This window comes from Stenotrophomonas sp. 21LCFQ19 (assembly GCF_056861425.1).
In genome coordinates this window covers 346,262-403,932 of sequence record NZ_JBSPUF010000002.1, presented here as the reverse complement: position 1 = coordinate 403,932, position 57,671 = coordinate 346,262, and the positions used below count along the sequence as shown (strand labels likewise).

The 57,671-nt window shown below is 62.9% G+C and carries 48 protein-coding genes and 1 tRNA gene (2 of these 49 running past the window's edge); 14 read left to right on the top strand and 35 right to left on the bottom strand.

From position 1 onward, the window contains the following. Both AC13FW_RS04005 and AC13FW_RS04000 read right to left on the bottom strand, forming a co-directional pair. Nucleotides 1-3,960 carry the 5' portion of an Ig-like domain-containing protein gene (locus tag AC13FW_RS04005; protein ID WP_482988254.1) on the bottom strand. 1,137 nt of this gene lie to the left of the window's left edge, so only the first 3,960 of its 5,097 coding nucleotides appear in the window; the start codon lies at nucleotides 3,958-3,960; its stop codon lies beyond the left edge, outside the window. A 169-nt stretch (nucleotides 3,961-4,129) separates the two neighbouring features. Beyond that, on the bottom strand, nucleotides 4,130-4,318 hold the full coding sequence (locus AC13FW_RS04000; RefSeq protein WP_482988253.1) for a hypothetical protein: 189 nt from the start codon (nucleotides 4,316-4,318) through the stop codon (nucleotides 4,130-4,132). Nucleotides 4,319-4,626: 308 nt separating this feature from the next. On the opposite strand from AC13FW_RS04000, the gene AC13FW_RS03995 reads away from it, so the two are divergent. After that, nucleotides 4,627-7,002: a type I secretion system permease/ATPase gene (locus AC13FW_RS03995; protein ID WP_482988252.1), complete on the top strand. Its 2,376-nt coding sequence runs from the start codon at nucleotides 4,627-4,629 to the stop codon at nucleotides 7,000-7,002. Nucleotides 7,003-7,064: 62 nt separating this feature from the next. Then, nucleotides 7,065-8,243 (top strand): HlyD family type I secretion periplasmic adaptor subunit, encoded by a 1,179-nt coding sequence (locus AC13FW_RS03990; RefSeq protein ID WP_482988251.1) that lies wholly within the window; start codon nucleotides 7,065-7,067, stop codon nucleotides 8,241-8,243. Between the two features lie 437 nt (nucleotides 8,244-8,680). On the opposite strand, the gene acnB is transcribed toward AC13FW_RS03990, so the two are convergent. The 3 genes from acnB to AC13FW_RS03975 are packed head-to-tail and all read right to left on the bottom strand — an operon-like array spanning nucleotide 8,681 to nucleotide 11,944. Then, nucleotides 8,681-11,272, bottom strand: a complete 2,592-nt coding sequence (gene acnB / locus AC13FW_RS03985; RefSeq protein ID WP_482988250.1) for a bifunctional aconitate hydratase 2/2-methylisocitrate dehydratase — start codon at nucleotides 11,270-11,272, stop codon at nucleotides 8,681-8,683. Between the two features lie 40 nt (nucleotides 11,273-11,312). Then, nucleotides 11,313-11,711, bottom strand: coding sequence for a type II toxin-antitoxin system VapC family toxin (locus AC13FW_RS03980; protein ID WP_282271408.1), 399 nt, complete (start codon nucleotides 11,709-11,711; stop codon nucleotides 11,313-11,315). After that, on the bottom strand, nucleotides 11,711-11,944 hold the full coding sequence (locus AC13FW_RS03975; protein WP_282271410.1) for an AbrB/MazE/SpoVT family DNA-binding domain-containing protein: 234 nt from the start codon (nucleotides 11,942-11,944) through the stop codon (nucleotides 11,711-11,713). The genes AC13FW_RS03980 and AC13FW_RS03975 overlap by 1 nt, the downstream gene beginning before the upstream one ends. Nucleotides 11,945-12,312: 368 nt before the next feature. Here AC13FW_RS03975 and acnA point away from each other — a divergent pair, with 368 nt between their 5' ends. Further along, on the top strand, nucleotides 12,313-15,075 hold the full coding sequence (gene acnA, locus AC13FW_RS03970; protein ID WP_482988249.1) for an aconitate hydratase AcnA: 2,763 nt from the start codon (nucleotides 12,313-12,315) through the stop codon (nucleotides 15,073-15,075). Nucleotides 15,076-15,316: 241 nt separating this feature from the next. On the opposite strand, the gene AC13FW_RS03965 is transcribed toward acnA, so the two are convergent. Next, nucleotides 15,317-15,766: a nuclear transport factor 2 family protein gene (locus tag AC13FW_RS03965; protein ID WP_482988248.1), complete on the bottom strand. Its 450-nt coding sequence runs from the start codon at nucleotides 15,764-15,766 to the stop codon at nucleotides 15,317-15,319. 105 nt (nucleotides 15,767-15,871) lie between these two features. On the opposite strand from AC13FW_RS03965, the gene AC13FW_RS03960 reads away from it, so the two are divergent. Beyond that, nucleotides 15,872-17,554 (top strand): long-chain fatty acid--CoA ligase, encoded by a 1,683-nt coding sequence (locus AC13FW_RS03960; protein WP_482988247.1) that lies wholly within the window; start codon nucleotides 15,872-15,874, stop codon nucleotides 17,552-17,554. A gap of 131 nt (nucleotides 17,555-17,685) precedes the next feature. Here AC13FW_RS03960 and AC13FW_RS03955 read toward each other — a convergent pair whose 3' ends face one another. From AC13FW_RS03955 to hisS, 12 genes are all read right to left on the bottom strand, one after another. Beyond that, nucleotides 17,686-18,345, bottom strand: coding sequence for a single stranded DNA-binding domain-containing protein (locus tag AC13FW_RS03955; RefSeq protein ID WP_482988246.1), 660 nt, complete (start codon nucleotides 18,343-18,345; stop codon nucleotides 17,686-17,688). A gap of 545 nt (nucleotides 18,346-18,890) precedes the next feature. After that, nucleotides 18,891-20,414, bottom strand: coding sequence for a calcineurin-like phosphoesterase C-terminal domain-containing protein (locus tag AC13FW_RS03950; protein WP_482988245.1), 1,524 nt, complete (start codon nucleotides 20,412-20,414; stop codon nucleotides 18,891-18,893). Nucleotides 20,415-20,667: 253 nt separating this feature from the next. Beyond that, on the bottom strand, nucleotides 20,668-21,306 hold the full coding sequence (gene hisIE, locus AC13FW_RS03945) for a bifunctional phosphoribosyl-AMP cyclohydrolase/phosphoribosyl-ATP diphosphatase HisIE (protein ID WP_482988244.1): 639 nt from the start codon (nucleotides 21,304-21,306) through the stop codon (nucleotides 20,668-20,670). Further along, on the bottom strand, nucleotides 21,296-22,072 hold the full coding sequence (hisF, locus tag AC13FW_RS03940) for an imidazole glycerol phosphate synthase subunit HisF (RefSeq protein WP_282272328.1): 777 nt from the start codon (nucleotides 22,070-22,072) through the stop codon (nucleotides 21,296-21,298). The genes hisIE and hisF overlap by 11 nt, the downstream gene beginning before the upstream one ends. Then, the gene (gene hisA, locus AC13FW_RS03935; RefSeq protein ID WP_296248099.1) at nucleotides 22,066-22,800 is read right to left on the bottom strand and encodes a 1-(5-phosphoribosyl)-5-[(5-phosphoribosylamino)methylideneamino]imidazole-4-carboxamide isomerase; all 735 of its coding nucleotides are present in this window, start codon (nucleotides 22,798-22,800) and stop codon (nucleotides 22,066-22,068) included. Before hisA ends, hisF begins: the two co-directional genes overlap by 7 nt. Then, entirely contained in the window at nucleotides 22,797-23,396 is a 600-nt protein-coding gene (hisH, locus tag AC13FW_RS03930) for an imidazole glycerol phosphate synthase subunit HisH (RefSeq protein WP_296248101.1), read from the bottom strand. The genes hisA and hisH overlap by 4 nt, the downstream gene beginning before the upstream one ends. Further along, nucleotides 23,393-24,466, bottom strand: a complete 1,074-nt coding sequence (gene hisB / locus AC13FW_RS03925) for a bifunctional histidinol-phosphatase/imidazoleglycerol-phosphate dehydratase HisB (protein ID WP_296248104.1) — start codon at nucleotides 24,464-24,466, stop codon at nucleotides 23,393-23,395. Before hisB ends, hisH begins: the two co-directional genes overlap by 4 nt. Further along, nucleotides 24,463-25,542, bottom strand: a complete 1,080-nt coding sequence (gene hisC / locus AC13FW_RS03920; protein WP_482988243.1) for a histidinol-phosphate transaminase — start codon at nucleotides 25,540-25,542, stop codon at nucleotides 24,463-24,465. The genes hisB and hisC overlap by 4 nt, the downstream gene beginning before the upstream one ends. Continuing rightward, nucleotides 25,539-26,834, bottom strand: a complete 1,296-nt coding sequence (hisD, locus tag AC13FW_RS03915; RefSeq protein WP_482988242.1) for a histidinol dehydrogenase — start codon at nucleotides 26,832-26,834, stop codon at nucleotides 25,539-25,541. Before hisD ends, hisC begins: the two co-directional genes overlap by 4 nt. After that, a complete protein-coding gene (hisG, locus tag AC13FW_RS03910) occupies nucleotides 26,831-27,742 on the bottom strand; it encodes an ATP phosphoribosyltransferase (protein WP_482988241.1) in 912 nt (303 codons plus the stop codon). Before hisG ends, hisD begins: the two co-directional genes overlap by 4 nt. A gap of 9 nt (nucleotides 27,743-27,751) precedes the next feature. Further along, complete coding sequence (locus AC13FW_RS03905; protein WP_296248128.1) at nucleotides 27,752-28,078, bottom strand: YerC/YecD family TrpR-related protein; 327 nt, start codon at nucleotides 28,076-28,078, stop codon at nucleotides 27,752-27,754. A gap of 486 nt (nucleotides 28,079-28,564) precedes the next feature. Then, nucleotides 28,565-29,974, bottom strand: a complete 1,410-nt coding sequence (gene hisS / locus AC13FW_RS03900) for a histidine--tRNA ligase (RefSeq protein ID WP_482988240.1) — start codon at nucleotides 29,972-29,974, stop codon at nucleotides 28,565-28,567. A 111-nt stretch (nucleotides 29,975-30,085) separates the two neighbouring features. On the opposite strand from hisS, the gene AC13FW_RS03895 reads away from it, so the two are divergent. Further along, entirely contained in the window at nucleotides 30,086-30,844 is a 759-nt protein-coding gene (locus AC13FW_RS03895; protein WP_282268981.1) for a Crp/Fnr family transcriptional regulator, read from the top strand. An 82-nt stretch (nucleotides 30,845-30,926) separates the two neighbouring features. Here AC13FW_RS03895 and thrC read toward each other — a convergent pair whose 3' ends face one another. From thrC to kdsA, 13 genes are all read right to left on the bottom strand, one after another. After that, nucleotides 30,927-32,222, bottom strand: a complete 1,296-nt coding sequence (gene thrC / locus AC13FW_RS03890) for a threonine synthase (RefSeq protein ID WP_482988239.1) — start codon at nucleotides 32,220-32,222, stop codon at nucleotides 30,927-30,929. 101 nt (nucleotides 32,223-32,323) lie between these two features. Beyond that, a complete protein-coding gene (locus AC13FW_RS03885; RefSeq protein ID WP_482988238.1) occupies nucleotides 32,324-33,259 on the bottom strand; it encodes a homoserine kinase in 936 nt (311 codons plus the stop codon). A gap of 5 nt (nucleotides 33,260-33,264) precedes the next feature. Further along, the gene (thrA, locus tag AC13FW_RS03880) at nucleotides 33,265-35,769 is read right to left on the bottom strand and encodes a bifunctional aspartate kinase/homoserine dehydrogenase I (RefSeq protein WP_296250602.1); all 2,505 of its coding nucleotides are present in this window, start codon (nucleotides 35,767-35,769) and stop codon (nucleotides 33,265-33,267) included. A gap of 492 nt (nucleotides 35,770-36,261) precedes the next feature. After that, nucleotides 36,262-37,206, bottom strand: a complete 945-nt coding sequence (locus tag AC13FW_RS03875) for a DMT family transporter (protein ID WP_296250604.1) — start codon at nucleotides 37,204-37,206, stop codon at nucleotides 36,262-36,264. Nucleotides 37,207-37,294: 88 nt separating this feature from the next. Further along, entirely contained in the window at nucleotides 37,295-38,035 is a 741-nt protein-coding gene (locus tag AC13FW_RS03870; protein WP_482988237.1) for a helix-turn-helix domain-containing protein, read from the bottom strand. Between the two features lie 53 nt (nucleotides 38,036-38,088). Next, nucleotides 38,089-38,165: transfer RNA gene (locus AC13FW_RS03865), tRNA-Arg, on the bottom strand. Nucleotides 38,166-38,254: 89 nt separating this feature from the next. Next, nucleotides 38,255-39,235, bottom strand: coding sequence for a Csu type fimbrial protein (locus tag AC13FW_RS03860; RefSeq protein ID WP_482988236.1), 981 nt, complete (start codon nucleotides 39,233-39,235; stop codon nucleotides 38,255-38,257). After that, nucleotides 39,232-41,571, bottom strand: coding sequence for a fimbria/pilus outer membrane usher protein (locus tag AC13FW_RS03855; protein ID WP_482988235.1), 2,340 nt, complete (start codon nucleotides 41,569-41,571; stop codon nucleotides 39,232-39,234). The genes AC13FW_RS03860 and AC13FW_RS03855 overlap by 4 nt, the downstream gene beginning before the upstream one ends. A gap of 107 nt (nucleotides 41,572-41,678) precedes the next feature. Next, the gene (locus AC13FW_RS03850) at nucleotides 41,679-42,449 is read right to left on the bottom strand and encodes a fimbrial biogenesis chaperone (RefSeq protein ID WP_482988234.1); all 771 of its coding nucleotides are present in this window, start codon (nucleotides 42,447-42,449) and stop codon (nucleotides 41,679-41,681) included. Nucleotides 42,450-42,470: 21 nt separating this feature from the next. Beyond that, a complete protein-coding gene (locus AC13FW_RS03845) occupies nucleotides 42,471-42,944 on the bottom strand; it encodes a Csu type fimbrial protein (RefSeq protein WP_482988233.1) in 474 nt (157 codons plus the stop codon). A 14-nt stretch (nucleotides 42,945-42,958) separates the two neighbouring features. Beyond that, entirely contained in the window at nucleotides 42,959-43,492 is a 534-nt protein-coding gene (locus tag AC13FW_RS03840) for a Csu type fimbrial protein (RefSeq protein WP_296250618.1), read from the bottom strand. An 84-nt stretch (nucleotides 43,493-43,576) separates the two neighbouring features. After that, entirely contained in the window at nucleotides 43,577-44,128 is a 552-nt protein-coding gene (locus AC13FW_RS03835) for a Csu type fimbrial protein (RefSeq protein WP_482988232.1), read from the bottom strand. A gap of 96 nt (nucleotides 44,129-44,224) precedes the next feature. Continuing rightward, nucleotides 44,225-45,070, bottom strand: coding sequence for a 3-deoxy-8-phosphooctulonate synthase (gene kdsA / locus AC13FW_RS03830; protein ID WP_282269007.1), 846 nt, complete (start codon nucleotides 45,068-45,070; stop codon nucleotides 44,225-44,227). Nucleotides 45,071-45,335: 265 nt separating this feature from the next. Here kdsA and amaB point away from each other — a divergent pair, with 265 nt between their 5' ends. The 6 genes from amaB to AC13FW_RS03800 all read left to right on the top strand — a co-directional run bounded on the left by amaB (nucleotide 45,336) and on the right by AC13FW_RS03800 (nucleotide 51,089). Then, nucleotides 45,336-46,868, top strand: coding sequence for an L-piperidine-6-carboxylate dehydrogenase (amaB, locus tag AC13FW_RS03825; protein WP_482988231.1), 1,533 nt, complete (start codon nucleotides 45,336-45,338; stop codon nucleotides 46,866-46,868). A 126-nt stretch (nucleotides 46,869-46,994) separates the two neighbouring features. After that, nucleotides 46,995-47,291, top strand: coding sequence for a DUF4190 domain-containing protein (locus AC13FW_RS03820; RefSeq protein WP_282269011.1), 297 nt, complete (start codon nucleotides 46,995-46,997; stop codon nucleotides 47,289-47,291). Nucleotides 47,292-47,298: 7 nt separating this feature from the next. Next, a complete protein-coding gene (locus tag AC13FW_RS03815) occupies nucleotides 47,299-48,069 on the top strand; it encodes a class I SAM-dependent methyltransferase (protein WP_482988230.1) in 771 nt (256 codons plus the stop codon). 4 nt (nucleotides 48,070-48,073) lie between these two features. Continuing rightward, nucleotides 48,074-49,129, top strand: coding sequence for a quinone-dependent dihydroorotate dehydrogenase (locus AC13FW_RS03810; protein ID WP_282269016.1), 1,056 nt, complete (start codon nucleotides 48,074-48,076; stop codon nucleotides 49,127-49,129). Beyond that, the gene (murB, locus tag AC13FW_RS03805) at nucleotides 49,126-50,169 is read left to right on the top strand and encodes a UDP-N-acetylmuramate dehydrogenase (protein WP_482988229.1); all 1,044 of its coding nucleotides are present in this window, start codon (nucleotides 49,126-49,128) and stop codon (nucleotides 50,167-50,169) included. Before AC13FW_RS03810 ends, murB begins: the two co-directional genes overlap by 4 nt. Before the next feature lie 32 nt (nucleotides 50,170-50,201). Then, the gene (locus tag AC13FW_RS03800; protein WP_482988279.1) at nucleotides 50,202-51,089 is read left to right on the top strand and encodes a DMT family transporter; all 888 of its coding nucleotides are present in this window, start codon (nucleotides 50,202-50,204) and stop codon (nucleotides 51,087-51,089) included. A gap of 17 nt (nucleotides 51,090-51,106) precedes the next feature. Here the strand turns inward: AC13FW_RS03800 and AC13FW_RS03795 are convergent, their stop codons facing one another. Together AC13FW_RS03795 and AC13FW_RS03790 are read right to left on the bottom strand one after the other, a co-directional pair. Then, nucleotides 51,107-51,826, bottom strand: coding sequence for an LrgB family protein (locus AC13FW_RS03795; RefSeq protein WP_482988228.1), 720 nt, complete (start codon nucleotides 51,824-51,826; stop codon nucleotides 51,107-51,109). Beyond that, nucleotides 51,816-52,223, bottom strand: a complete 408-nt coding sequence (locus AC13FW_RS03790; RefSeq protein ID WP_482988227.1) for a CidA/LrgA family protein — start codon at nucleotides 52,221-52,223, stop codon at nucleotides 51,816-51,818. Before AC13FW_RS03790 ends, AC13FW_RS03795 begins: the two co-directional genes overlap by 11 nt. An 82-nt stretch (nucleotides 52,224-52,305) precedes the next feature. Here AC13FW_RS03790 and AC13FW_RS03785 point away from each other — a divergent pair, with 82 nt between their 5' ends. Continuing rightward, on the top strand, nucleotides 52,306-53,193 hold the full coding sequence (locus tag AC13FW_RS03785) for a LysR family transcriptional regulator (protein WP_296250638.1): 888 nt from the start codon (nucleotides 52,306-52,308) through the stop codon (nucleotides 53,191-53,193). Nucleotides 53,194-53,196: 3 nt separating this feature from the next. Here the strand turns inward: AC13FW_RS03785 and AC13FW_RS03780 are convergent, their stop codons facing one another. Continuing rightward, nucleotides 53,197-55,257: a putative bifunctional diguanylate cyclase/phosphodiesterase gene (locus AC13FW_RS03780; protein ID WP_482988226.1), complete on the bottom strand. Its 2,061-nt coding sequence runs from the start codon at nucleotides 55,255-55,257 to the stop codon at nucleotides 53,197-53,199. A gap of 862 nt (nucleotides 55,258-56,119) precedes the next feature. Beyond that, nucleotides 56,120-56,260, bottom strand: a complete 141-nt coding sequence (locus AC13FW_RS03775) for a hypothetical protein (RefSeq protein WP_482988225.1) — start codon at nucleotides 56,258-56,260, stop codon at nucleotides 56,120-56,122. Between the two features lie 243 nt (nucleotides 56,261-56,503). Here AC13FW_RS03775 and AC13FW_RS03770 point away from each other — a divergent pair, with 243 nt between their 5' ends. Further along, nucleotides 56,504-57,034, top strand: coding sequence for a fimbrial protein (locus AC13FW_RS03770; RefSeq protein ID WP_482988224.1), 531 nt, complete (start codon nucleotides 56,504-56,506; stop codon nucleotides 57,032-57,034). 104 nt (nucleotides 57,035-57,138) lie between these two features. Continuing rightward, nucleotides 57,139-57,671, top strand: the 5' portion of a protein-coding gene (locus tag AC13FW_RS03765; RefSeq protein ID WP_482988223.1) for a fimbrial biogenesis chaperone. The gene runs 193 nt beyond the window's last position; only the first 533 of its 726 coding nucleotides appear in the window; the start codon lies at nucleotides 57,139-57,141; the stop codon falls past the right edge of the window.

Here is a 57,671-nt window from a genome sequence, read left to right as displayed (position 1 = left end):
TAGAGCGCGCGTATATGTTCCAACTACGCTGTACGGTGCCGACGGCGCGCCGATGGCACCGTCCTGACTGATGATCCGCGCGGTTACCTCGAAGTCGTAGTTGTAGCTCGCCGTGGAGTACGTAACTGCCGCAGGAATATTCAGGATGACGTAGCCATTGCTGATGTTCAACGGTGTCAGCACCTGATCGTACGTACTGGTTCCCCACTGGATATGCACGTTGTCGCCCGCCTTGGCACCGGTGGCGGTCAGCGACACAGTCATCTCCGAGCCATCCTTCGCCGAAACCGACGTATAAATGTTCTCTGCTTCGGGAATACGGGTGATGACTGGTGCTGCAGGAGCTTCGATCAATGTCACATCCTGTGCCAGCACCGGGGTACCATGGGTCACGCCATCACTAACGCGCACCTGAATCTTCCAGCTACTGGAATGGCGGGACATGTCAAGGAAGACCCAGTTTTTGCCATGCGTCACTGCGTCCAACCAGGTCTTTCCGTCATCCACTGAGACCTGCACCTTGAGGCCACTCGCCAGGTGCTGGGAGAGAGTTCCCGATACCTCCCGCCCTGCAGTTCCATCGGCGGTCAGGAAATCTCCCTGCAGTCCTGTGTCCTTGGCAAACGTGTCTATGTTCAGCAGATTGCGAGCATCTGACGGCTCCAGAACGATGTGCAGGTTGGCCGATTGCGAGGCACCCGTGGTGTCCAGTGCCATGTAACCAAAGGTCTCGTTCTTTGGGCTTTCGCCATGGTAGAGCTGAACGAACCTGGATCTGTACGTGTAGTCGCCTGCATGGTGGACGCTGATCCCATACATATGGACCTGCAGGGTTCCACTCTCGGTGGTGATACTGAGCAGGCCGGTTTCCGGCTCATAGACACCTTTCACTTCTGCACGGACGTTCGTCATCACCAGCGAGTTGTTCGGCGCAATGTGGAACATCCCCCCGTCGAAGGTGATCTGGGTCAAGTACTCATTGCCATCCCGCGTCAGCTTGACATCGTTGTCGAGTAGATTTCCGGAGATGCTGTCGCCGATCACCGAACCAAGCAACATGTCCGGCACCATTTCTGGCGAAGGCACATCGATGGCCTTTCCTCCTGTGGCCAACCAATGAAATGAGTATTCATGCCCCGGATAGAATGGAGTCACGCAGATCGGGCTGGATACGATGGGCGTTCCCAAAACTGCACCACCCGTCGGATTCAACAGCATTGCCTGCCAATTCTCTGCGACCACCTGCGACAGCTTGTTTCCGGCATCACCGAGAATGAACACCTGGTTCGGTCCATCGCCCGCTAAATACTGCGCTTTGATGCTGTTCGCTGCAGCTTGAACTGTCTTGTCGTAGCTCGTACCACCATTGGCGTAGAACGAGCTCACCGCCGCGAGGTACCTCACGTAGTCAGCATCATCTTCGCTACTGAAGGTGTACGTAACCGGCGTGTTGTTGTTCATGCTCAACAACGTCAACGTAACTGTCTGCCCTCCGTCTGAATCAAGGCACTCTGCAGCCAGCCGTCTCAAAGCTGCCTGCACGGACCGTATTGGCGCCCCTGCCATACTTGACGAATCATCGACCACCACAATCATGTTGAAGTTCGTCTCCGCAGGGACCAGTACGCGCGGATTGTCATCGCCACTCTGTGCGACTACGAAGTCGAATCGATCTGATGGCACGCTGAGGTTGCCCGCAACACCCATCGACTCCGCAGTAAGCCCGTGTGCGCCCTCTGCGAGGTTCAATTGCGGTGTAAACATCCAAACGCCATCTGCACCCGCCAGAACGCGACCAATCTCGTTTCCGAAATCCCTGATGATGACAGTGCTGCCGGCTTCCGCCGTGCCGCTGATATCTGGGCGGGAATCATCGGTTACCTCCCCCATCGCCAGGCTTCCGGTCTTGCTACCAGTATCATCGTAGACACGATCAATGGTCGGCGTCGCGCCGGCTACGGTTCCGACAACGATCTCGAAGACCTCCGAAAATTCGCTCAGATTGCCTGCCGCGTCTTCGGCAGCAACGCTGAGTACATGCTTGCCATCAACAAGCGCTGCATCCGGCGTGTACATCCATCTTCCACTGGCGTCGACAACCACGCTTCCCAGACGCACGCCATTGCTATGGATATGTACCATGCTGCTGGCTTCAGCCTTGCCGAGCAAGGTCGGCATGTTGTCATCGGTGATTGCACCATTCTCCAGCCTGCCCTGCAGCATACCGACGTCGTCCATCACCTGTTCGATGCTCGGCTTTTCGGGTGCAGTCACATCCACTGTCAAGTTGAATGGTCTGCTGCGCTCGCTTTCCCCCTTGGCAACCAGGGTGACGGTTGCATGGAAGCCGTGCAGGCCTTCACTCAATGGATCATCCGGAGTGAACTGCCATGTTCCATCGACATCGGTTTCGGCCTGCCCCAGCAGTACACTGCCTTCGTAGATGTTGACGATCCCCCCTGCCGTGGCCGTGCCGAACAGAGTGGGCCGACTGTCGTCGGTTGTGCCACCACTGAATACCTCGTCAATCACACCACCTACGTCATCTTCTGCATAGTAGATGTTGACCTTCTCAGGGCGGGTATCCACAACGAACTCGGACAAGCCCGTGCGCTCGCTCGCATTTCCCGCGCGATCAACCGCGGCATAGCTCAGAATATGCAGGCCATCGGCCAAACCGGAATCTGGCGTAAAACTCCACTTTCCGTCGGCATCAACCACCGTGCGACCGATCTCCCTGCCTTTGTCATAGACGATCACCGTGACATGGGCTTCAGCACTTCCGACGATGGTTGGACGATCATCGTCAGTGATCATGCCGTCGATGATGCTGCCGGTGATGCGGCCCTGGTCATCGTGCATGGCAACAACAACCGGCGCTTCGGGAGCTGTCCGATCCACGAATATCACATATGGATCCGAGAAATCACTGACGTCACCATCCGGGTACTCGTGAATGATGCTGAGCACATGGCGACCATCGAAAAATGGCAGATTTGGCCTGAACGCCCATTCACCACTTGCATTCGAGACCGCCTCACCAATCAGCTCCACACCTCGGTAGATGTATACCACCACGCCCGGATCAGCCTTGCCCACGATAGTTGGCCTGCCGTCATCGGTGTAACCACCCTTCTCAATCACTCCCTGAATCGCACCCTCACCATCCAGAATGGCGTCGATGGCCGGGGTATCGTCGGTAGAAAAACCTGCAGCGGAACCATTGGTCTGTGCATTGAACTCGGCCCGGATCCATCGCATTGAAGTCAGTTCAGCGCTTGCGGCTGGATTTGCAACCGGACCAGCAGCCGCAGCGGCAGGATTGTCGAGAGCAATCACATCGTCCGACGCCATCGATCCGCCAACGGCGGGCTCTTGGCGGCAACCATATGAAGCAGCGGAAACTTCTTCCACTGCTCGATTGTTCGCCCCCAGCGAAATCTCGACCTGGTCGTCAGCAGCAACATTCTCAGCTGTTCCAAGTAAAAATCCCGCAACCATTGCAGGCACTGCCGGCATCGCACTGCCAATCGCCGCGTCGCTACCGCCTGTGTTCTCAAAGGTGGTCAAGGTGACTTCGGAGCTCGCGACGCCGAGAGAAATCATTGAGGTTGCACCATCGCCCATGTCCGCGACAGTGACGTGACCATTCGCGGTGATGGCTTGATAGTCCGCATACCTGCCATCGACACCAAGACCCTGCAGTTGCCCCAGACACGCATAGAAGTCTTCGATTACAAAGGACGCAGGTGCAGAACCATCCGCTTTGTGCTGCAGGGCCAGGCTATCGCCAATTCGAGTGACATTGATCTCAGCCGCGCTTGGCCAGGTCTGGCTCTCCAGTACATAGCGGGCACCTTCGACTGCTTTGATACGCGCAGAATTTCCAATCGCACCAGTTACGAACCGCTGCGAGCTGATCACAGACCCACCACCAATCACCGATATCATCGCCGTCATGTTCGCTCACCCATTATTGTTGACCACGAAAAGTTTCACTAATGGCTCCTGGATACTGGAGACCGACCGAGATATCCGCAGCTTTCTCGCCGAACTGACAGATCATCAGTTTCGGTCGCGAAACCAGAACACTGATGCTCCCATCAAACGTAGCCATCACTTCGAACGATCACTGATGAAGCAGCTTCGGAACAGCTACCGATTGCGTCATCGGCAGTTCGCACAGTGCGCCACGACAATAGGCTTCAAGACCAAGCCCCCATATAGGGATAGTCCTGAAGATCGAATCAAGAACAGCTGCGCGCACTACATCAACCGTTGTGACGATAAACATCAACATGCGCTGACCGACGTCCATCATTGGCTTCCGCGCGAAAGTCCGTTACGCCCGTTGCTGCACTCCAGCCCGCCGGCAAACTTCACGCGAGTTCGACTTCCAGCACTGAGCTGAAATCCAACGCAACAGCACGGGCATTTCTGCGCTCTGCAAGAACTGGAAATCGGACCCGCACCTGGCGCCAAACTGGCAGCGCGCATTTGGGACCGTTCCTATTCGCCAACAACCTGATCAACCCCAGACTTCCGCTCCTTGTCGAGCGCGGAATTTGATCGCACTCGTGGATAGCTAGCATCTGCCATCGCAGATGCCACCACTCTGGATCTGCCATGACCAATACAAGCGCAGCGGCTGACAAAGCAGCAGCGGCGACACAAGACCAGGCAAGCACCGAAGACACATTGCTGCAGAGTGTTTCCTGGATGTGTGATCACTACGGCGTGAGCCGCAGCCCTGCCGCGTTGGTCGCCGGCTTGCCGTGGAACGGCACGCTGTCGTCCTCACTGGCATTGCAGGCATTGAGCAACGCCGGCCTGACCGGTGGCGTGGTGAAGCGTCCTCTGGCACAGCTGCCTTTACAGGTGATGCCGATCATCCTTCTGCGCAAGCAGCAAGGCGGCTGTGTTTTGCTGGACCGCAGGGAGGTAGACGACGAGGAGAACAAGCGCCAGCTGCACTACACGGTCATTCTTCCAGAAGTCTCCGCGGAGCCCATTGATCTACCGCATGACGACCTGCACGCGATCTATGCCGGCCACGCCATCTTGGTAAAGCCCCGCGCGCATGTGGACAATCGTGCCGGCGACGCGCTGCCGGCGACCAAGGGACACTGGCTGTTCAGTACCTTGTGGCGCTACCGTCGCTATTACCGTAGCGCCGCCATCGCCGCGGTACTTGCGAACGTGCTGGCGTTGGCCAGCATTTTCTTCACCATGAACGTCTATGACCGTGTTGTGCCCAACCAAGCCTTCGTCACGCTGTGGTCACTGGGCATCGGCGTAATCATCGCCATGGTATTCGAGGCCGTCATCCGATTTGTACGTGCGCACCTGTTGGATGTGGCCGCAAAGAAGGCAGACCTGGTGCTCGGCGCCTTGCTGTTCCGCCAGGCTTTGTCAGTGAAGATGGAGCATAAGCCGGCTTCGTCCGGCAGCTTCGCCAACCAACTGCGCGAATTCGAATCGGTACGCGACTTCGCCACCTCGGCAACCCTGGCTGCGATCTCGGACCTACCATTCGTGCTGATGTTCGTCGGCGTCATTTTTGCCATTGGTGGCCCACTGGGCTGGATACCGCTGATGATCCTGCCGCTGATCATCATCATTTCGTTGAGCATCCAGTGGCCGCTGGCCAGAGTGATGAAGGAGAACCTGCGTGAGTCTTCGCTCAAGCAGGGTGTGCTTATCGAATCCATTGAAGGCATGGAAACGCTCAAGTCCACGGGCGGTACTGCCAACATGCAGCGGCGTTGGCAGCACTTCAGTGCCCTGCAGTCGGCCACCTCAATGAAGTCCAGGCGCCTGTCCAGCATCGCAACGGGCACTGTCACCCTGCTGCAGCAGTTGCAGACCGTGGCACTGGTCATCACCGGGGTCTATCTGATCACCGCTGGTACGCTCAGCATGGGAGCGCTGATCGGCACCGTCATGCTGGCCGGCCGTGCAACAGCACCGCTTGGGCAGGTGATCGGCCTGGCCGTGCGCTTCCAGCAGGCAAAGGCCGCGCTGGAATCGTTGAACAAGCTGATGGAGATGCCGCTGGATCGCGACCCGGCCAGGGACTATCTGCCGATGCCAAATCTGAGTGGACAAATCGCACTGAAGAAGATTGGCTTCTCCTATCCCGCTCCACCCATGCAGCCCAACCCCCCGGTACTCACCGATATCAATCTTTCCATTACACCCGGTGAGCGCATTGCCATCCTAGGCCGCATAGGCAGTGGCAAGTCGACCTTGTTGCGGGTGATGTCGCGCCTGTACTCGCCGACCGAAGGGCAGATATTCACTGACGGCCTGGATGTCGAACAGATTGACCCGGCCGATTGGCGCAAGGCGGTCGGCTTCGTCAGCCAGGAAGCACGTTTGTTCCACGGTACTTTGCGCGAAAACGTGATGCTGGGCTGTCCGGATTCCAGCCTGGATGAGTTCGTGCGTGTATTGCGCTTGACTGGCCTCGATCGGTTTGCCGCTTCACATCCGCGCGGCGTCAACCTCCCCATAGGAGAGAATGGCGATGGCGTATCCGGCGGACAGCGCCAGCTGATTTCATTGGCCAGGACCCTACTCGCCCGTCCGCGCCTGTTGCTGATGGATGAGCCGACCAGTGCAATGGACACCCAGACCGAGGCCCAGTTCCTCGAACACCTGCATCGTGCAACCGAAGGCCAAACACTGGTGGTGGTTACCCACCGACCTTCCTTGCTCAGCCTGGTAGAACGGGTGATCGTGATGGAAAACGGTTGCGTTGTTGCCGATGGACCGAAGGCCAATGTTCTCGCTGCGCTCGGCACCAACACCAATAGCGGAGTACGCACGCCGGGCGCTGCACCAGCAACTGCGACCACCGCTACTGGTTCTCCTGCAACGTGCGGCGCTACCGTTCCGGGCGCGGGAAAACCCACGACATCAGTTGGCACTGCGCCCTCGATCCGGCCTGCGCCGGCACGTGTCCGTCATGGAAAACCTCAGCAACAGGAGGTGCGGTGATGCTGCACTGGAGGAAACCCAGCAAACACACTGGATCTATCAGCGCTGACGATGCGGCGTTCATGGACGATGTCGCCGAATCCCTGCTCGCCCAGACCACGCCGGGCTCGCGCATCGTCACCTACCTGGTGCTGTTGGTTCTGCTTGTCGGCATCACCTGGGCACATTTCGCCCGCGTGGAGGAGATCACCAAGGGTGAAGCCAAGATAGTCTCCAGGAGTCGTGAACAGATCATCCAGAGCTTGGAAGGCGGCATCCTCGCAGACATGTCCGCGCAGGAAGGCGACGTGGTCGAGCGCGGCCAGGTATTGCTTAAGATCGATCCAACCCGTGCCAACGCAAGCTACCGCGAAGCCCTGAGCAAGGTCATCTCACTGAAGGCCACCATCGCCCGCCTGCGCGCCGAAGCTTATGGCGAGCCATTGGTATTCGATGCACAGGTCAGCGAATTCGAAGAAGAAGTCGCCAGCGAAACCCGTGCATTCAACGCCCGTCGCCGCGCGTTGGAAGAAGGTGTCGCCTCGCTTGAGCAGAGCTACGCCCTGTCGATGCGCGAGATCGGCCTCGCCCAACCGCTGGCAGCCAAGGGTCTGCTATCGGATGTGGAACTGTTGCGCATGCGCAGGCAGGCCAACGATATCCGTTCGCAGATCGTTGAACGCCGCAATCGCTATCGTTCGGACGCCAACTCCGAATTGGTCAAGCTTGAGATGGAACTCTCGCAGACCAGCGAGAACCTGGTTGGCCGCGCCGATGTGGTTGAGCGCACAACCATTACCGCACCGGTACGCGGTACGGTGAAGAACGTGCGGGTCAACACCGTTGGAGGTGTGATCCAACCGGGCGAGCATATTCTGGAGATTGTTCCGCTTGAGGATCAGCTGTTGGTGGAAGGCAAGATCCGTCCATCCGATGTGGCCTTCCTGCGACCTGGTTTGCCGGCAACCGTGAAGATCACCGCCTATGACTACGGCATCTATGGCGGCCTGAGCGGAACCGTCGAGCTGATCAGCCCAGACACCTTGAAAGACGAAGAGAAAGGCGCAGCCGGCCGCCCGGATAGCACCTACTACCGGGTGACCGTGCTTACCGACAAGAGCGCACTGGAGGCTGGCGGGAAGGAGCTACCCATCATCCCAGGCATGATCGCCTCGATGGAGATTCGCACCGGCGAGAAGACTGTACTGGAGTACCTGCTCAAGCCAGTACTGAAGGCACGCGAAGCATTCCGCGAGCGGTAATCGCCGCAGGCAGGCACCACCTTGCGTGGTCCCGGCAAGCACAGCGCGACTGGGGCTCCCCAGGTACTTTCCGCCAAGAACGGTACCTCCCAGCCGCGCTGTGCTTCCCCGGGCCACGCAGGGTTTTCTGCGTTTGTAGGAGCGGCGTCAGCCGCGAAGCTGGGGGCAACGAAGAACCGTGCACCCCGCAACCTGCCAATCCATCAGCTTCGCGGCTTACGCCGCTCCTACAAGGCTGCAAGTTCTGTTTGTGAGAGCGGCGTCAGCCGCGATGCTGGGGCAACAAAGAACCGCACACTTTGCAATCTGCTGGTGCATCGGCTTCACGGCTGACGCCGCCCCCACAAAAACAACAACAGTTACTGGTGTTCTTCGGCAACAAAAAACCCCGGCTTACGCCGGGGTTCTTCGTTCAACCTTTACTGCCCAACAACAACTCAGGCGTTGACCGAATCGGCAACGTCCTTGTAATCGCTGATCTGGTCGAAGTTCATGTAGCGGTAGATCTCGCTGCCAGCTGCATCCAGCACGCCAACGTCGGCCATGTACTCTTCCTTGGTCGGGATGCGACCCAGACGCGAGCAGATCGCGGCCAGCTCGGCCGAACCCAGGTACACGTTGGTGTTGCGGCCCAGGCGGTTCGGGAAGTTACGGGTCGAGGTCGACATCGCGGTGGAGCCTTCGCGGATCTGTGCCTGGTTGCCCATGCACAGCGAGCAACCCGGCATTTCCATGCGCGCGCCGGCGGAACCGAAGGTGCCGTACACGCCTTCCTTGGTCAGCTCGGAGGCATCCATCTTGGTCGGCGGTGCAACCCACAGACGGGTCGGGATGTCGCGCTTGCCTTCCAGCAGCTTGGCGGCGGCACGGAAGTGACCGATGTTGGTCATGCACGAACCGATGAACACTTCGTCGATCTTGGCACCGGCAACTTCGGACAGGGTCTTCACGTCGTCCGGGTCGTTCGGGCAGGCCACGATCGGCTCATGGATGTCGGCCAGGTCGATTTCGATGACGGCGGCATACTCGGCGTCGGCATCACCCTGCAGCAGTTCCGGGTTGGCCAGCCATGCTTCCATCTTCTCGATGCGGCGGGCCAGCGAACGTGCGTCCTGGTAACCCTCGGCAATCATCCACTTCAGCAGGGTGATGTTGCTGGTCAGGTACTCGATGATCGGCTCCTTGTTCAGGTGCACCGAGCAACCAGCGGCCGAACGCTCAGCCGAGGCATCGGACAGTTCGAACGCCTGCTCGACCTTCAGGTCCGGCAGACCTTCGATTTCCAGGATGCGACCGGAGAAGATGTTCTTCTTGCCAGCCTTGGCCACGGTCAGCAGACCGGACTTGATCGCGTACAGCGGAATCGCGTTGACCAGGTCACGCAGGGTCACGCCCGGCTGCATCTTGCCCTTGAAGCGCACCAGCACCGACTCCGGCATGTCCAGCGGCATGACGCCGGTGGCAGCGGCGAAGGCGACCAGGCCCGAACCGGCCGGGAACGAGATGCCGACCGGGAAACGGGTGTGCGAGTCACCACCGGTGCCGACGGTGTCCGGCAGCAGCATGCGGTTGAGCCAGCTGTGGATCACACCATCGCCCGGACGCAGCGAGACGCCGCCACGGGTGGAGATGAACTCCGGCAGGGTGTGGTGGGTCTTGACGTCCACCGGCTTCGGGTAGGCAGCGGTATGGCAGAACGACTGCATCACCAGGTCGGCCGAGAAGCCCAGGCAAGCCAGGTCCTTCAGCTCGTCACGGGTCATCGGACCGGTGGTGTCCTGCGAGCCCACCGAGGTCATCTTCGGTTCGCAGTAGGTGCCAGGGCGCATGCCCTTGCCTTCCGGCAGGCCACAGGCGCGACCAACCATCTTCTGTGCCAGCGAGTAACCCTTGCCGGTGTCGGCCGGCTGCACCGGCAGGCGGAACAGGTCGGTGACCGGCAGACCCAGCGCTTCACGCGCCTTGGCGGTCAGGCCACGGCCGATGATCAGCGGAATGCGGCCACCGGCGCGCACTTCGTCGAACAGCACGTCGCTCTTGACCTGGAACTCAGCGATCACTTCGCCGTTCTTCAGTGCCTTACCGTCGTAAGGACGCAGCTCGACGACATCGCCGTGCTCCATCTTCGACACGTCCAGCTCGATCGGCAGTGCGCCGGCGTCTTCCATGGTGTTGTAGAAGATCGGCGCGATCTTCGAACCCAGGCACACGCCGCCGAAGCGCTTGTTCGGAATGAAGGGAATGTCTTCACCGGTGAACCACAGCACCGAGTTGGTGGCGGACTTGCGGCTGGAGCCGGTGCCGACCACGTCGCCGACATAGGCAACCAGATGACCCTTGTCCTTCAGCGACAGGATTTCCTGGATCGGGCCGCGCTTGCCGTCTTCTTCCGGCACGAACGGCGCATCGGGACGCTTGTTCTTCAGCATCGCCAGGGCGTGCATCGGGATGTCCGGGCGGGTGGTGGCATCCGGAGCCGGCGACAGGTCGTCGGTATTGGTTTCGCCCGGCACCTTGAACACGGTGATGGTCAGGCTCTGCGGCACTTCCGGCTTGCTGGTGAACCACTCAGCGTCGGCCCAGCTCTGCAGCACGCCCTGTGCATTGGCGTTGCCGGCCTTGACCTTTTCCTGCACGTCGTGGAATGCGTCGAACACCAGCAAGGTGTGCTTCAGGCCTTCAGCAGCGATGGCGCCGACTTCGGCGTCGTCCAGCAGCTGGATCAGCGGCGCGACGTTGTAACCGCCGAGCATGGTGCCAAGCAGTTCGGTGGCGCGCGCACGGCCGATCAGTGCGTTCTTCTCGCTGCCGAAGGCAATCGCGGCCAGGTACGAGGCCTTGACCTTGGCGGCGTCATCGACACCGGCCGGCACGCGGTTGGTGATCAGGTCGAGCAGGAACTCGGCTTCGCCAGCCGGCGGGTTCTTGAGCAGCTCGATGACGTCGGCCGTCTGCTGTGCAGTCAGCGGCAACGGCGGGATGCCAAGCGCGGCGCGCTCGGCTACGTGGTGGCGGTAGGCTTCCAACATGACAACTCCCGGGTGTAACGGTTAAAGAATGGATGGGCTCTCAGGCTTGCGGCACGATCAGCTTCAGGCCCTTGAAGTAGTCGCGATAAAACGTGTCGTTCCAGGTGATCAGGCCATCGCACTGCAGCAGTGCATGCGCACCCACCATGAAATCGTCGATGCGGCGTGTATCGCCGCTGCGCTGCCGGTGGCGGCGATGCATCTCGCCGGCACGCAACGCGGATTTGGCTTCCAGCGGATTGAAATGGACGCCCATTTCTTCCAGAGCGCCCTGCACCTCGGCGCCGCCGCGCAGTGATGCGCAGATCTCGGCCAAGGTGGTACCGCAGAGGACCACCCGGCCACCGACCAGCGCCTGCCGCAGGCAGGCCTCCACCGCGTCGGCACGTGGGCCGTCGCTGAGCAGCTCGATCAGGACCGGGGAATCAACGGCGATCATCATGCCTCGCCGGCCTCGTCACGGACGGTACGCACGGCCTGTTCGGCCGACTCGAACCCGTCGAGGGCGAACTTGCCGCGGGCGCGGGAAATGGCGTCATCCACGCTCTTGCGCAGGATGATGCGGCTGCCCTCCAGCTCGACCTTGAGCTGGGTGCCCTTGGTCAGGCCCAAAGCGTCGCGTACGGCCTTGGGCAGGGTGATCTGCCCGCGTTCAGCTACGGTGGCTTCCATGGGACCTCCAATGAAGTATGTACGAATTATACATACTTCGGCCGGCATACCCCAGCCAAACCCCAGGAAGCCGCCCCACGGTCGGCTGAGCTTCACCTGTAGTGGGGGGGGGGGGGGGGGGGGGGGGGGGGGGGGGGGGGTCCGCGCCACCGCGCCCCCCGGCCGCGCCCCCCCACTACAGTCGCCGCGCTCCGTTACATGCGCGCAACACGCCGTTGCCTAAACTGTGGCCAGCACCCATGCGCCCGACAACGGATGCTTCGTCCATACTCGGACCAGTATTCACCTGACAGGGCCCATGGCTCTGAAAAGCCCGCGCAGCGCCCCGGCGCCACCGCAAGCCATCTGTACCAAGAGGAGTCAGCTGTATGAGCGATACATTCTCCACCCGTAGCCAACTGGAGGTTGGCGGCCAGCAGTACACCTACTGCAGTCTTCCCAAGCTCGGCCAGAAGTTCGACATCTCCCACCTTCCCTACTCGATGAAGATCCTGCTGGAGAACCTGCTCCGGCACGAGGACGACGGCCAGACCGTCGGCCCGGACCACATCGAGGCGGTTGCTCGCTGGAACCCCAAGGCCGAGCCGGACACCGAAATCGCCTTCATGCCGGCGCGCGTCGTGCTGCAGGACTTCACCGGCGTGCCCTGCGTGGTCGACCTGGCCGCCATGCGTGACGCCGTCACCAAGCTTGGCGGCAAGGCCGAGCAGATCAACCCGCTGATTCCCTCCGAACTGGTCATCGACCATTCCGTGCAGGTCGACGTGTTCGGGCGCCCTGACGCGCTGGACCTCAACGGCAAGATCGAGTTCCAGCGCAACCAGGAACGCTACAGCTTCCTGCGCTGGGGCCAGAAGGCCTTCGAGAACTTCAAGGTGGTGCCGCCAAACACCGGCATCGTCCACCAGGTGAACCTGGAAAATCTCGCCCGCGTGGTGATGGAACGGCAGATCGACGGTGCCAACTGGGCCTTCCCTGACACCGTGTTCGGCACGGACTCGCACACCACCATGATCAACGGCATCGGCGTGCTCGGCTGGGGCGTGGGCGGCATTGAGGCCGAGGCCGCGATGCTGGGCCAGCCTTCATCCATGCTGATCCCGCAGGTCGTCGGCTTCAAGCTGACCGGCAAGTTGCCCGAAGGTACCACCGCCACCGATCTGGTGCTGACCGTCACCCAGATGCTGCGCAAGCTCGGCGTTGTTGGCAAGTTCGTCGAATTCTATGGCGAGGGCCTGCAGCACCTGCCGTTGGCCGACCGCGCCACCATCGCCAACATGGCCCCGGAATACGGCGCCACCTGCGGCATCTTCCCGATCGATGCCGAGTCGCTGAACTACCTGCGCCTGTCCGGCCGCAGCGATGCACAGATCAATCTGGTCGAAGCCTATGCAAAGGCCCAGGGCCTGTGGCACGACGCCAACAGCCCGCATGCGCAGTACAGCGCCACGCTGGAACTGGACATGGCCGAGGTCAAGCCGTCGATGGCCGGCCCCAAGCGCCCGCAGGACCGCGTACTGCTTGAAGACGTGCACAGCAACTTCAGCGAAGCACTGAAGGGCCTGACCAGTCACCGCGAGCAACGCAATGGCGATGTCGCCGACTTCATCAACGAAGGCGGCGGTGCTGCGGTGGGCAATGAGCAACTGGCCAAGGGCCATGCCGACATCGTGATCAACGAGCAGCCCATGCGCCTGAAGGATGGTGCGGTGGTCATCGCTGCTATCACTTCGTGCACCAACACGTCCAACCCGGCGGTGATGCTGGGTGCCGGCCTGCTCGCGCGCAATGCGGCACGGCTGGGGCTCAAGGCCAAGCCGTGGGTCAAGACCTCGCTTGGACCGGGCTCCCGCGTCGTCACCGACTATCTGGAAAAAGCCGACGTCCTGCCGGACCTGGAGAAGCTCGGCTTCTTCGTGGTCGGCTACGGCTGCACCACCTGCATCGGCAACTCCGGCCCGCTGCCCACCGAAGTCAGCGCCGGCATTGCCGCCGGTGACCTCGTGGTGGCCTCGGTGCTGTCGGGCAACCGCAACTTCGAAGGCCGCGTGCATCCGGAAGTGAAGGCCAACTACCTGGCCTCGCCGCCGTTGGTGGTCGCCTATGCGATCGCCGGCACGGTCCGCATCGACCTGAGCAAGGAGCCGCTGGGCAAAGGCAGCGATGGCCAGGACGTCTACCTGCGCGACATCTGGCCCAGCAACAAGGAAATCGGCGACACCATCGCCGCCACCGTCGGCCCGGAGATGTTCAAGCAGAACTACGCTGATGTGTTCAAGGGCGACACCCGCTGGGCGCAGATCGAATCGCCGGAAGGCCAGGCCTACGAATGGAATGGTGATTCGACCTATATCAAGAACCCGCCCTACTTCGACGGCATGACCATGCAGGTCGGCAGCATCAGCGACGTCCATGGCGCACGGGTGATGGGGCTGTTTGGTGACTCCATCACCACCGACCACATCTCCCCGGCCGGCAACATCAAGAAGGATTCACCCGCCGGTCGCTTCCTGCAGTCGCGTGGCGTGCAGCCGGCCGACTTCAACAGTTACGGCAGCCGCCGCGGCAATGATGATGTGATGGTGCGCGGCACCTTCGCCAACATCCGCATCAAGAACCTGATGTTCGGCGGCGAAGAAGGCGGCAACACGCTGTACTACGCCCCGGGCAGCAACACCGGCGAGAAGCTGGCGATCTACGACGCAGCAATGAAGTACAAGGCCGATGGCGTGCCATTGGTAGTGCTGGCTGGCAAGGAATACGGCACCGGCTCCTCACGCGACTGGGCGGCCAAGGGCACCAACCTGCTCGGCGTCAAGGCGGTGATCGCCGAGAGCTTCGAGCGCATCCACCGCTCCAACCTGGTCGGCATGGGCGTGCTGCCGCTGCAGTTCCATGACGGCGAGAACGCGCAGACCTTGGGCCTGGATGGTTCGGAGGTGTTTGATGTGACCGGGCTGGACGATGGCAAGGCCAAGACTGCAACGGTTACCGCGACCAGGGCCGATGGCAGCAGGAAGAGCTTCACCGCCAAGGTGCTGCTGCTGACGCCGAAGGAAGTGGAGTACTTCCGTAATGGTGGCTTGCTGCAGTACGTGTTGCGGCAGCTGGCGGCGAAGAAGGTTGCTTGATCTGCGTCGTTGAATGTTGAGTTGGAAGAACGCCCCTGTTGGGGCGTTCTTTTTTGTTGCATTTTTGCGGCGAGAAGCAAGAGCCCCCCTCCCCAGCCCTCCCCTTGGCTGCGCCAAAGGGAGGGGGCAAGAGCAGCCCCGCTTGTCTCCCTCCCTTTGGCGCAGCCAAGGGGAGGGCTGGGGAGGGGGGCTGTTGCGCTCCAAAGCTCCAAAGCCTTCAACCACCTACCAAGACAGCAGCTCACCCTTCCCCACCCACCGGCGCCCAATCCGCGCTATACACCTGCCACTCCCCATCCTGCTCGCGCCACCCAGTGACCACTTCCTGCATCTGCCCACGCTCGGGCAGCAGCCCTTGGTTGCCGCCGGTCAGCAGCACGGTGAAGCGCACCGTCGCAGTACCACCCTCGCCCATCTCCACCCGCAACGGCCCGGTCTGCACACCCACCTTGGCATTGAGCAACAACTGCCCACGCAGCAGACGCTCCATCCCGGCGCGGTCCAGCCCCTCGTTGCCCACGAAGTCTTCGGACACCCCCTCCATGAAGCCACCGGGCTTGCCGGCCTCCACGCTTTTTTGCATCGCAGCAAAACTTTCGCGCAGACGCTGTTCCGGTGGTTCGCGGCCGCAAGCGGCCAGCAAAAGCATGATCACCGCACAAAGCATGCAGTTGAAGACTGATCGCATCATCTATCCCTTCGCCTTTTCAATTCGGAACGGTATGCTGGCAACAATAACGCCGGTGCCCGATGATCGGGCCTGACCACTAGATCATTCCATTTCCTGGAGGGGAAGATGACGCAAGAACGTCCTTGGCTGCAGAGCTACCCGGCTGGTGTGCCGGCTGAAATCGACGTCAACGAATTCCACTCCGTCGCCGATGTCTTCAATGCCTCGGTCGCCAAGTTCCGTGATCGCCCGGCCTACTCCAACTTCGGCAAGGTCCTGACCTATGGCGAAGCGGACGTCCTGGTCACCCAGTTCGCCGCCTACCTGCTGGGCGAGCTGCAGCTGAAGAAGGGCGATCGCGTTGCGGTCATGATGCCCAACTGCCTGCAGTACCCGATCGCCATTTTCGGCATCCTGCGCGCCGGCCTGACCGTGGTGAACGTCAACCCGCTGTATACCGCACGCGAACTCAAGCACCAGCTGGTCGATGCCGGCGTCTCCGTGCTGCTGGTGGTCGACAACTTCGGCGAGACCGTGCAGCAGGTCATCGCCGATACGCCGGTCAAGCAGGTCATCACCACCGGCCTGGGCGATATGCTCGGCTTCCCCAAGGGCGCCATCGTCAACTTCGTGCTGAAGTACGTGAAGAAGATGGTGCCGGATTACGACCTGCCCAAGGCCATCCGCTTCAAGGATGCGCTGAAGCTGGGCAAGCGCCACAGCATGCCGGTGGTCGAGGTGGACCACGAGGACATCGCCTTCCTGCAATACACCGGCGGCACCACCGGCGTGGCCAAGGGCGCGATGCTGACCCACCGCAACCTGATCGCCAACATGCAGCAGGCCTCGGCCTGGATCAGCGCCTCGGGCGTCAAGCCGGGCGAGGAAGTGATCATCACCGCGCTGCCGCTGTACCACATCTTCGCGTTGACGGCGAACGGTCTGGTCTTCATGAAGCTCGGCGGCCTGAACTACCTGATCACCAACCCGCGTGACATGAAGGGCTTCGTCAAGGAGCTGAAGAACAACCGTTTCACCGCCATCACCGGCGTCAACACCTTGTTCAACGGCCTGCTCAATACCGAAGGCTTCGACGACGTCGACTTCTCCAACCTCAAGGTTGCGCTCGGCGGCGGCATGGCCGTGCAGCGCGCCGTGGCTGACAAGTGGAAGAAGGTCACCGGCGTCACCCTGGTGGAAGCCTACGGCCTGACTGAAACCTCACCGGCTGCCTGCATCAACCCGCTGGACCTGAAGGAATACAACGGTGCCATCGGCCTGCCGATCCCGTCCACCGAAGCCTGCGTCAAGAACGACGATGGCCAGATGGTGGCATTGGGCGAAGTGGGCGAACTGTGCATCCGCGGCCCGCAGGTGATGAAGGGCTACTGGCATCGCCAGGACGAGACCGACAAGGTCATGGACGCCGATGGCTGGTTGCATACCGGCGACATGGCACGCATGGACGAGAACGGCTTCTTCTATATCGTCGACCGCAAGAAGGACATGATCCTGGTGTCCGGCTTCAACGTCTACCCGAATGAAATCGAAGACGTGCTGGCAATGATGCCGGGCATCCTGGAAGTGGCGGCCGTGGGTGCGCCCAACGAGAAGTCGGGTGAGGTGGTGAAGGTGGTCATCGTCAAGAAGGACCCCAACCTCACCGAGGAGCAGGTGAAGGAATTCGCCCGCGCCAACCTGACCGGTTACAAGCATCCGCGCATCGTCGAGTTCCGCAAGGAACTGCCCAAGACCAACGTCGGCAAGATCCTGCGCCGCGAGCTGCGTGACGCCAAACCGGAAGCTTGATGCTTCAGGCGTGATCGCTGAGAGCCTCCCCGGAAACGGAGAGGCTTTTTGTATCTGTGATCTGATCACCGGCTCGCCCTGGTCGCCTTTTGCAGCGTGCTGCTCATCTGCGACCCCCGACGTTCGTTGCTTTAAAGGCGCATGCCTTCGCGGGACTCCTCGTCCCAACTGCCTGCTGCGGGGACAGGCACGATTGCCGTAGCGCGCTCGTCTGACCCGACAAGCGTCAGCGACATCGCTGCGATGGCGGTAACCGTCCCGCCCGCATCGCCACGCGAAATCCGATGACCGGTACTGCGTGGCTGATCAACCACCTGCTGCTGTGGCAGCTCCACCACAGTGCCGCGTACGGCCACCCGATCACCGGTGCGAAGCCGCGAGCCCATGCGCATGGTGAACTCTGCCTCGGCCGGCATGTTGATCGCGGTGTCGTAGCCCTGATCCAGCACGAACACCCCATCGGATGTAGCCGGATTGCCATCACCCTCGTCCTGCAGGAACCAACCGATGGTGGGCGTGCCACGATCACCTTCGCCCAGGGTTTCCTTGAGCTCCTGACCGATGTCGTCGCTGTCGCCCATCAGGTTGCGCACCACGATGCCCTCGACCAATACCTCACTGCCAAGCAGCGGGCTGCTCGCACCCTGACCTTGCACCTGCCCGATCAGCTTGCGCGCGGGATCCATTGGCTCTACATGGAATTGGCTGCCGGGCAGCGGAAAACCGCAGCCGGCCGTAGCCAATGCCATGCCGAGAATCGTGGGTTTGACTACTGCTGTCTTCCAACGCATGACGTGCGTGCACCCTGCTTTGTTGTAGGAGCGGCGTCAGCCGCGAAGCTCGTAGATTGTCAGATTACAAAATACCCGAACCAGACGCGTCCCCGGCTTCGCGGCTCACGCCGCTCCTACAAACACCAGCCGGCCCGCTATCCGGCGAACTGCTACCGCTTGTGGGAGCGGTGTGAACCGCGAAGCTCGTAGATTCTCAGATTACAAAACACCTGATCCAGACCCGTCCCCGGCATCGCGGCTAACGCCGCTCCTACAAACACCAGCCGGCCCGCTATCCGGCGAACTGCTACCGCTTGTGGGAGCGGTGTGAACCGCGAAGCTCGTAGATTCTCGGATTACAAAACACCTGATCCAGACCCGTCCCCGGCTTCGCGGCTAACGCCGCTCCTACAAACACCAGCCGGCCCGCTATCCAGCGAACTGCTACCGCTTGTGGGAGCGGTGTGAACCGCGAAGCTCGTAGATTTTCAGATCACGAAAAGTCCTGGCCACGAAGCATTGTCTGCTTCGCGGCTGACGCCGCTCCCACAACAGCCCTGTTGTCAGGGCTGTGCGGTTTGCAGCCGGTAGCTGGCCTGGCTGCGGTACTCCACGCCATTCAATGTAGTCCGCACTTCCACCGCATGCTCACCTTCACTGAGCTTGGTCGGCAATGCAGCACGCCACAGATGACTGGATGGCACGGCCTCCGGCGAACGGTCGTAGCCACGCAGCTCACTGGCCAGATCGTCGGCGATGTTCTCCACCAGCAAGCGCGGGTCGGCCTGCTTGACCTGCTTCATCGGCTGCCATTCACCGCCATCGACACGGAACTCCACCGGCAGGCCTTCATAGCCCATGAAGACATTGGCGTAGATGCCCCAGGCCGGGTACGCGCCCTGCCGCAGTACCTTCGGTGCATGCAGAGCGATCTGCTGGTCCGCAGGCGCGCGGGCAACCCGGTACTCGACGCTGTACTGGCCTTGCGGCCGCACATTGAGCAGGCCGTAACCATTGGGCGTACCGTCGGCCATGGTGGTGTCGGGAATGCCCTGCGCGTCCTTCACTCCGGACCAGAACGCCCCACAGGCCGCGCCAACATTGTATTCGTGCAGCGGCTTGGCACCGTTCCACCCCTGCGCGGCTCCCCAGAACACCTGACTCTGGTTGTGGGTATGACCGCTGACGATCAGCGGATGCGGCACCTGTTCCAGCAGCTTGAACAGACGGGCGCGATCTTCCGCACGGTAAACGTGGTCGAACAGCGGGATATGGAAGCCCAGCACCACCAGCTTGTCTTTCGGGATGGTCGGCAGGTAAGCCTCAAGGAAGGCGAACTGATCCTCGCGCAGACCGCCGACATAAGCAGGCTTCTGCCCGGGCTGGGCGATGATGTCATCCATGCCGATGAACACCATCGAGGCCTCTTCCCAGGCGTAGGTATCCGGGCCGAGCTGGCGATGGAAGCTGACCAGCGAATCAGCATCGCTACTCGCGCCAACGTCCATGTCATGGTTACCTGGCACGTGCAGCCACGGCACTCCCAGCGAGGTGACCGCCTTGGTCAACGCGGGGTAGAGGCTGGGGTCGTCATTGGTGATATCACCAAGGGTCATGCCCAGGCGCGCCTGATGCTTGCCGCGCAGCGGTTCAATGATGTCACGCTCGAAGTAGCCGACATCCAACTCGGTGCTGGTCTGGCTGTCAGCCAGCAACAGCGCCTGGAAACTGCTCGGTGGGTTCTTCTCCAGCTTCAGCGCGAACGGCCGGCACAGCTGGTCGCCCTCGCCCACCTGTGGCCGCCAGATGTCCGGCAGGCCATCGCCGCGCTTGAGCGCGCTGTAACCGGCCGGCTTGATGATGAAGATATTGGGCTGGTTGGAGGCGGGCAGCCGGTAGCGGCCATCCTTGCCGGTGCTGACGATGTGCTCGCCGTCGGAGACGCGGATGCCCGCCAGCGGCTTCTCGCCTACGTCCTGCTGGCCATTGCCGTTGCTGTCGAGGAAAACCACGCCGTCGGCGCAGGAGGCGCTGGCGGCAAATGGCACGCATGCCAGCAGCAGGGCGGTCAGCAGGGATGGGCGCATGGAGTCCTCGACGACAATGGGCAGGCGCCCATTATCGCCCCGGGATGCTGCAAAGGCATTGCGGCAGGTGGCGGCGGCACGGTCTTTGTAGGAGCGGCGTAAGCCGCGAAGCCAATACATCTTCCGATCGCAAAGATCCTGGGCCACGAAGCATTGCCAGCTTCGCGGCTGACGCCGCTCCTACTTGCAAACCCTTTAGAGCCGGGCCTTGCAGGCAAAGGCTCTGCCGAGCATGGCTCGGCACTACAGTTGCTCAGCTGGCTGCCTTTTCCGCCGCCTTGGCGTGGCGGTCTTCGAGAACGCCGATCGCATCATCCAGCGACAGGCCGCGTGCGCGCAGCAATACGATCAGGTGGAACAGCAGGTCGGCTGATTCGCCCAGCAATTCGTCATCGCGCTGCACGACACCGGCAAGTGCGGTTTCCACGCCCTCTTCGCCCACTTTCTGCGCGATGTGCCGTGCGCCCTTCTCGAACAGCTTGGTGGTGTAGCTGTTGAGCGGACGGTCGTGCTCGCGCTGCTTGATCAGCGCATTCAATGCGCCGAGGAAGTTGCCCGGTGCAGCACTGAAGCAGCTGGTCTCGCCCGTGTGGCAGGTCGGGCCATGCGGGCGCACGGTGATCAGCAAGGTGTCGTTGTCGCAATCACTGCGGATGTCGACCAGGTCGAGATGGTTGCCTGAGGTCTCGCCCTTGGTCCATAGCCGCTTCTTGCTGCGGCTGAAGAAGGTGACCCTGCCGCTGCTGCGGGTGGTCTCCAGCGCGTCGCGGTCCATATAGCCAAGCATCAGCACACGTAGCGTGGCCTCGTCCTGGATGATGACCGGGATCATGCCGTTGACCTTGTCCCAGTCCAATGCGGCCGGATCAACCGGTTGGAATTCAGTAGACATCCCTAACCTCAATTTGTTGTTCGCGCAGGAACTGCTTTAGTTCCGGAATTGCGATGGCGCCGGAGTGGAACACACTGGCGGCCAAAGCCCCGTCAACGTCAGCCTGTTCGAATACATCAGCGAAATGCTGCGGCGTGCCCGCGCCGCCAGAGGCGATCAACGGAACCGTGCACAGCGCCCGGGCCTGGCGCAACTGTGCAATATCGTACCCCTTGCGCACACCGTCGCTGTCCATGCAGTTCAGCACGATTTCACCTGCGCCGAGGGACTGGACTTCACGCACCCAGTCCAGGGTCAGCCTTGCCTCGGCGCGGGTCTTGCTCGGATCGCCAGTGTAAGAGCGCACCCGCCATTGGCCGTCGGCTTCGCGGATGGAGTCAATGCCGACCACCACGCACTGCTCACCAAAGGCTTCAGCCAACTCCGCGATCAACTGCGGGCGCTCCAGCGCCGGGGTATTGATGGAAATCTTGTCGGCACCGGAATTGAGTACGGCGCGCGCGGTTTCCACATCGCGGATGCCGCCGGCCACGCAGAACGGGATGTCGATCAAGCGCGCCACCCGTTCGATCCATGCGCGGTCAACGGAGCGGCCTTCCGGACTGGCGGAGATGTCGTAGAACACCAGCTCATCAGCGCCCTGGTCGCGGTAACGCAACGCCAGCTCGGTGATGTCGCCCATGTCGATGTGGTCGCGGAACTTGACGCCCTTGACCACGCGGCCTTCGCGCACGTCCAAACAGGGAATGATGCGCCGGCTCAACATGACAAAGCCTCATCCAGCTGCAGGCGGCCTTCCAGCAAGGCTTTGCCGAGCACGGCACCGCCGCAACCTGCAGCCTTGGCCGCGCGGATGTCGTCGGCGTCACGAACACCGCCCGAGGCCTGCACGGCGACGCCGGGCAGCAATTGCGCCAGATGCGCGTAGAGCTCGATATTCGGACCGGACAGCATGCCGTCGCGGGAAATGTCGGTGCACAGCAGGTGCTTCATGCCGGCCTGCGCGTAACGCTGGGCCAGCTCATCCAGGGTCACGTCTGCGGTTTCGGTCCAACCGTGCACCGGCAAGCGCCAAATGCCGTCTTCACCCTGACGCGTGTCCAGCGCGATGGTCAGCTGCTCGGCGCCGAACTCGGCCAGCCAAGCCAGCACCTGCTCGGGCTGACGTACCGCCAGCGAGCCAATCACCACACGGCTGGCGCCGGCATCAAGCATGCGGGCGACGTCATCGCGGCCACGCACGCCGCCGCCGGTCTGCACCTTCAGTTTGGTGGTCGCTGTGATCTGCTGCAACAAGGGAGCCAAGGTATAGCCGCCGGCCTTGGCCGCATCCAGATCGACCAGGTGCATCCAACTCGCGCCGGTCGCAGCGAAGGCCTGCGCGCGCGGCAAGGCGTCGTCACCGTAAGTGGTCTGCTTGGCGTAATCGCCCTGCAATAGACGCACGACGCGGCCGTCACGGATATCCAGCGCGGGGTAAACAATGAAACTCATGCGGCAATCTCGAGAAAATTCTGCAGGATGCGTGCGCCCGGCCCGGCCGAACGTTCGGGATGGAACTGCGCCCCGCATAGGCGTTCGCGCTGTACCACCGCGGTAAACAGGCCGCCGTGATGACAGGCAGCGACGGTGTCAGAAGTGACAGGAGCGGCGTAGCTGTGTACGAAGTAAGCGCTCGAGCCCAGCGGCACGCCATCGAGCAAGGGCGACTCGCGCAGGGCGAGCAACTTGTTCCAGCCCATGTGCGGCACACGCACGCCGACACCGGGATGCAGGCGGCGGACGATACCCGGCAGCAAGCCAAGGCACTCCACATCACCCTCTTCCGAACGCTCGAACAACAACTGCATGCCCAGGCAGATACCCATCAACGGCACCTGCAGCTCGCGCAGCGGTTGCACCAATCCTTGCGCATGCAGGCGCTTCATGCCTTCGGCCGCAGCACCAACACCGGGCAGTATCACCCGCTCGAGGCCGGCCAGATCCGTTGGCGCACGTACCATCTGCACGTCAACCTGCAGCCGCTCCAATGCGTAGCGCACCGATCCCAGATTCGCGCCGCCGGCATCAACCAGACCAACCCTGCTCACAACGCGCCCTTGGTGGAAGGCAGGTCGGTGCCTTCCTTGCGGATGGCCTGGCGCAAGGCGCGAGCCAAGGCCTTGAAGCAGGCTTCAACCTTGTGGTGATCGTTCTCGCCTTCCACCTTGAGATTGAGGTTCAAGCCGCTGGCATCGCATAGCGAGCGGAAGAAATGCGGCACCAGTTCGGTCGGCATGTCGCCAACGCGCTCACGCTTGAACTCGCCATCGAACACGAAATACGGGCGGCCACTGAAATCCAACGCAGCGCTGGCCAGGGTTTCGTCCATTGGCAAGGTGAAGCCATAGCGACCGATGCCACGCTTGTCACCCAGCGCTTCGCGCAAGGCCTGGCCCAGCGCGAGACCGGTGTCCTCGATGGTGTGGTGTTCGTCGATATGCAGGTCACCCTTGGCTTCCACTTCCAGCGCGAAGCCGCCATGACGGCCGATCTGGTCGAGCATGTGGTCGAAGAACGGCAGGCCGGTGTTGATCTTCGAGCTGGCCACCTTGTCCAGGTCGACGAACACGCGGATCTGGGTTTCCTTGGTATCGCGCTGCACGGTAGCGCGGCGTGGCGCGTCGGCCAGTTCGTGGGCAATGGCATCCCAGTCCCATTCGCCGCCGAACTGCCCGGTGCGCAGCTGGAAGCCCCGTATCTTCATGTTGTCGGCAAACTGGATATCGGTGGGACGATCACCCACCATGCCCGAGCGCGCCCAATCGATGCTGCGGTCCTGCAGGTACGAGACCATCATGCCGATGCCCGGCTTGCGGTTTGGGCTGTTGTCCTGCGGCCAACTCGGGTCGATCAGCACATCGCGGAACGTGATGCCCTGGCTGGCGAAGATCTGCAACATCAAGTCATTCGGGCCGTCGAAGCTGGCCTGCGGATAGCCTTCGGAACCGAGGCCGTCCTGGTTGGAGACGATGACGAACTGATAGCCGGCATCGCGCAGTTTCAGCATCGCCGGGATCACGTTCCTGACGAAGCGGATCTTTTCGTAGGCGTCGATCTGGAAGTCGGCCGGCTCCTCGATCAAGGTGCCATCGCGATCGACAAACAGAATGGGGGTCATGCGGTGAGCTCCAGCGTGGCAAGTGCGTCGAGGACGCGGTCGTTCTGTTCGGGCGTGCCCAGGGTGATGCGCAGGGCGTCCTGCAGCTGCGGCGCGGCGCGCTGGTCACGCACCACCACGCCGGCCTGCAGCAGGGCCTGAAATGCTGCTTCAGCGTCGCTGAAGCGCACCAGCAGGAAGTTGGCATCCGAGGCATAGACATGACGTACGCCACGCTGCGCCGACAAGGCGATGCACAGCCGGCTACGCTCGCTGCGCACGGTGGCGATGCGGGCGCGGGTCTGGGACAGCGCTGTGTCATCCAGACCGGCAAGCGCGAGGACAGAGCACGGCGTGGGAATTGGATACGGCGCCTGGCAGCACCGCAGCACCGCAATCAGGGCTGCATCAGCAATCACACTGCCAATCCGCGCAGCAGCCAGTGCATGCGCCTTGGACAAGGTGCGCAGCACCGCAATGTTGTCGAAGCGATCCATCAAGGTGGTGGCGGAAGGCTCATCGGCAAACTCGCCATAGGCCTCGTCAACCACTACCAGCGCCTGCCCACGTAGGGCTTCGGCTACGGCCCGCACCTGCTGCAGTGGAATGCTCAGGCCACCGGGATTGGACGGCGAACACAGGAACACCAGCTTGGCATTGCACTGCTTGGCAGTAGCAATGATGGCGTCGATATCAAGCACCAGCCCCGCGTCCGTATCCAATAGCGGCACTTCCAGCGCGGGCGCATTCTGCAGCCGTGCACTGACCGCGTACATGCCGAACACCGGCGGCGTGTACAACACCGCATCACGGCCCGGCACACACAAGGCGCGCACCAGCAGGTCAATGGCTTCGTCGCTGCCGCGGCCGATCAGCAGCTGCTCGGGCTGGCAGCCATACATATCTGCCAGACGCTCGCGCAGGAGCTGCGGCTGCGGATCGGGGTAACGACGGCAACTGGCAGCGGCATCGCCAGGATTCGCCCATGCCGATTCATTTGCATTGAGCCAGATATCGCCCTGCAGCTTGGCGCTACGCGCCGAGGAATAGCCGCCGAAGTCACGCAGGTCTTCGCGTACCAGGTCGAGCACGCTCACGGCGCCACTCCCAGCCGCAACGCAACCGCATTGGCGTGTGCGCCCAGGCCTTCGGCGCGGGCCAGGGTCAAGGCACAGGGACCGATGCCGGCGATACCTTCGCGGCTCGCAGCCTGCACGCTGATCTGGTTCTGGAAGCTGGCGACACTGACGCCGCTGTAGGCGCGGGCCGCGCCGGCGGTTGGCAGCACGTGATTGGTGCCAGAGCAATAGTCACCCAGCGCCTCGGGCGTGTAATCGCCGAGGAACACCGAGCCGGCAGCTTCCACATTGTCCAACCACTGACGCGGCTGGCGCAGGGCGAGAATCAGGTGCTCGGGCGCATAGCGGTTGGAGATCTCGAATGCCTGCGCAATCGAATCCACCTTGATCAGCAGCGACGCACCCAGCGCTTGGCGCGCAATCGCCTCGCGGCTGAGCTGTGCGACCTGTGCTTCGACCTGATCCTGCACGGCGGCAATCATCGCCGCATCGTCGCTGAGCAGCAGCACCTGCGAATCCGGGCCGTGCTCGGCCTGCGACAGCAGATCGGCGGCGACGAACGTGGGGTTTGCGCCCGCATCGGCGATCACCAGCACTTCCGAAGGACCAGCCGGCATGTCGATGGCGGCAGCGCCTGCCTGGGCCACCTGCTGCTTGGCTTCGGTGACGAAACTGTTGCCGGGGCCAAACAGCTTGTCGCAGGACGGCACCGATTCGGTGCCGTACGCCATGGCCGCAATGGCCTGCGCGCCGCCGATCTTGAACACGCGATGCACGCCAGTCAGGCGCGCGGCCACCAGCACTGCAGGATCGGCCGTGCCGTCCTTGCGCGGCGGCGTGCACAACACCACTTCGCGGCAACCGGCCAGCTTGGCCGGCACACCGAGCATCAGCGCGGTCGATGGCAGGGGAGCGCTGCCTGCGGGGACGTACAGGCCAACCCGCGCAATCGGGCGGATGACTTTTTCACAGACCACACCGGGTGCGGTTTCCACGCTGTACGGCTGCGCCATCCCGGCACGGTGAAAGGTATCAATACGATCGGCAGCCTGTTGCATGGCGATGCGCAACTCGGCGGAAACCGCCAATTCGGCGGCAGCAAACTCGGCTTCGCTGACTTCAAAAATTTCCAACGCAACGCCATCGAAGCGCTCAGTTATTTCGCGCAACGCCACATCACCGACGCTGCGCACCTGCGCGATCAAACCGGCGACCGAATCGCGGGTCTGCGCAGCAACAGTCTGTACCGGACGGGTCAGAGCGCGCGCCTGTGCATTGGCGTCGAGCGCGTTCCAATCGAGGATGTTCATACCAGCGACTTCTCCACCGCCAACACCATCAGGCCCTGCGCCCCGGCACGCTCGAGCTCTTCCAGACGCTGCCAGCTGAGCGCGCCACTGCACATGGTCTGCAGGCGCACGGCATCGCCCTGCCCTGGCAGACGCAGCAGCGGCTCGGCGTCGGGCAACAGGCGAGCCAGTTCCTCAACGCGGTCTTCGCTCGCGCTGAACATGAGCAGCTTCTGGTCCTGCACCTTGCTCAAACCGTCGAGACGGCGCAGCAGCATTGCCATCAGGCCCGCACGGGCGTCATCCAGTTCGTGCACCGGGCCAGCCAGTACCGCTTCACTTTCCAGCAGCACCTCCACCGGCTTGAGCTGGTTGGCTGCCAAGGTGGCACCACTGGAAACCAGGTCGCAGATCAGTTCAGCGGTGCCGAGCTTTGGTGCGATTTCCACCGAACCGGACAACTCGACGACCTGCGCATCGACCCCCTTGTCTTTCAGCCATGCGGCAAGGATGGCCGGATAGCTGGTGGCGATGCGCTTGCCCTGCAGCATCTGCACACCCTGCCAATCCCAGTCTTCCGGCACCGCGATCATCAAACGACAAGAACCGAAACCAAGGCCGCGCAACGGCTGGTAGGCATCCGGCAGGCCGATCTGGCGACGGGCCTTGGCCTGTTCATCCAGCTCGTTCAAGCCGACCACGCCGAGGTCGCAGACGCCGTCGGCGATCAAACCCGGAATATCGTCATCACGCACCAGCAGCAGGTCCACCGGCAGCGATTCGCCGAAGCAGAACAGCTTGTCGCGGCTCTGCCGCCAGCTCAGCCCACACGCAGCCAACAGGCTGCGCGCGGGATCGGCCAGACGGCCGCTTTTCTGGATGGCGATGCGCAGCCGGTCGCGTGCCGGGGCGGAGGTTGAAGCACTCATGGGGTTATCTCAGTTGGATTCGGTTTTGCGCGCGGCGAGACGGTCGATGGCGGTGGCATAGCCCCCGGCACCGTGCTCGAGCGAACGCGCGACCCGACCGATAGTGGTGACGCTCACCCCGGTCAAGTCATAGATCTCGCGATAAGGCACACCCTTGCGTAGCAAGGGAACCACCCGCCAGCGGTCAGCCATGGCTTCCAGCTCAGCCGGCGTGCACAGATCGCGCAGGAAGGCCTGCACCTCCTGCGGTTTGTCCAGCGCAGCCAACGTACGCGCCAACGCCTTCAACGGGGCGTCGGATGGCTTCTCACGTTCGATGTCGGGGCGTGTTTTCATCATGTATCAATGTAATAGCGTGCTAATACATTAGTGCGAAATCGGCCTTGAGTCAAACCGCCTGATTCACCAACTGTAGTGCCGAGCCATGCTCGGCAAGGGGCTTTCCCGGTAACGCCCCAGCCGAACATGGTTCGGCTCTACAGGCGAAGCGCGCACTGATATCTGCGAAAGGCCACCCTCCCCAGCCCTCCTCTTCGCTGCGCGAAAGGGAGGGTGCAGAAACGGTAGTGCCGAGCCATGCTCGGCAAGGAGCTTTCCCGGTAACGCCCCAGCCGAACATGGTTCGGCTCTACAGGCAGAGCGCGCACTGATATCTGCGAAAAGCCAACCCCTCCCCAGCCCTCCCCTTCGCTGCGCGAAAGGGAGGGGGCAGAAGCGGTAGTGCCGAGCCATGCTCGGCAGAGGCTTTCCCGGTAACGCCCCCTGCCGAGCATGGCTCGGCTCTACAGACCAAAAAAAAGCCCCGCTGTGCGGGGCTTTTCATCAGCGCGCCATCGCGCGGGTCTGTTCCAGCTCCACCTGGAGGGTAGAAGCCAATTCATCCCGGGCCACCTCGAACTGCTGCTCACGGAGCAGATCCTTCACCGCCACCACGCCGCGCGCCAGCTCGTCCTCACCGGCCAGCACCACGAAGCGGATACCGGCCTTGGCCGCGTACTGGAACTGCTTGCCGATCTTCTTCGGCTCCATCTGCACTTCGGTATTGATACCGCCGGCCCGCAAGCGACGGGCGATATCCAACGACTGCGGCATCGCCGCCTCGTCCATCAACGCGACCATCGCATGCACGCTGCTTTCGGCGATTCCATCGATAAGATTGGCCTCGCGCAGCTGCCAGAACAAACGGGTCAAGCCAATCGAGATACCAACGCCCGGCAACTTGGACTTGGTGTAGTGGCTGGCCAGGTCGTCATAACGGCCGCCCGAGCAGATCGAGCCGATCTGCGGGTGATCAACCAAGCTGGTCTCGTACACCGTGCCGGTGTAGTAATCCAGCCCGCGGGCGATGGAGAAATTCAGGCAGTACGCGGTTTCCGGCACACCCAGTGCCTTCACCAGCTCCAGCACTTCGCGCAGCTCGGACGCACCGGTACGCAGCGATTCGCTGGCCGAGTCGCCTGCAGCAGCCAATACCGCGTCGATCTGCGCCAACGCGTCCGCGTGCGAGCTCGAACGGACCTCGACGAACGACAGGATGCGATCGACGGCGTCAGCCGGCAGACCAAAGTCGGGACCAACCAGGGTTTCACGCACATAGTCCGGGCCGCGCTTGTCGAGCTTGTCGACCTCGCGCAGCACCAGCGCCTGCTGCCCTGCATCCACAACGCCCTGCGCTTCGAAGAAACCACGCATCAGCTTGCGGTTGTTCAGCTGAACGGCAAAGTTGCCGATGCGCAGCTCCGAGAACACTGCGTAGATGACTGCCAGCACCTCTGCGTCGTAACGGATGCTCAACGTGTCCTTGCCGATCACATCGACGTCGCACTGGTAGAACTCGCGGAAGCGGCCACGCTGGGCACGTTCGCCACGGTAGACGCGCTGCATCTGGTAGCGACGGAACGGGAAACTCAGGTCGTGTTCGTGCTCGGCGACGTAACGGGCCAGCGGCACGGTCAGGTCGAAGCGCAGCGCCATCTCCGGCAGGCCACCCTTGTCGGCCGACTCGGCAGCATTGGCCAGCGCACCGGTGGACTGCACGAAGTACACCTGGCGCTCGGTCTCGCCGCCGGACTTGGTCAGCAGCACATCGGACAGCTCGAACACCGGGGTTTCCACCGGCAGGAACCCGAAGCGCTCGTAGTTGCGGCGGATGACGTCCAGCATGCGCTGGAACGCGATCTGCTCGCGCGGCAACAATTCCATGATGCCGGGCGGGGTACGGGGCTTGATCACGGGCAAAACTCCTGCAACTCAATAGGGGGAACGGTCGCCAATTCTAGCCGCACACCGCCCGTCTGGCCGCATGAAGTACAATTTGGGGCACCCTCCCCCCCTGCTGTAGACATGTCCCGGCCAGCCCAAGGCACCGAGCAATACCCCGTTTCGTCTGTTGCCCCCGAAGGCAATGGCGGGCGCGAGTGCCTGCAGTGCTCGGTCCGCCACCTGTCGGTGTGCTCGGCCCTGTCCTGTGATGAGGTACATGCGCTGGAGCAGATTACCGTCTCCACGCCAGTCGCCATGGGCACTACGCTGGCACGTGCCGGTGAGCCGCGCGCTTATGTCTATACAGTAACCGAGGGCGCGCTGCGCCTGGTGCGCACCCTGGCCGACGGCCGCCGCCAGGTGAACGGCTTCGTACTGCCGGGCGATTATCTGGGCCTGAGCGGCAGCGACCACCATCGCTACGATATCGAGGCGATTGCCGACAGCCGGGTCTGCCGGGTGCCGACCACGCAGATGCGTGACCTGCGCCAGCGTTACCCGCACCTGGAACGCAAGCTGCTGCAACGCGCCTGCCAAGAGCTTGACGCAGCTCAGGACAATGCACTTGCATTGGCCCGCCTGCAGCCGCCGGAGCGACTGGCTGACTTCCTGCTGCGCCTGGCTGCCCGTGAGGCAACCTTGAACGGCCGCAGCAGCAACCGGGTCTCCTTGCCGATGGGCCGTGGCGATATCGCCGACCATCTTGGCCTGACCATGGAAACCGTGAGCCGTACCTTCACCAAGCTGCGCCAGCAGGGTCTGATCGCCCTGCCCCACCTGAACGTGGTGGAGATCCTGGATTTCGCCGAACTGCAACAGCTGGCCAACGACGAGTTCTGACGCCTCACCTGTAGAGCCGAGCCATGCTCGGCTGAAGCATTACCGGTGAAGCCTCCTGCCGAGCATGGCTCGGCACTACCTCCTACAACAGCTTTTCGCGCAGGGCCGGGTAATCCGGTGCGCAGGGTTCGGCGTGGGCGGGACGCTTCAACAGCTCGGCCAGCGCAGGCGGCACTTCGACTTCACGACCGATCAGCGGCTCGACCACCGACTCGAATTTGGCCGGGTGCGCGGTCGCTGCCACTGCCCAATGTTGATCCGACGCTGCACTGCCATTGGCACGCAGCTGCTCCAGGACCTGCACCGCCGTGGCGGTATGCGGACAGAACACTTCGCCATAGGCACCATAGCGGCGAGCGATGGTCTCGCGGATGGTGGCATCGTCCACCGCCTGCGAGGTGAAGGCAGCGCGCAGTGCTGCATCATCGCCCTTGTACAGCCAGCGCAGTCGTTCGAAATTGCTCGGGGCACCCACGTCCATCGCATTGGCAAGCGTGGCGACACTGGCCTTCGGCGCGTAGTCACCACCATTGAAGTAGTCAGGTAATACACGGTTGGCATTGGTCGCCAGCACGATACGCCCCAACGGCACGCCCAGCGCGCGCGCCATCACTGCCGCCATCGCATTGCCAAGGTTCCCGGTGGGAATGACGAAATTCAGCAGTGAGCCGTGCGCGGCCTGATGGTTCAGCGCCGCGTGTGCGTAGTAGCTCATCTGCGGCAACAGGCGGCCGAGGCTGATGCTGTTGGCCGAGCTCAATGGCACCCGCGCCTGCAGATCGGTATCGCCCAGCGCCTGCTTGGCCATGGCCTGGCAATCGTCGAACGACCCGGCCACGCGCAGCGCGCGGATATTGCCGCCCAGGCAGCCAAGCTGATGCGCCTGACGCGGCGATACGCGCCCATCCGGGTACAGCACCACGACTTGAAGATTGGGCTGATTGTGGAAAGCTGCAGCGACAGCAGCGCCGGTGTCACCAGACGTTGCGACCACGATGGTCAGCGGACGCTCCTGCCCTGCACGCAAGCGCGACAGGCTCGCAGCGAGGAAGCGTGCACCGAAATCCTTGAACGCCGCAGTAGGACCGTGGAACAGCTCCAGCACATGATCGTTGCGGGTCGCCAAGGCCTGCAGTGGCGCCGGGAAGTCGAAGGCTTCGCTGCAGATCTTCGGTAATTCGGATGCCAGGGCGTCATCCGCAAAGAAGGGCTGCAGCAATCCGGTAGCGGTCGCGGCGAGGGTATCTCCAGGCTGAAGATTGCGTGCTGCTGGCATCTGCTCGGGTACATACAAGCCGCCATCGGGTGCCAAGCCGGCAGCAATGGCCTCGCTCAACGTGGCAGCGGGCGATGCATTACGGGTGGAGATGAAATTCATTCGGAGATCCGGAAAATGGTTGGTGTGGTGCGCTGGACTCAAGGGCCGCGCAAGCGTCCCCCTCACCCCACCCCTCTCCCGGCGGAGAGGGGCTTGAACGCTCAGAGCAGTCTGGCGCCGGGGCTGTTGATCGGGCTTACCCAGCTTTGGCTGTCGAAGCCTGCCGCAGCGAAGGCTGCCCGCACCTTGGGCGCGGCAGCCAATGCAGCGTCACGGTCTTCAAACCAGGCAAAGACACTGGGGCCGGCACCGGAGATGCTTGCGCCCATCGCGCCTGCAGCCAGTGCGGCGGCCTTGGCCGCGTCGAAGCCGACAATCAGGGGCGCACGCCGCGGCTCGACCAGAACGTCGGCCAAGCCCGCCCGCACCAGGCCCGCATCGCCGGCATGGCAACCGGCCAGTACCAGGGCCAGATTGCTGCTCTGGGCGACAAACTCCTTCAATGCATAGCTGCCCTGCAATGCCTCCCGTGCGCGCCGCGTTTCCAGCAACGCATCCGGATGCACCAGCAGGCTATGCCAATGCGCAGGCACCGGCACCGGCACCAATCGCTCCAAGGTAGAGAGCACCAAACCACCGAGGAACATCGGGCCAAGGTTGTCGCCGTGGCGGCTGCCACTGGCGACCGCTTCGCCTTCCAATGAGTACCGGTAAAGCTGCTCACGGCTCAGCGGCACATCGAGCAAGGCATTGGCAGCGATCAAGGCCGCCACACAGGACGCAGCCGAGCCGCCCATACCCGAACTCAGCGGTATGCCCTTGTCGATCTCCAGTTCGAAACCGAACGGCAGCGCCAGCGCCTCACGCAAGGCAATCAGCGCCGCACCTGCGGTATTGCTGGGCGCATCCAGTGGCAACTCCACCGCCGAACCGCGAATCGCGACGATGCGTACTTCCGGCGCATCGATGCGACGTACCGTTACCGTGTCGCCAACGTCAGGCACCGCATAGCCCAGCAGATCAAAGCCGACCGCCACATTGGCCACCGACGCTGGCGAGAATGCCCGCGCCTGGCGTGCCTCGGAACTGTTCAACACGCCGCTCACAATCGCGCTCCCTCGCCCGCCGCCACTCGCAGCACATCGGCAAACACGCCGGCCGCCGTCACTTCCGGGCCAGCACCCGGGCCCTGCACCACCAAGGGGTTGTCGCAGTAACGACGGGTGGTGAACTGCACCACGTTGTCGGTCAGGCGCAGGTTTGCGAAGGCATGCTCACCGGGCAGCTCCACAAGGCCAACGCTGGGCTGCTGCCCCGGTTTGAACTGGGCGACATAGCGCAGCACATTGCCACGCGCACGCGCATCGGCGAGGCGTTGCGCAAAGCCCGCGTCCACTTCGTGCAGGCGCGCCATGAAATCGTCGACGCTCGCGCCCTGCAATGCAGCGGGCACCAGGCTTTCCACTGCCACGTCCTCCAGGCTCAACTCATACCCGGCTTCGCGGGCGAGGATCACCAGCTTGCGGGCCACATCCACGCCGGACAGGTCATCACGCGGGTCAGGCTCGGTGTAGCCCATGCCACGCGCCTGCGTGACCAGCTCGGAGAACGGCACGCTGCCATCGTATTTGTTAAACAACCAGGCCAGCGTGCCGGAGAAAATGCCGGCGATCGCCGTCACGTCATCACCAGTATCGACCAGATCCCGCAGCGTGGTGATCACCGGCAGACCCGCGCCCACCGTGGCTTCATAGCGGAAGCGTGCGCCGGTAGACGCCGCCGCCTCGCGGATCGCCTGGTAGCGTGCCAGGGGACCGGAGCCTGCCTGCTTGTTCGGGGTGACCACATGGATGCCGGCGGCCAACCAGCCGGCATAGCGATCGGCGACTTCGGCACTGCCACTGCAATCGATGATCAGCGTATGCGGCAGACGCGCCGACAACAGGTGCTCGGTGAACAGATCAAGATCATTCGGCAGCGCTGCCGAGTCGAATGCGGCCTTCCAGTTGCCGTGCATGCCACGCTGATCGAGCACCATGCGGTTGCGCGATGCGACCGCACGCAGGCGCAGATCCAGCTTGGCCCTGGCCAGCAGCGCCGCTTCGGACGCATACAACTGCTCAAGCAAGGCTGCACCGACATTGCCCGGCCCGATCACGCCGACCGAGAAGGTCTGTGGCGACAACCAGAAGCCGGCGTGCGCGGCGCGCAGCGCCTTGGTCGCATCGCAGGCTTCGATCGCGACCGAGATATTGCGTTCGGACGAGCCCTGCGCGATGGCCAGGATATTGACCTGTGCGCGACCCAGCGATTCGAACAGACGTGCGGCAACGCCCGGCTGGCCGGCCATGCCATCACCCACCGCTGCAAGCACGCTCACCCCGCTGGTGAGCTGCACGCGCTGCACCTGGCCCGCTGCCAACTCGTGCGAGAACGCCTGGGTCAGTGCGTCACGGGCGAACTCTGCCTCGGCCTGTTTCACCACGCAGCAGATCGAATGTTCCGAGGAACCCTGCGAGATCATCACCACCGACACATGCGCGTTGCGCAGCGCCGAGAACACGCGTTCGGCGGTACCGGGCACACCGATCAGGCCGGTACCTTCGACATTCAATACCGCAAGGTCCGCACTCAGGGTCAGGCCCTTGATCGGACCACTGCTGGAGCTGTCGGCGGTGATGCGGGTACCCGGATGATCCGGATGGAAGGTGTTGCGGATGATGATCGGCAGACCGCGCTCGATGGCCGGCGACATGGTCTGCGGATGCACCACCTTGGCACCGAAGTAAGCCAGTTCGCAGGCTTCGTCATAGCTCAGTGCGTCCAGTTGCACTGCTTCCGGAACCACCCGCGGGTCAGCCGAGAGCACGCCATCGACGTCGGTCCAGATATGCAGTTCGTCGGCGGCAAACAAGGCGGCAAAGATGGCGCCGGAGAAATCACTGCCATTGCGCCCCAAGGTGGTGATGTTGCCCTTGCGGTCGCGGGCGACAAAACCGGTAACCACCAGCCGCTGCGCCGGATGCGATTCGCGCCACAACGCCAGCTTGGCAGCGCTGGACTTCCAATCGACATCAACGCCAAGCTCGCCATGGTTGACCACCAGGACGTCGCGCGCATCCAGGATGTCGGCGTCTTCGCCCAAGGCCTGCAGGTGATGACCCAACAGGTGGGCCGAGAACACTTCGCCCAGGCCCTGCACGCGGTCCAGCACTTCCTGCGGCAACTCACCAATCACGGCCAACGCCGCCAGAATCTCGCGCAGACGCTCGAAACGCGCATCCAGCCACTCGATGGTCAGCCCGGAGTGCTCTCCCAGCAGCGCCACGGCGGCACCACGATGGCGCGCCCGCAACTCGTGCCAACGGTCGTCCCAAGCCGGATCGGCTGCAGCCGCCGCCTTGGCCAGACCGATCAGCGCGTCGGTCACGCCCTTCATCGCCGACACCACGGTCACCTGCACGGTCTCGTCGCGGGCCAGCAACAGCTGCGCCACATGACGGTAACGTTCGGCATCGGCGACCGAAGTGCCGCCGAATTTGTGCACGACAGTGCGAACGGCAGCGTTCGCGGCGGAATCGGCGGGAGAAGCAGCAACTGACGACATCGGAAGAACCTCGGCTGGAGGCCCCGACACGCATCTTGATGGGGTTCCCCCGCATCCTGATCCGGGTGCGGGGCCGTGGTTTTCGGAAATTACGCGAAGACGACGGGCCGCACCGGGCTAATGGTGACGGTAATAGTGGTGGTGGTAATGGCGCCGCCGAACCCGGGCACACGCACCTGGCCGCCGGTAGGCGACTGCAGGAGGCTGACGAGGGGCTGCGGGCTGTTCATGGCCTTCAAGAGACAACAGCCGGGATCAGGCTGTCAAGTGCTGCGTTGCAAAAACACAGATAAAGGCAACGTCGCCAAACCTGCAGCTAAAAGTTGCAAATGTCATCAAGCGCGAACGTCGCGCATTTAACTGACAAGCAGCGCGCAACAGCTGGTTCACTGCTGCGGGCGCTGCCTGCGGAACGTGCATGCCAACTATCGCCCGCAAGCAATCGAAAGCAGCATCTCAGTCCTGCTTTCGCCACCTGACTGCGCAGGATTCTCAGGCCGAAGCTGCCGTTACCGCCTTCGGCCGGTGCGCCGCGGCGCTCCACACCACGCCGACCAGCAGGCACAGCGCAGCAACAATCTCGATTGCCACTGGCCAGCGCTGCTGCCACAGGAAGCCGTAGAGCAGCCCGAACAAGGTCTCGAACACGATCATCTGACCACCCAGGGTCAACGGCAGCGCGCGGCTGGCGCGGTTCCAGCAGGCATTGCCCAGGATCGAGGCAAACACCGCCACCGCAGCGGCCATCGCCCAGAAGCCCGCCCATTCACGTCCCGAATGTCCCGCTGCGCCGTCGGCAAAGGCGACCGGTGCCAGCAGCAAGGCCAGACCGCCGGTTGCCACGCCCGTCAGCAGCGACCAGTCGTGTCCGGATACATCGGGCACCTTGGCCAACCAACGGGTATTGCCCACCGAATAGGCCGTCCACGACAACAGCGCGCCGACCCCGCACAGCAGCCCGATCAAGCGCTGGCCCGGGTTGCCCTGGACATGGGTGGAGCCCATGGCTTCGACTCCCATCAGCACCACGCCGGCTACGCACAGCACCAGCGCCGGGGCCAGGCGGATCAGCGGGACAGCGCCTGGCTCGCGCGCACCAACCACCGCTACCAACACCGGCACCATGCCAACGATCAGCGCCGCCGCCGCGCCGCCACTCCATTGCACGCATAGCGACAGCAGCACGAAATAGATCAGATTGCCGAGCAGGCTCAACCACGTGAGCGCCGTCCATTCGACCTTGCCAATGCGGGCACGCAGCGCCGGCCAGCGCGGCACCAGCAATACGATCGCGATCAGCCCATAAACCAGATACCGCGCCGCAGCCAGCTGCAACGGGGAGAAATCCGACAATACTGCGGGCGCAAGGAACACCAGGCCCCACAGCGCCCCCGAGGCCACACCATTGGCGATACCGCCCGCCATCCGATCTTTCATCAAACCACCCACGTCCTCAGCAACCGCCACAGTTTCCGACCACTGCAGCCCTGTGTATTGACCCAGGCTTCGCCGCTTTTGACCCTGGCTACGCCTGCAACTGCCGCCGGTAGCGTCCCGGGGTGATGCCAAGTTCGCGGCGCATGGCCCGGGTGAGCGCACTCTGGTCGGAGTAGCCAGCCTGCTGTGCAATCCGTGCCAGTGGTAGTAGACCTTCGGCGATCCGCTGCTGCGCCCATTCCAGGCGTTGGCGCTGCAGCCACTGGACAGGGCTGCAGTCCAGTTCACGACGGAACGCTGCGTGCAGTGCGGTCAGGCCCAACCCCGCCTCATTCGCCATGCGCGCCAGCGACCAGTCCTGTCCTGGGGCGAGACGGATGCGCTCGCACAAGGCCTGCAGGCGCCCATCGCGGCGTTGCCGGCCCTGCGCGAGAACCGCATCCAGCAGCAATGGAAGCACCTGCCGCGTCAAGGCCGGCGCCAACTGCGCCCGCCCCTCCGCCGCCTGCTCCACGTAGGCCAGCAGATGCCTCGCCGCCGGAGGCAGAACAAAGAATGGGCGTTGCAGCCCGGCTTCCAGCTGCGCGTCGTCCAGCCGCGATGCATCGCAGTCCACGATCAGGAAACGGTTGCGCCCCTGCGCCTGCTGCACATGCAAGGCACCGGGCGCGACAAACGCCGCACGCTGCAGGTCCAGCCACCCACCGCGACCCTCCACCTCAAGCTCCAGCATGCCGTGCAGCGGCAGGACCAGCTGCACGTGCGCATGCCGATGGCCATGACCGGTACAGCCATAGCTGCGGAAGCTCAGGGAATCGTCTGCATGCATAGCGGGCACCGCGTAACAGGCAGTGCGGCGCTGGGCCGTCGGCCATGCGAGGGTGGTGGCCCCGACACGATTCGAACGTGCGACCTGTCCCTTAGGAGGGGACCGCTCTATCCAACTGAGCTACGGAGCCGAATACGCAAGGATACAACCAAGCGTGAACATGGACAAAGTCCTGATATCGTCCTGATCTTCGCAAACGGCACAGTCGACGCTGCCGGTTCAGAAAGCAATGTCGACCAGAACGGTATCCACGTAGCGTCCCACAGGCACCGGGGCCTGATCCGCATAGACCTTCGCGTTGTAGTTGAAGACCTGTCTGCCCACGCCCGCACCGGGACCCGGATTGACATCAGCGCCGGCGCTGGAGCGCCGCTCGGTGTCCACGCTGCCCCACCGTATACCGCTGACACCCTGGAACAGATCGTAGGCCAGCAGCTCCCCCTGTGCCGAGCGCATGTTGCGCCGTGCCGCCGCCAGGTTCTGCCCGTCCCCCAGGCCGACGCTGTAGGCACTGCCTTTGGTGCAGGTAACCGAAATGCTGCCGTTGACCACGGCAAATGCCGAGGGAAGCGCAGCAGTACCGAAATCCAGATCCGGCGCAGCGATACTGCAGTCGTTCTGCACCACCAGGTTGACCGGGACCGTCGTCACGCCACTGCCGGTGTCATATGACGAGCAAACCCCGGCACCCGAGCTGGCCGTACAGTAACGCCACTCCCAGGCCAGGGTCGCGGTGTCCTCGTAATTGCCTGCGGCGACATTGCTGCCGCCGGCTGCGGCCAGATACAACGGCATCGCCTTGCCGCCTGCACTCTGCAACAACCCCAGTGCGTCGATTACACCCTGCCCAACCAGGTCCAATGGCACCGCAGGGATCAATGCTGCGCCGTTGTTCCTGTCCGCCGAGGCGTACAGCTGGTAGTTCAGTAAATCCCCAGTCGGTCCCAGCAAGCCAGCGTTGGCAGAACTGAAGGTCACGCGGAAATAGGTGTCCTGCGCCTCCCAGGGTTGCAGGACCTGGCCGCTGCATTCGATGCCTGCGTCACGCGTGGAGGTCGCCTGCGCCGCGGCACCCAGGGCAACGGAGCCCACTGCCCCGAAATCCGCGGATTGTGCATTGCCCGTTGAACACGCCGCCGCGGCCTGCCCCGTTCCCGCACACAGCAGGAACAACCCCACCACACGCGCCAGCCCGCTCATCGGCACACCAGGGGGGCAGGCATCATCACCGCCGCGTCGTCGTCATCGGCCTTGAACATCGCCACGCAACTCTCTCCACTGGCCTGCATCACCTGAAGGTGATTGACCTCGTCCAGACGCTCCAGATACACCAGCCCGTCCCAGCCAACCACCGTATCCACCCCGCTTTCCACATGCTGCACGCGCGTACCCATTGGCAGCACCGCCCCCTGTGCATCGGTGAGGATCACACTGGCGGCGCGGGAACGGACAACCGGGAACTCCAACAGATAGCCACTGCGCGCACGCACCATCACGCGTGCCTCCACCAGCGCACTGCGCACATCCGCTGACGATCCCAACAGGTCGATCTCGTACTTGCCCGGATAGTAGGCGCTGGTCCATGGCACCAGCAGATGCCCGCTGGCGCCGGTTCGGCCGACCTCCTGGTTTTCGTAGCGCACGGGGATCCCTGCCTGGCCCTTGGTACTGACCACCACGAATGCGTCGTCCACGCGGTTACCGGCAAACATCCGGCCATCCATCCATACCGCCGAGCCGCTGACATCGGCCCAACGGGTCATGTTGGAACGGCTGCCGTAGGTGCCTGCCTGCACCTGCAGCAGGTCACCGCGCCAGGTCGCATCCAGCTGACGGTAGTCCTCGGCACCGCCATGCGCATAGCCAAGGTTGTAACCGAAGCCGCCGCTCGTGGGCGCCTGGCGCCCATAGTTCACGCGTTCAACCCGGTCCCCGTTGTTGTCGCGCTCGGCGGACAACGCCAGCGTGGCCCGCCCGCCCATCGGCACCATCAGCTGCGCCATCGCCGCCCAGCCATGGGCATCAAGATCACGGTTGGCCGACATATACAGGCTCATCCCTGACCGCGACGAACGGGTCCAGGACAGATTGAGCAATCGGCTGCGCGAGTCGTCCGAATTGCGGACATCGAAATAGCCAAGACCCGCGCTGCCCCAGGTACCCATACGGAGGCTGGCGGTCGCCTGTTGGCTGCCGCGACTGGTACGCAGCGTCTGGGCATTGATCGCGCCCAGATCCGCATAGCCGGCCTGCCGCTGCATGCGCTGATAACTAAAGCTGTAGCGGGGAGCGTTGAACTGGTAGCCAAACGCGAGCTGGCGGGCCTGTCGTCCATTGAAGTGGCTCTGGCTCACTGCCGCGTTCACAACACCGGCGTTGGCCACGCGCAGGTTGGCACCGGCGCCGGCCAACGACAGCTTCCGTGCGGCTTCGGCGTGCCCTTCCAGAGTCAGCCAGTCCACCACGCCGTAGCGCAGTGTGGCGCTGCCCGCCGCCTTGCCGTAGCTGAAATTGCGGATGCCGTAGTCTTCGCGCAGATTGCCTGCTGCCACCGAGAAATCGACCAGCCCCGGCTGCAGCAGCCGGGTGCTGACGTAGAACGGCAGGGTCGTCGAGACCTGCCGGCCCAATGCGTCAGTAGTGACCACCACCGCTTCGCCGGCGCCGTTGATCAGCGGAATATTGGTCAGCGTATAGGGGCCCGGGCTCAGCTGCGTACTGGAGGACTTATAGCCATTGACGAACAGGTCCAGCGCGGTCGGCACGGCCACCTCGCCGGCAAATTGCGGCAACGGATAGGTCACAAGATCCGGCCGCACGCTGAAATCACGTGAGAACTGCACGCCGCCCAGCCGCACCGAGCTGCTCCACGGCAACGCTGCGGTGATCACATCACCGGCTTCATAGGTCAGCAGCCGGGTCTCGTCGGAGTAGCGCCAGGTGGTGTCGTAGCGCAGATACCCCTCCTGCTGCCCCTTGCCGCCGCTGACGATGTGGCGGAACTGCCCGGTATTGGTCAGGCTGCCAGCAGAACCGAAGACACGCAGCTCGTTCCAGGCTGCAAGGTAGCTGCCGCCAAGGTCGACGTCACTTGCGTAGATGTCGTAGTTGAACATCGCACCCGGGCTTGCCTGCGCCACCATGCGCGGTGCCGTGGCGCGATAGCTGATGGTCTGCGTGGCCAACCACGCAGGCGGCACCTCCAGCACCAGCCGCAGCAGTGCCCGGTCGTAATGCGCGTGCAGGCCAGGCACGTCTTCCAGCGCAATGTCATCTGTGGCCGGTTGAGGCAGGTTGATACCGGCACCGGTCAATGCCGCCGCACTGGCATGGAGTCGCCCACCCCGCTCCTCAACCACAATCTGCCTGCCCGTTTCCACCTGGTTGACCACCAGATCCAGATGCAATGGAAGCGGTGCGGCGTCCTGTGCATCGAACGCTGGCAGCGGCAACCCCACCGCTGCAGCCGGCAATACCGGCACCACGCTCAATGCCAGCAGGTGCATCCACAGACCATGCCGCACGGCGCGGGACAACCGCCCGCACGGCGGTGCAGCCCGCTGGCAACCGTTCGTTGCCCCGTCCCCCATACGCCCAAGCGCCACGCGGCTGACGCCTCGTTCATTCAACATCATGCGAACCGTCACTCAAGGACAAGGCGTTGCGGCTGCTGCGCGCCATTGACGCGCACCAACAGCGCTGCGGGATGGCCTTCGGCTGCCGGCAGTGGCCAACGCATGCTTGCACCCGGCAACACGTAGCCCATCAAACCGTCGTGCAACAGCTGCAGCCTGCCGCCCTGTTCGATGGAGGCTTCGGTCAACCGCGCGTGTATTGGTCCGTCATTGCGAACCTGCAGGTAAGCCTTGCCGTCCACGCTGACCTGCTGCACCCCGAGCTGCGGACGCACCTGCGCTCCGCTTGCATCGCGTACCCCTTGACCCGCATCGCCGGCTGTCAGGCCCGCACCATAGACAAACAACGGAATGACATAGCGCATATTGAAACGCACCCCGGGTGCGGCAGCGGCATCGGTCGCCACCGTTGTCGGGATCTCGTCGATCATCACCCGGAATGCCTGCTGCTGACCTGCAGGCGTCGGCGTCATGCGGGTGATACGCACCAACTGCTTCTGCCCGGGCTCGATCCGTGCGATCTGCGGGATGCCGATCACCTGGCGTTGGTTCTGGTACTGGTCATCAAAATCCTGTTGCGACCACGCCAGCACACGCACCTGCAGGCTGACCGGGCTATCGCCCTTGTTCTCCAGCCACAACGCCGTGCTCTGCTGACCCTCTGCCAGCACCGGATCCACCGGCCAGATCAGCACCGAACTTGCGGCACGCGCGCCATCAACCGACAACATCGACGCAGCGAGCACAACGGCCACCGCCAGATACCTAATGAACAACATTCATCCCCCTGAGAACCGCACTTACCAGATCAATTGAACCTGCAACACATCGCTGTACATACCCGCGGGCGAGTGCGCTGGCACGCTCAATTCCGCATGGATGGGCAGCGTCACCACGCCTGCGCCGCCCAGCGGCACGGGCACGGATTGATCTATCGGCAGCAGCACGCCTCTGGCTGCGTCGCTGAACAATTGATAGGGGATGCGCTCACCACCGCCGTCGCGCTGCAGCTGGCGACCGTGCTGTCCGCCGTCCACCTGCATCGACAATTGCATGCCCGGCGTACACCTGATCTGCACCGTGCTGGACAAGCTGGCTGCGGCGGGCTCGGTGTCCAGCGCCGCCCGCGTTCCGTAATCAAGTGTCCCCCACTGGCCGGCGGCCACCTCGCAGCCGCCAACGACCTCCGCACTGACCTGCATGTCGGCGCGGGGCGCAGCGATCACCTCACCGGTCAATGCAGCCAGATATGCAACCACCAGAACCGGAAGCATCCACCGCCGCACGATCAAAAGGACAGTTCCACCAAAATGCTGTCCGTGTACGTCCCTGGCGTCAGCCCTGCCTTGCCCACTGCCTTGCCATACAGATTGATTGTCTGTGCAGCACCGGTACTGGTGGGCAAGGTAATCGTGCCATTGATCGGCAGAACAGTGCTTAGACCGGAATCAGTGTAAATGTCATAGGGAACAAAGCTGCCCGCCCCATTCGACAACGCCCGCGTGCCGCCGGAGGACTGCCCATCATTGCTGCCTGCCTGGATCCGCATCACCGGAATGGCACCATTCGAACACAGTATCGACATGGTGCCACCACCACCTGCAAGCACCTGCGCTCCGGCTTGGGTGAAAAGCGCCGTTTGCGTACCGAAATTCAAGGCACCAAAATTTACATTGGTTGATGCGGTCGAGCCATTCACCTGGCAGGAGCTGATCAGCACCAATGAAGAATTGATCCGGCCGGTGACGGTTCCAGCCTGTGCCATCGAAGCGAACAGCAAGCCGCCAGCGAACAGTGCAACGCGGATGTTCCTGTATTTCATTCGAACTCCCCATTTGAGCGGTAATACAGGCAGCCGTGCGCCACCTGCGATCTGCCTACCCTAGCGGACCTGCGTAAGAGCAAATCAGAACGACAATTCGACGGCTATCGAATCGGTATAGGTGCCTGGCGGCAAGCCCGCTGCCGCCGTGACTTTGCCGTAGAGATTCAAGGTCTGTGCCGCGCCATTGCTGACCGCCAGGTTGATGACTCCTTCTATGGGCAACAGATTGTTGAAACCGGCATCCGTGTACAGGTCATAGCCGACATAGTGACCCGCACCATCGTGCAATGCCCTGCTGCCTGTCGATGCCTGACCGTCATTGCGGCCCGCCCGCATCTTGAGCACCGGAACGAATCCTGCCGCACAGCGGATGCTCATGGCGCCCCCATCAGGTTTCAACACCTGGGTACCGGCCGGCTGCATCAACGCACTGGTGGCCCCGAAGTTCAACGAACCAAAATCGAGGTTGGAACTGGCGGTCGTTCCGTTGACCTCACATGCAGGCACCACCGTCAATGAACTGTGTATCTGCCCACTGATCCCAGGCGCAGCATGACCTGCGGAGCTCAGCAGGAGTCCGCACAGCGCCAAGCCCAAACTGCTTTTCAAATGATGCATCGACCCCTCTTCCATCCGTGTGCCACAAACGTGCCTGCATGAAACACTACGGACGTAAGAGAGGGGCCTGCTTGAGGCCGGGGCTGCGCAGCAGCCACCGGCCCGGGCGGATCAGGCGATGTCCAGCACCGGGAACGCCTTGACCATATCGTCCAGCGCCTTGATCTGCGCCAGGAAAGGCTCCAGCACATCCAACGGCAATGCACTTGGGCCATCGCAGCGCGCGTTGTCCGGGTCCGGATGCGCCTCAAGGAACAGGCCGGCAATGCCAACGGCCATGCCGGCACGGGCAAGTTCGACGACCTGGCGACGACGGCCACCGGAAGCTTCGCTGCCAGCGTCGCGGCGCTGCAGGCTATGGGTGACATCGAAGATCGCCGGCAGCCCGCCGGTGGCTTCGATCATCTCGCGGAAGCCGAGCATGTCCACGACCAGGTTGTCGTAGCCGAACTGGGCACCACGCTCGCACAGGATGATCTGCTCGTTGCCCGCCTCGCGGATCTTGCTGACGATGTGCTTGATCTGGGTCGGGCTGAGGAACTGCGGCTTCTTGATATTGACCGCGCGGCCGGTGCGGGCGATGGCCGTGACCAGATCGGTCTGGCGGGCCAGGAAGGCCGGAATCTGCAACACGTCGACTACTTCAGCAACCGGCGCGGCCTGCGCCACTTCATGCACGTCGGTGATCACCGGCACGCCAAAGCGCTGTTTGACCTGCTCGAAGATGCGCAGCCCTTCTTCCAGGCCGACGCCACGGAAGGAGGTGATCGAGGAGCGGTTGGCCTTGTCGAAGGACGCCTTGAATACGTACGGGATGCCCAGCTTGCGGGTGACCTCCACGTAGCGCTCGGCGGCATAGAGGGTGGAATCCAGGTCCTCCAGCACATTCAGCCCACCAAACAGCACGAAGGGCAGCTTGTTGCCAACCACTACCCCGTCCGAAATCGTCACGTTCATCTGTCTATCCTGTTCAAGCCGGGGAAACCCCTATCAAGGGTGGCGAATATGGCCGAAAACGGCCGCCAGCAACAGGGTTTGCAGCCACGTTAAAGGCAACGCCCGTCATCCGCACGGTCCTTGCCTCCGGCACAACCCGTCCCATCAACCCAACCAAGCCGCACGGGGCCAATCGGTTCACTCTGATACTATGTAGTACTCACTCCGTCGCCCCCACCCGCAGTTTCCGACGGCGCCAAAATAACGTTAAGAAACAGGAGTTTGAATGTCTTCCGAGCTGCTCAAGGCCTTGGCGCTGGATGCCACCAACGCTGGCACCTACATGGGCAACGGGGAATGGTCCGCCGCCACCGGCGCGGGCGTCCTCAAGCCGCAGAACCCGACCACCGGCGAAGTGATCGCCGAGGTCCAGGCGACGACCGAAGCTGACTACGAAACCGTCATCGCCCGCGCGCAGGAAGCCTACAAGGTGTGGCGCACCACCCCGGCACCACGCCGCGGCGAAGCCGTGCGTCTGTGCGGTGAAGCACTGCGCAAGCACAAGGACGCACTGGGCTCGCTGGTCGCGCTGGAAATGGGCAAGTCCAAGCCGGAAGGCGACGGTGAAGTGCAGGAGATGATCGACATCGCCGACTTCGCACTGGGCCAGAGCCGCATGCTGTACGGCTACACCATGCATTCCGAGCGTCCCGGCCATCGCATGTACGAGCAGTACCACCCGCTGGGTCTGGTCGGCATCATCTCGGCCTTCAACTTCCCGGTCGCGGTGTGGAGCTGGAACGCGTTCTTGGCGGCCATCTGTGGCGACATCTGCATCTGGAAGCCGTCCAACAAGACCCCGTTGACCGCCATTGCGACGATGAAGATCTGCAATGAGGCGCTGAAGGACGGCGGCTTCCCGGACCTGTTCTTCCTGATCAACGATGCCGGCACCGCGCTGTCGGAGAAGATGGTCGACGATCGCCGCGTGCCGCTGATCTCGTTCACCGGTTCCACCCAGGTCGGCCGCACCGTCAACCAGAAGGTTGCCCAGCGCCTGGGCCGCTGCCTGCTGGAACTGGGCGGCAACAACGCCATCATCATGGACGAGACCGCCGACCAGAAGCTGGCCGTGCCGGGCATCGTGTTCGGCGCCGTCGGCACCGCCGGCCAGCGCTGCACCACCACCCGCCGCCTGATCGTGCATGAATCCATCTACGACAACGTGCTGGCCACGCTGATCAAGGCCTACAAGCAGGTCGAAGGCAAGATCGGTGACCCGACCGACGCCGCCAACCTGATGGGCCCGTTGAACAGCCCGGAAGCCGTGCAGCAGTTCCTCGGCTCCATCGCCAAGGCCAAGGCTGCCGGTGGCACCGTCGAGACCGGCGGCACCGCCATCGACCGCGCAGGCAACTTCGTGCTGCCGGCGATTGTCACCGGCCTGAAGAACAGCGATGAAATCGTCCAGCACGAGACCTTCGCGCCGATCCTGTACGTGATGAAGTACAGCACGCTGGACGAAGCCATCGACATGCAGAACGGCGTGCCGCAGGGCCTGTCCTCGTCGATCTTCACCCAGAACCTGAAGACCGCCGAGAAGTTCCTGTCGGCTGCCGGCAGCGACTGCGGCATCGCCAACATCAACATCGGCACCTCCGGTGCGGAGATCGGTGGCGCCTTCGGTGGCGAGAAGGATACCGGCGGTGGCCGCGAGTCCGGTTCAGATGCATGGAAGGTCTATATGCGTCGCCAGACCAACACCATCAACTACTCCGATTCGCTGCCGCTGGCCCAGGGCATCAAGTTCGATCTTTGATCGTGTCTGCCCCGGCTTTGGTCGGGGCGTTGGAACGGGAGAGTGCTGAGCTGAAGAGCTTCCCCTCACCCCAACCCCTCTCCCGCTTGCGGGAGAGGGGCTTAATTCGCTGAAACGGAGTTCCCGATGAGCATTCCTGCACCTCGCCAGACCAGCAGCTACGCCGTGATCAGTCTGGTCGCCGGCATCCTTGGCTGGACCTTGTTGCCCGCCATCGGCAGCATCTGCGCCATCATCTTCGGCCATATGGCACGTGGCGAAATCCGCCGCAGCAACGGTCAACTGGAAGGCGATGGCCTGGCCGTGGCCGGGCTGGTGCTGGGCTGGCTGGCTACCGCGCTGTGGCTGATCGGCATCATCTGCTTCATCGCCATCCTGGTGTTCTTCGGTGGCCTGGCTGGCCTCGCGGCGATGCACTCCTGAGGCCGGCATGGGGCAATCCGATTCAACCCAACGTTTCAGTAGCCGGGTAGCAGACTATGTGCGCTATCGCCCGGGCTATCCATCCACGCTGCTGGAATGGCTGCACCGCGATATCGGCCTGCCCCGCTCTGCCCTGGTCGCCGATATCGGTGCCGGCACCGGTATCTCCAGCGAGTTGTTTCTGGCTGCCGGCCATCCATTGATCGCGGTGGAACCCAATGCCGCAATGCGCGCCGCAGCCGAGCAATGGCTGCTGCCCGGATATCCGCAATTGCAATCCGTCGCCGGTACCGCCGAGGCCACAACCCTGGCCGACCACAGCGTTGATCTGGTCGCGGCCGCGCAGGCTTTCCACTGGTTCGATACCGCCGCTGTACGTTGCGAATGGATGCGCATCCTGCGTCCGGGCGGACTGGCCCTGGTGTACTGGAACTCACGCCTGCTCGATGCCTCGCCGTTCCTGGCCGGCTACGAACAGCTGCTGCTGGACTACGGCACCGACTACACCGAGGTCGCCGAGCGCTACCAGGACGACCAGACCATGCGCGACTGGTTCTGCGATGGGCTGCGCGGCCTGGTCCACCTGCCGAATGTGCAGCACCTGGACTACGACGGCCTGCGTGGCCGGCTGCTGTCTTCCTCGTACGCACCGCAAGCCGGTCACGAACGTCATTCCCCGATGCTGGAGGCCCTGCAGCGCCTGTTTGATGCGCATGCGGTCGATGGCAAGGTTGCCTTTGAGTACCAAACCCGCGCCTTTGTTGGCACGCTGAACTGAGCTTATGTATTCCATTGCCCGCCCCTTCCTGTTCACCCTTGATGCCGAGCGCGCCCACGGCCTGGGGCTGTCCGCGCTGGATCTTGCCTGGCGCACCGGCACCACGCCGCTGATTGCCGGCCGCATCAAGCCGCTTCCCACCCCGGCGTTCGGCCTGAGCTTCCCCAACCCGGTTGGTCTGGCTGCTGGCCTGGACAAGAACGGCGAGCACATCGAAGCCCTGTTTGCATTGGGCTTCGGCTATGTCGAGATCGGCACCATCACCCCGCGCCCGCAGGCCGGCAGCCCCAAGCCACGCCTGTTCCGGCTACCTCGGCACAACGCCATCATCAACCGCATGGGTTTCAACAACCTCGGCGTTGATGCACTGGTGAAGAACGTGGAGGCAGTCAAGCACCGTCCCGGCCCGCTCGGCATCAACATCGGCAAGAACAAGGACACGCCCAACGAGGATGCGCTGTCCGATTACCTGATCTGCATGGAAAAGGTCTATCCGCTGGCCGACTACATCACCGTCAACATCTCCTCGCCCAATACCGCCGGCCTGCGTGAGCTGCAGGAAGAGCAGGCATTGCGGCGGCTGGTTGGCGGCCTGCGCGAGGCGCAGGAGCAACTGGCAGCCAAGCACGGCAAGCGCGTGCCGATGCTGGTCAAGGTTGCGCCGGACCTGAGTGACCGCGACATCGATGCCGCCGCGCGCGTACTGGGCGAACTGAGCGTGGATGGCGTCATCGCCACCAACACCACCATCGGCCGACCCACGGTCGAAGCGGATCCACTGTCCAAGGAAATCGGTGGCCTCTCCGGCGCGCCCTTGCTCGGCCAATCCACCCTGGTCTTGCGGCGCCTGCGTGCGCGCCTGCCCGAGTCGGTACCGCTGATCGGCGTCGGTGGCATCAGTTCGGGCGCGGATGCTGTCGCCAAGATGGCAGCTGGCGCGACCCTTGTGCAGTGCTACAGCGGGCTGATCTTCCAGGGCCCTGGCCTGATCGGCGACTGCGTGAATGCGATCCGTCGCCGTCGTGAATCCCCGTCGGGAGGCGCCGTCGCTCCGCTATGACGAATGCCGCCCCAGCTTGGTCGTTGACCGAGAACGCTCCACTGCGCCACCTCAACACCTTCCATGTCGACGCCCGTGCACCGCGCATGTTGCGTATCGCCGATCCCATTGCCCTGCCTGAAGCGCTGGCCGCCATCGGTGCGGCAGACCTGCTGGTGCTTGGCAGCGGCAGCAACGTGCTGCTGGCCGCCGATCCGGAAGATGTGGTGCTGGTGTTCGACAACCGCGAGATCAGCGCGCTGGAACACCGCGCCGACCACACCATCGTCCGCGCGGGCGCTGGCGCGATCTGGCACGAACTGGTGATGTGGTCCTTGAACGAAGGCCTGTCCGGCCTTGAGAACCTGGCACTGATCCCCGGTACTGTCGGCGCCGCGCCAATCCAGAACATCGGTGCCTATGGCGCCCAGGTCGGTGAGTTCATCCAGATCGTCGAGGCCTGGGACCGGCAGGAGCAGGTCTGGGTGCGCCTGGACCAGGAAGCCTGCCGCTTCGGCTACCGCGACAGTCTGTTCAAGCATGAGGCTGATCGCTACCTGATCACCGCCGTCGAGTTCCGCTTGCCGCTGCTGCACGAGCTGCAGCTGGACTATGCCGGCATCCGCGAGGAGCTGCAGACCATGGGAATTGAGTTCCCGGTCTCGGCCGACGTGGCCAATGCCGTCATCGCCATCCGTCAACGCAAGCTGCCTGACCCGGATGTACTCGGCAATGCCGGCAGCTTCTTCAAGAACCCGATCCTGCCGCTGGAACAGATCGACGTGCTGCTGCAGCACTACCCCGAGCTGCCCGTGTTCCCCGGCAACGATGTGCGCAACCGCAAGGTATCTGCGGCATGGATGATCGAGCAGGCCGGGTTCAAGGGCCAACGCGACGGCGATGCCGGCGTCTCGCCCAACCACGCCCTGGTATTGGTCAACCATGGCAATGCCACCGGCGCCGAGCTGCTGGCGTTTGCCCGACGTGTATCTGCAGCCGTGCTGGAGAAGTTCGGCGTACCGATTGAACCCGAACCAAGGCTGATTGGCGCCCGCTGGTGAATACTGCCTTGGCTGCACCCCGTTCCACCGCAATGCGCGCTGCCCTGCTGATGTTCGGCAGCGCCATGGCCTTCGGCCTGATGGCCATCGCCATCCGTCTGGCAACCGCCTATGTCCCCACCCAGGAAGTGGCGTTCTTCCGCAACAGTTTCGGCCTGCTGGCGCTGTTGCCGATGCTGCTGCGGCCGGGCCACGCGCCGTTGCGCACCCAGCAGTTGCCGCGCTACTTCCTGCGCAGCGCGATTGGCCTTGCCTCGATGTTGTGTGGTTTCTGGGCCATTGGCCACCTGCCGCTGTCGCAGGCCATCTCCCTGTCCTACTCCACGCCGTTGTTCGTCACCATCGCCGCCGTGCTGTGGCTGGGTGAGAAGGTCCGCTTCCGCCGCTGGGCGGCGGTGATTGTCGGCTTCATCGGGGTGTTGGTGATCGTCCGTCCAGGCGCCCACAGCTTCGAACTCGGCAGCCTGATCGCGGTGCTGGCCGCCGTGCTCAGCGCGCTGGTCGCGATCCAGATCAAGCAGCTCACCCGCGTCGACAGCCCGGATACCGTGGTGTTCTACACCTATGTGTTCTGGGTGCCGTTGTCGTTGATTCCGGCATTGTTCGTCTGGGTGTGGCCCACCGGCATCGCCTGGCTGTGGCTGGTGGCGACCGGCGTGATGGGCACACTGGGCCAGCTGCTGTGGACCCGTGCGCTCAAGCTTGGCGAAGTTTCCGCACTCACCCCCATCAGCTTCACCCAGCTGCCCCTGGTGGTAGTCATGGGCTGGTTGCTGTTCGGTGAAACACTGGACCGCTGGACCGTGATCGGCGCCCTGATCATCCTCGGTGCCAACGCTTACATCGCCCACCGCGAAGCGGTATTGGCGCGTCGGCAAGACACCCTGCAGAACGCCCGGGCCGGCGACACTCCGGCCTGACTTGAGCCCAGCCGTCGTCAGCGCTGCAGCAGCATCACCAGCAAGGGCGCGACGGCCACGTTCAACACACCGGCCATCACCATCACCAGCCCGGCGATCGCACCCTCGCTCTCGCCCAGCTCGCGCGCCTTGGCCACGCCCATGCCGTGCGCACCCATGCCAAACAGCGCACCACGCGCCATCGCACTGCGCACCGGCAGCAGCTTGAGCAGCGCCTGCCCGCACAGCGAACCGCAGACGCCGGTGATGATCACGAACACCGCAGTCAGCCCGGGGATGCCGCCAATACGCCCGGATACGTCCATCGCAAACGGCGTGGTGACCGAGCGCGGCGCCAGGCTCAGGCGCAGCTCCGGCGACAGGTGCAGTGCCGTGGCCATTAACCATGCGGCGATGATCGCCACGCCGCTACCGACCAACACACCTGCACCCAGCACCTTCCAATGCCGCGCAATCAACGCCCGCTGCTGATGGATGGGCACCGCGAACGCAACCGTCGCCGGCCCCAGCATTGCCACCAGCCAATGCGTGCCACGCAGGTAGTCGTGGTAGTTGGCGTGCAACACCAACGCAAGACCCAGCAGGACCAATGGCGCAGTGATCAAGGGTGACGCCCAGGCCTTGCCGCTGCGCAGATACAACTGTTTGGCCAGCAGGTAGACCGCCACCGTCAGCACGGCCCAGAACACCGGCCACAGCAATTGCCCCGGTTGTTGGATCAGCGCGTCAAGCTTCATGGCGCAGGCTCCACCGCAGCAACAGTTCGACGGTCACCGCCGTGCTTGCCATCACCAGCAAGGTGCCGCCGACCACCACCAGCAACAGTTTCAGTCCAAGCCAACCCAACATCTGCCGGTTATCGAGCAGGATCATCGCCGCCGGCACGAAGAACAACAGCATTTCCGCCAGCAGCCACTGCGCACCACGCGCGAACGAGCGCGGCGACAACCAGCGCATCGCGAAGGCCAGCAGCAGCACCAACAAGCCAACGATGCCGGCGGGTACCGGCACGCCCAGGCGCTGCATCAGCGCCTGCGCCAGCAGCCAGATCACCACCAGCACGCCGATCTGCAAGCCGGCGCTACGGCGCAAGCCGCGCCGCAGGCCCAGTTGGCCGCGACGCAATGACGACATCAAGGTTTCCATTCCTCCTATGTACGCCGGGCTTATCTATAAATAAAATGAATTGATTGCATCCACGGGATTCCATTTAAGAATGGATATCAGGCAGCTACGCATGTTGGTGGAAGTGGTCCGCCATGACGGTTTTTCAGCGGCCGCCGAAGCGGTATTCGCGACCCAGCCAACCATCAGCAAGGCCATCCGCCAGTTGGAGGATGAGCTGGGTGAAGTGCTGCTGCAGCGCTCCCGCAACGGGGTACGGCTGACCCCGGCCGGGCAGATCGTCTACCGCCGCGCCCTGGCCCTGCTCGGTGAGCGCGAAGACATGTTGCGCGAACTGGAAGAACTGCGCGATCTGCAGCGAGGCGAGCTGCACCTGGGCCTGGCTTCGCTCGGCAGCGACATCCTGTTCGCGCCGGTGTTTGCACGCTTCCGCCAGCTCCATCCGCAGATCGAGTTGCGTGTACTCGAACGCGGCAGCGAGGCACTTGAGGAAAGCCTGCGCGCCGGAGAAATCGAGCTCGCCGCCAGCCTGCTGCCGGTCGCCGACGACCTGGACTGGCAACCGGTCCGCACCGAACCGCTGGTCGCGCTGCTGCCGCGCCAGCACCCATTGGCGGGCTCGGCCAGCCTGCAGCTGCAGGATCTGGCAGAGGTGCCTTTTGTGCTGTTCGAGAAGGGCTTCCTGCTGAACCGGCACATCATCCAGGCCTGCCAGGCTCGTGGCTTCAGCCCGCGCGAAGTCACCCGCAGCGGCCAACCGGACTTCATCGTCGCGCTGGTCGCGGCGGGTCTGGGCGTGGCCCTGCTGCCACGCATGATCGCCAACGCCCGCCCGCGTGCGGACGTCGTCATCGTGCCGCTGGATGAGCCGGAGCTGGACTGGAAAATGGTGCTGGCCTGGCGTCGCGGCGGCTATCTGTCCGCCGCCGCGCAGGCCTGGCTGCGGCTGGTGGAGGCGCAGCACGGCCAGGCCGATTGATACTTACGCCGTCGACAGCTTCGGTGCCCCCTGCAGGCGCTGCGCCACCTGCGCAGCGTTGACCGCACGGTCATACAGGAAACCCTGGCCAATCCGGTAACCGGCCTCGATCAGGATCTGCCGCTGGCTGGCGTTCTCCACCCCCTCGGCAACCAGATCAAGGCGCAAGCTCGGCCCAAGCTTGCCGACCGCTTCGACTATCGCGCGGATCGATGGCTCGGCCACCATGCGGGCGACGAAGCTGCGATCGATCTTGAGCACATCAATTGGGTAGTCGCGCAGGTGCGCCAATGAGGAATGCCCGGTACCAAAATCGTCCAGTGCGATCCGCACGCCGGCGTCCTTCAACAGACCCAGCGCACGGGCAACGAAAGCAGAGCCACGATCGGTCAGTACCTGCTCGGTGATCTCCAGCTCGATCAACACCGGGTCGACGGCAAACCGCTGCAGTTTCTCCAGCAGGATCTCGGCAAAGTCGTCACGCAGGAACTCCACCGGCGCCGCATTGATTGCGATCGGCAACACCTGCAGGCCCTGCGCCTGCCACGCACGAATATCCGCCAGTACCTGCAGATGCATGGCCTCGGCCAGACGGGAAGCGAGCTCATAGTCGCGAAACGCTTCATCAAGCTGGCAGTCTTCGCCGATGCCCTTGTCTTCGACGCAAGGCCAACGCAGCAATGCCTCGTAACCGACGACGCGACCATCCTGCAGGTTGACCTTCGGCTGGTAATGCGGCACCACGCCACCGTCGCGTACCAATTGGCGCGCCATCAACCGCTGATTCGCGGCCTCCTCGGCGATGGCCATCAACCGCCGACTGTACAAACGCACGCCACCGCGCCCGTTGGCCTTCAGATCATTCAACGCGGTGTCGGCTGCTTTCAATAGTTCCGCCGGATCACAGGCATCGCGTGGATACATGGCGCAGCCGATACTCATCCCGGTATTGATAACCTGCCCGGCAAAGGTCACCGAGCTTTCCGCCAGCAAGCTGATGCCTTCGGCAACCTGCAGCAACTCGGCCTCACCGGTAATGTGTTCCAGCACCACCGCAAACTCATCGCCACCCAGGCGCGTGACCAGGGTCGTGTCGGAAACGTGCGCCGCAACCCGCCTGGCCAGCACCCGCAGCAGGTGATCGCCAGCCGAATGCCCCAACGTGTCGTTGACGTGCTTGAAGTGATCCAGGTCGATGATCATCAACCCAAGGGTTCCATTGCACTCACGCTGGCGCTGCAAGCTCAGCCGCAGCCTGCGATTGAACGAGCGCCGATTTGGCAAGCCGGTCAACTCATCGATTTCGCAGGCGATCCGCAGCCGCCGTTCGGCGTGCTGCTGTCGGCTGACATCACGCGAGACACACAGGATGCCGTTCACCTGTCCTTGCCCGTCAAACATCGGGGTGAGGACGTTGTCCCAGAACTGCGTAAGCGCGCCTTCGCTGCCGGTCTGGCCCGCAAAGCGCGCCGCCCGCCCACCCGCGGCCTGCGCCAATGCTCGCCGTCCCTTGTTGCGAAACGCCGCAGGCAAAAGATCGGCCCACTGCATTCCGAACGTGCGCTCGTCCTGCGGCAGCCCGAACGCCACGCAGCCGGAGCGATTCATGTGCCGCACCGTGCCGTCGCTGTTTATCACCTGGATGCAGTCCATGCTGGCATCCAGCATCCGGTCCTGCAGATCCAGACTCTGCTCCAGAGAATGACGCAGGCGACGCCTGGCACTGATATCCGTCATTGTTACCGCCTGCAACGGAACCTCCGCAGCGGGGCTCCCGAGGCGCACCTCGAACCAATGTTCGATGCCAGCCTCGTCCTGCAGACGACATTCAAATGCGGGCGCATGCCCATGCAGCAGGAACTCGCGCCAGCCTGCTATCGCCAGCGCACGCTCATCGGCATGCACACGCTCAAGCCAATCACGTGAACTTCCCAGCGCCGCATCATTGCCGAAGAACTCACGCCAACGCAGATTGGCCTGCACCGGCACGCCATCGTGAACCATCGCAGCCATCTGCGGCAACGCGTCCAACACTGCCTGCAACTGCACATACAAATCCGTCAATCTCCCCCTCCCTGGTGACGGTTCAACAGCCTCGTCCCAAAGCATTGCACTTCCCCCTGATGCATTGCCTCCACCGATCACGCAGCAACATCATGCAGTACAGCAGGCGTCGCTGAAGTGAAAACCGTGTGTACGCCGTGGCGAAGGAAAACTATTACAGCGCAGTGACACATCGCAATGGTGTCCAACATCCGGTGGCGCATAGAAACGCAAGCGCGCTTGCGCCGACGGAATTCACAATCCGCCCCCACCCCATCCGATAAGGCACACGACAGCTGGAAACCGCACAGCTAGCGCGCAACGCCCCACTCGACCACAACATAGCGGATGAACTTGCTTCCGAGCCTTCTCTCCACGCCAGGACCGACACCCTGTCGCGCCTATTCATCTGAGCCCCGAGCCGCGCTGCGATCAAGTCTGCCTCTCAATTCCCGCGCGCCGGAACATGAATACCTGGTGGTATCCACACGATCAACACTGGCATTTAAAAGCATTCCAGCAGCAATGCCGAATGCGATCAGCGCAAATTCCCAGCAGCATCATCACTTTTCGCCGCCCACAGTCTGGGGAATACCTACAGCCTGGATCAGCGGAGAAACATAATATTTTCGGCTCGGTTCGAAGCTTCCAGGCATATCAGCACCACCAATCACAAGCACCCAATACGCGGCAGGGGGAATCCACTGCCCGCTTCGCTGGCAACTCCAAGCCAGGCATGCCCACCTCCCTGTCACAGCGGGACACCCCGCAAGCGCACGATGTGCGCATTCGAATTGCCGAGCATCCGCACTGAACAGCATGCTCCGCGCAAGTCCAATTCCATCGTGAGTTGACGATCAACTCCGCGCAGCCACTCCTCAACCTACTGGTCTTCTGGTTGAACAAAACCCACGTCATCGCCAATCAGCGCGATGGCACAGCCAAGGCTTTGCGGGCAGCGCTGCTCCCCTAACAGCGAGGTGCCGCCCACACAGGTCTTTGCTTCATCACGTAGTTGTTTCACCACCGCGCTTGCTCGCAGCACCTGGAGTGAGCCCCTCCCAACCTTTCATGCAGAAAAGCGCATGAGCCAACCCCGCGCCTGCATCGTCGACGTCCGGGTACAGCGTGCTTCGCATCGCCGTCCTCGACTCACGTTCGTTTCCACCGCTGCCAACTGCGCTGCAGGCATCACCGCGATCAATCAACGCTCCCCTGCAAACGCACGAACAGTGTTGACGTCATCCGCAACAAACAGGAAATACAAATGAACTTCATCAACACCAACGTCGCCAAGACTGCCGTATTGGCGCTTGCATTGTCCTGCCTGGCGGCACCTGCAGCGCAGGCCGCATCGGGCACCATCACCTTCAAGGGCGAGATCGTCCAGTCCACCTGCGACGTAAGCACGGCCAGTGTGGACCAGACCGTGACCATCGGTACTTTCCCAACCACCCTGTTCAAGGAAGCCGGCGATGTGTCGGCGCCCAAGAGCTTCAAAATCGACATGGAAAACTGTGAAGCCGGCACCTACACGCTGCGCTTTGACGGCACCACGCCAGCCGGCCACCCGGAACTGCTTGCGGTAAGCAAGGCAACGGGCGTTGGCATTGAGATCCTGGACAACAACGACAAGGTATTCCCGATCAATCAGGACCTGGTGGACCCGGCACTGGTCACCGTTGCTGCCACGGGCAAGGCAAGCGTCAATCTGAAGGCGCGCTACAAGTCCTTCGAGAAGGATGTCGGTGCCGGCATCGCCGACGCGAACTCGACGTTCTCCATCGAGTACCGCTGATGCTGTCCGTGGGGCTGATGACGCGTTGTCGTTGCCAGCCCCGCGGCTTATCCGCCCGAGCGCCCGCCGCAACAGTGAACACCATAGCAAGCCCGATGATTCTCATGCACACCTCCAACTGCCCGCCGACGAAGTGGTGGATCGCCCTGGCCATACTGCTCTGCCTGTCCTCACCCCATGCTGCCCAGGCAGCGGTGCAAGTGCAGACCACGCGCGTTATCTATGACGCAAAGACCGCCTCCGCCGCGATGACGCTTTCCAACAAAAGCAGCCTTCCCTACATGGTCCAGACCTGGCTGGACGACGGTGACGACTCCGCAGTCCCAAGCGACCTGCCAATGGTGATCACACCTCCACTGATGCAGTTGGCGCCAGGGGAGCAGGCAGTCGTCCGCACCATCTACGCCGGCAGCGGGCTTCCAGCCGACAAGGAGTCGCTGTTGTGGATCAACGTGCAGGAAATCCCCCCCACTGCCGAAGCGGACAACGTTCTGCAGGTAGCCATCCGCACCCGTATCAAGCTGTTCTATCGGCCGCGAGGCCTCGACCAGACGCTGGATGAAGCCGCGCGCAGCTTGCAGTGGCGCGCTGACGGCCAACGCTTGGAGGTTCGCAACAACAGTCCGATGCATATCAC

Bases quoted from the DNA above. Each gene is read 5' to 3' on its own strand.
- AC13FW_RS04000 (WP_482988253.1), bottom strand. From the start codon at position 4,318: ATGGACGTCGGTCAGCGCATGTTGATGTTTATCGTCACAACGGTTGAT.
- AC13FW_RS03995 (WP_482988252.1), top strand. From the start codon at position 4,627: ATGACCAATACAAGCGCAGCGGCTGACAAAGCAGCAGCGGCGACACAA.
- AC13FW_RS03990 (WP_482988251.1), top strand. From the start codon at position 7,065: ATGGACGATGTCGCCGAATCCCTGCTCGCCCAGACCACGCCGGGCTCG.
- acnB (WP_482988250.1), bottom strand. From the start codon at position 11,272: ATGTTGGAAGCCTACCGCCACCACGTAGCCGAGCGCGCCGCGCTTGGC.
- AC13FW_RS03980 (WP_282271408.1), bottom strand. From the start codon at position 11,711: ATGATCGCCGTTGATTCCCCGGTCCTGATCGAGCTGCTCAGCGACGGC.
- AC13FW_RS03975 (WP_282271410.1), bottom strand. From the start codon at position 11,944: ATGGAAGCCACCGTAGCTGAACGCGGGCAGATCACCCTGCCCAAGGCC.
- acnA (WP_482988249.1), top strand. From the start codon at position 12,313: ATGAGCGATACATTCTCCACCCGTAGCCAACTGGAGGTTGGCGGCCAG.
- AC13FW_RS03965 (WP_482988248.1), bottom strand. From the start codon at position 15,766: ATGATGCGATCAGTCTTCAACTGCATGCTTTGTGCGGTGATCATGCTT.
- AC13FW_RS03960 (WP_482988247.1), top strand. From the start codon at position 15,872: ATGACGCAAGAACGTCCTTGGCTGCAGAGCTACCCGGCTGGTGTGCCG.
- AC13FW_RS03955 (WP_482988246.1), bottom strand. From the start codon at position 18,345: ATGCGTTGGAAGACAGCAGTAGTCAAACCCACGATTCTCGGCATGGCA.
- AC13FW_RS03950 (WP_482988245.1), bottom strand. From the start codon at position 20,414: ATGCGCCCATCCCTGCTGACCGCCCTGCTGCTGGCATGCGTGCCATTT.
- hisIE (WP_482988244.1), bottom strand. From the start codon at position 21,306: ATGTCTACTGAATTCCAACCGGTTGATCCGGCCGCATTGGACTGGGAC.
- hisF (WP_282272328.1), bottom strand. From the start codon at position 22,072: ATGTTGAGCCGGCGCATCATTCCCTGTTTGGACGTGCGCGAAGGCCGC.
- hisA (WP_296248099.1), bottom strand. From the start codon at position 22,800: ATGAGTTTCATTGTTTACCCCGCGCTGGATATCCGTGACGGCCGCGTC.
- hisB (WP_296248104.1), bottom strand. From the start codon at position 24,466: ATGACCCCCATTCTGTTTGTCGATCGCGATGGCACCTTGATCGAGGAG.
- hisD (WP_482988242.1), bottom strand. From the start codon at position 26,834: ATGAACATCCTCGATTGGAACGCGCTCGACGCCAATGCACAGGCGCGC.
- hisG (WP_482988241.1), bottom strand. From the start codon at position 27,742: ATGAGTGCTTCAACCTCCGCCCCGGCACGCGACCGGCTGCGCATCGCC.
- AC13FW_RS03905 (WP_296248128.1), bottom strand. From the start codon at position 28,078: ATGAAAACACGCCCCGACATCGAACGTGAGAAGCCATCCGACGCCCCG.
- AC13FW_RS03895 (WP_282268981.1), top strand. From the start codon at position 30,086: ATGTCCCGGCCAGCCCAAGGCACCGAGCAATACCCCGTTTCGTCTGTT.
- thrC (WP_482988239.1), bottom strand. From the start codon at position 32,222: ATGAATTTCATCTCCACCCGTAATGCATCGCCCGCTGCCACGTTGAGC.
- thrA (WP_296250602.1), bottom strand. From the start codon at position 35,769: ATGTCGTCAGTTGCTGCTTCTCCCGCCGATTCCGCCGCGAACGCTGCC.
- AC13FW_RS03875 (WP_296250604.1), bottom strand. From the start codon at position 37,206: ATGAAAGATCGGATGGCGGGCGGTATCGCCAATGGTGTGGCCTCGGGG.
- AC13FW_RS03870 (WP_482988237.1), bottom strand. From the start codon at position 38,035: ATGCATGCAGACGATTCCCTGAGCTTCCGCAGCTATGGCTGTACCGGT.
- AC13FW_RS03860 (WP_482988236.1), bottom strand. From the start codon at position 39,235: ATGAGCGGGCTGGCGCGTGTGGTGGGGTTGTTCCTGCTGTGTGCGGGA.
- AC13FW_RS03850 (WP_482988234.1), bottom strand. From the start codon at position 42,449: ATGTTGTTCATTAGGTATCTGGCGGTGGCCGTTGTGCTCGCTGCGTCG.
- AC13FW_RS03845 (WP_482988233.1), bottom strand. From the start codon at position 42,944: ATGCTTCCGGTTCTGGTGGTTGCATATCTGGCTGCATTGACCGGTGAG.
- AC13FW_RS03840 (WP_296250618.1), bottom strand. From the start codon at position 43,492: ATGAAATACAGGAACATCCGCGTTGCACTGTTCGCTGGCGGCTTGCTG.
- AC13FW_RS03835 (WP_482988232.1), bottom strand. From the start codon at position 44,128: ATGGAAGAGGGGTCGATGCATCATTTGAAAAGCAGTTTGGGCTTGGCG.
- kdsA (WP_282269007.1), bottom strand. From the start codon at position 45,070: ATGAACGTGACGATTTCGGACGGGGTAGTGGTTGGCAACAAGCTGCCC.
- amaB (WP_482988231.1), top strand. From the start codon at position 45,336: ATGTCTTCCGAGCTGCTCAAGGCCTTGGCGCTGGATGCCACCAACGCT.
- AC13FW_RS03820 (WP_282269011.1), top strand. From the start codon at position 46,995: ATGAGCATTCCTGCACCTCGCCAGACCAGCAGCTACGCCGTGATCAGT.
- AC13FW_RS03815 (WP_482988230.1), top strand. From the start codon at position 47,299: ATGGGGCAATCCGATTCAACCCAACGTTTCAGTAGCCGGGTAGCAGAC.
- AC13FW_RS03810 (WP_282269016.1), top strand. From the start codon at position 48,074: ATGTATTCCATTGCCCGCCCCTTCCTGTTCACCCTTGATGCCGAGCGC.
- murB (WP_482988229.1), top strand. From the start codon at position 49,126: ATGACGAATGCCGCCCCAGCTTGGTCGTTGACCGAGAACGCTCCACTG.
- AC13FW_RS03800 (WP_482988279.1), top strand. From the start codon at position 50,202: ATGCGCGCTGCCCTGCTGATGTTCGGCAGCGCCATGGCCTTCGGCCTG.
- AC13FW_RS03795 (WP_482988228.1), bottom strand. From the start codon at position 51,826: ATGAAGCTTGACGCGCTGATCCAACAACCGGGGCAATTGCTGTGGCCG.
- AC13FW_RS03790 (WP_482988227.1), bottom strand. From the start codon at position 52,223: ATGTCGTCATTGCGTCGCGGCCAACTGGGCCTGCGGCGCGGCTTGCGC.
- AC13FW_RS03785 (WP_296250638.1), top strand. From the start codon at position 52,306: ATGGATATCAGGCAGCTACGCATGTTGGTGGAAGTGGTCCGCCATGAC.
- AC13FW_RS03770 (WP_482988224.1), top strand. From the start codon at position 56,504: ATGAACTTCATCAACACCAACGTCGCCAAGACTGCCGTATTGGCGCTT.